At 71.9% G+C, this 57671-nt stretch carries 49 protein-coding genes and 1 tRNA gene (2 of these 50 only partly in view); 36 read left to right on the forward strand and 14 right to left on the reverse strand.

All coding sequences use genetic code 11. The features are described 5' to 3' along the window. From trpB to GCG21_RS07905, 6 genes are all read left to right on the forward strand, one after another. On the forward strand, positions 1 to 743 hold the 3' portion of the coding sequence (gene trpB, locus GCG21_RS07880) for a tryptophan synthase subunit beta (protein WP_152818838.1). Its footprint begins 487 nt before the window's first position; only the last 743 of its 1230 coding nucleotides appear in the window; its start codon lies off the left edge, out of view; it ends in the stop codon at positions 741 to 743. Continuing rightward, the gene (gene trpA / locus GCG21_RS07885) at positions 740 to 1540 is read left to right on the forward strand and encodes a tryptophan synthase subunit alpha (RefSeq protein WP_152818840.1); all 801 of its coding nucleotides are present in this window, start codon (positions 740 to 742) and stop codon (positions 1538 to 1540) included. The genes trpB and trpA overlap by 4 nt, the downstream gene beginning before the upstream one ends. Positions 1541 to 1563: 23 nt before the next feature. Beyond that, a complete protein-coding gene (lgt, locus tag GCG21_RS07890) occupies positions 1564 to 2568 on the forward strand; it encodes a prolipoprotein diacylglyceryl transferase (protein ID WP_370517394.1) in 1005 nt (334 codons plus the stop codon). 111 nt (positions 2569 to 2679) lie between these two features. Further along, positions 2680 to 6819 carry a glutamate synthase central domain-containing protein gene (locus tag GCG21_RS07895; protein WP_152818844.1) on the forward strand — a complete coding sequence of 1380 codons (4140 nt, stop codon included), beginning with the start codon at positions 2680 to 2682 and terminating at the stop codon, positions 6817 to 6819. Between the two features lie 105 nt (positions 6820 to 6924). Then, a complete protein-coding gene (gene pyk, locus GCG21_RS07900) occupies positions 6925 to 8343 on the forward strand; it encodes a pyruvate kinase (RefSeq protein ID WP_152818846.1) in 1419 nt (472 codons plus the stop codon). A gap of 144 nt (positions 8344 to 8487) precedes the next feature. Continuing rightward, complete coding sequence (locus tag GCG21_RS07905) at positions 8488 to 9183, forward strand: hypothetical protein (protein ID WP_152818848.1); 696 nt, start codon at positions 8488 to 8490, stop codon at positions 9181 to 9183. Between the two features lie 27 nt (positions 9184 to 9210). Here GCG21_RS07905 and GCG21_RS07910 read toward each other — a convergent pair whose 3' ends face one another. The 5 genes from GCG21_RS07910 to GCG21_RS07930 all read right to left on the reverse strand — a co-directional run bounded on the left by GCG21_RS07910 (position 9211) and on the right by GCG21_RS07930 (position 14605). Continuing rightward, complete coding sequence (locus GCG21_RS07910; protein WP_152818850.1) at positions 9211 to 9930, reverse strand: peptidyl-tRNA hydrolase; 720 nt, start codon at positions 9928 to 9930, stop codon at positions 9211 to 9213. 10 nt (positions 9931 to 9940) lie between these two features. Next, a complete protein-coding gene (locus GCG21_RS07915) occupies positions 9941 to 11587 on the reverse strand; it encodes a SulP family inorganic anion transporter (RefSeq protein ID WP_152818852.1) in 1647 nt (548 codons plus the stop codon). Between the two features lie 115 nt (positions 11588 to 11702). Then, positions 11703 to 12536, reverse strand: coding sequence for an aldo/keto reductase (locus tag GCG21_RS07920; RefSeq protein WP_152818853.1), 834 nt, complete (start codon positions 12534 to 12536; stop codon positions 11703 to 11705). Between the two features lie 9 nt (positions 12537 to 12545). Next, entirely contained in the window at positions 12546 to 13781 is a 1236-nt protein-coding gene (locus GCG21_RS07925; RefSeq protein ID WP_152818855.1) for a glycosyltransferase, read from the reverse strand. Between the two features lie 29 nt (positions 13782 to 13810). Then, entirely contained in the window at positions 13811 to 14605 is a 795-nt protein-coding gene (locus GCG21_RS07930) for an alpha/beta fold hydrolase (RefSeq protein WP_152818857.1), read from the reverse strand. Between the two features lie 135 nt (positions 14606 to 14740). On the opposite strand from GCG21_RS07930, the gene GCG21_RS07935 reads away from it, so the two are divergent. Together GCG21_RS07935 and GCG21_RS07940 are read left to right on the forward strand one after the other, a co-directional pair. Continuing rightward, positions 14741 to 15991, forward strand: coding sequence for an MFS transporter (locus GCG21_RS07935; protein ID WP_153877811.1), 1251 nt, complete (start codon positions 14741 to 14743; stop codon positions 15989 to 15991). A gap of 49 nt (positions 15992 to 16040) precedes the next feature. Then, the gene (locus GCG21_RS07940) at positions 16041 to 16259 is read left to right on the forward strand and encodes a hypothetical protein (RefSeq protein WP_152818860.1); all 219 of its coding nucleotides are present in this window, start codon (positions 16041 to 16043) and stop codon (positions 16257 to 16259) included. Between the two features lie 160 nt (positions 16260 to 16419). Here GCG21_RS07940 and GCG21_RS07945 read toward each other — a convergent pair. Next, a tRNA-Leu gene (locus GCG21_RS07945) sits at positions 16420 to 16493 on the reverse strand. A 113-nt stretch (positions 16494 to 16606) separates the two neighbouring features. On the opposite strand from GCG21_RS07945, the gene GCG21_RS07950 reads away from it, so the two are divergent. Together GCG21_RS07950 and GCG21_RS07955 are read left to right on the forward strand one after the other, a co-directional pair. Next, a complete protein-coding gene (locus tag GCG21_RS07950; protein ID WP_370460222.1) occupies positions 16607 to 17236 on the forward strand; it encodes an ANTAR domain-containing response regulator in 630 nt (209 codons plus the stop codon). A gap of 176 nt (positions 17237 to 17412) precedes the next feature. Continuing rightward, on the forward strand, positions 17413 to 17997 hold the full coding sequence (locus tag GCG21_RS07955) for a GNAT family N-acetyltransferase (RefSeq protein WP_194164996.1): 585 nt from the start codon (positions 17413 to 17415) through the stop codon (positions 17995 to 17997). Positions 17998 to 18012: 15 nt separating this feature from the next. Here GCG21_RS07955 and GCG21_RS07960 read toward each other — a convergent pair whose 3' ends face one another. Further along, positions 18013 to 18480, reverse strand: a complete 468-nt coding sequence (locus tag GCG21_RS07960; RefSeq protein WP_152818863.1) for a PaaI family thioesterase — start codon at positions 18478 to 18480, stop codon at positions 18013 to 18015. On the opposite strand from GCG21_RS07960, the gene polA reads away from it, so the two are divergent. After that, positions 18479 to 21163: a DNA polymerase I gene (polA, locus tag GCG21_RS07965; protein WP_152818967.1), complete on the forward strand. Its 2685-nt coding sequence runs from the start codon at positions 18479 to 18481 to the stop codon at positions 21161 to 21163. The genes GCG21_RS07960 and polA overlap by 2 nt on opposite strands. Positions 21164 to 21170: 7 nt before the next feature. Here polA and GCG21_RS07970 read toward each other — a convergent pair whose 3' ends face one another. Beyond that, a complete protein-coding gene (locus tag GCG21_RS07970) occupies positions 21171 to 21980 on the reverse strand; it encodes a class I SAM-dependent methyltransferase (protein ID WP_152818864.1) in 810 nt (269 codons plus the stop codon). A gap of 112 nt (positions 21981 to 22092) precedes the next feature. On the opposite strand from GCG21_RS07970, the gene GCG21_RS07975 reads away from it, so the two are divergent. From GCG21_RS07975 to GCG21_RS08010, 8 genes are all read left to right on the forward strand, one after another. Further along, positions 22093 to 23223: a glycosyltransferase family 4 protein gene (locus GCG21_RS07975; protein ID WP_152818865.1), complete on the forward strand. Its 1131-nt coding sequence runs from the start codon at positions 22093 to 22095 to the stop codon at positions 23221 to 23223. A gap of 49 nt (positions 23224 to 23272) precedes the next feature. After that, the gene (locus GCG21_RS07980; RefSeq protein WP_152818866.1) at positions 23273 to 23623 is read left to right on the forward strand and encodes a helix-turn-helix transcriptional regulator; all 351 of its coding nucleotides are present in this window, start codon (positions 23273 to 23275) and stop codon (positions 23621 to 23623) included. A gap of 200 nt (positions 23624 to 23823) precedes the next feature. Beyond that, positions 23824 to 25284, forward strand: a complete 1461-nt coding sequence (locus tag GCG21_RS07985; RefSeq protein ID WP_370517395.1) for an arsenic transporter — start codon at positions 23824 to 23826, stop codon at positions 25282 to 25284. A gap of 300 nt (positions 25285 to 25584) precedes the next feature. After that, a complete protein-coding gene (gene rpsA / locus GCG21_RS07990; RefSeq protein WP_152818867.1) occupies positions 25585 to 27051 on the forward strand; it encodes a 30S ribosomal protein S1 in 1467 nt (488 codons plus the stop codon). A 117-nt stretch (positions 27052 to 27168) separates the two neighbouring features. After that, a complete protein-coding gene (locus GCG21_RS07995) occupies positions 27169 to 27975 on the forward strand; it encodes a siderophore-interacting protein (protein WP_228760145.1) in 807 nt (268 codons plus the stop codon). A gap of 36 nt (positions 27976 to 28011) precedes the next feature. After that, the gene (locus tag GCG21_RS08000) at positions 28012 to 29682 is read left to right on the forward strand and encodes a putative PEP-binding protein (protein WP_152818868.1); all 1671 of its coding nucleotides are present in this window, start codon (positions 28012 to 28014) and stop codon (positions 29680 to 29682) included. Further along, positions 29679 to 30341 carry a dephospho-CoA kinase gene (gene coaE, locus GCG21_RS08005; RefSeq protein WP_370517396.1) on the forward strand — a complete coding sequence of 221 codons (663 nt, stop codon included), beginning with the start codon at positions 29679 to 29681 and terminating at the stop codon, positions 30339 to 30341. The genes GCG21_RS08000 and coaE overlap by 4 nt, the downstream gene beginning before the upstream one ends. 9 nt (positions 30342 to 30350) lie before the next feature. Next, the gene (locus tag GCG21_RS08010) at positions 30351 to 30782 is read left to right on the forward strand and encodes a VOC family protein (RefSeq protein ID WP_152818870.1); all 432 of its coding nucleotides are present in this window, start codon (positions 30351 to 30353) and stop codon (positions 30780 to 30782) included. 124 nt (positions 30783 to 30906) lie between these two features. On the opposite strand, the gene GCG21_RS08015 is transcribed toward GCG21_RS08010, so the two are convergent. Beyond that, positions 30907 to 31578, reverse strand: coding sequence for an alpha/beta hydrolase (locus GCG21_RS08015; RefSeq protein ID WP_152818872.1), 672 nt, complete (start codon positions 31576 to 31578; stop codon positions 30907 to 30909). Positions 31579 to 31662: 84 nt separating this feature from the next. Between GCG21_RS08015 and uvrB the strand changes: the two genes are divergently transcribed. After that, complete coding sequence (gene uvrB / locus GCG21_RS08020) at positions 31663 to 33753, forward strand: excinuclease ABC subunit UvrB (RefSeq protein WP_152818874.1); 2091 nt, start codon at positions 31663 to 31665, stop codon at positions 33751 to 33753. A gap of 24 nt (positions 33754 to 33777) precedes the next feature. Here the strand turns inward: uvrB and GCG21_RS08025 are convergent, their stop codons facing one another. Together GCG21_RS08025 and GCG21_RS08030 are read right to left on the reverse strand one after the other, a co-directional pair. Then, the gene (locus GCG21_RS08025) at positions 33778 to 34215 is read right to left on the reverse strand and encodes a hypothetical protein (RefSeq protein ID WP_152818876.1); all 438 of its coding nucleotides are present in this window, start codon (positions 34213 to 34215) and stop codon (positions 33778 to 33780) included. A 79-nt stretch (positions 34216 to 34294) separates the two neighbouring features. Further along, complete coding sequence (locus tag GCG21_RS08030) at positions 34295 to 35284, reverse strand: N-acetylglucosamine kinase (RefSeq protein WP_152818878.1); 990 nt, start codon at positions 35282 to 35284, stop codon at positions 34295 to 34297. A gap of 120 nt (positions 35285 to 35404) precedes the next feature. Between GCG21_RS08030 and GCG21_RS08035 the strand changes: the two genes are divergently transcribed. The 10 genes from GCG21_RS08035 (at position 35405) to GCG21_RS08080 (ending at position 47266) form a co-directional block, all read left to right on the forward strand. After that, a complete protein-coding gene (locus GCG21_RS08035; RefSeq protein ID WP_370517397.1) occupies positions 35405 to 36325 on the forward strand; it encodes a MurR/RpiR family transcriptional regulator in 921 nt (306 codons plus the stop codon). Further along, positions 36322 to 37077 (forward strand): sugar isomerase domain-containing protein, encoded by a 756-nt coding sequence (locus tag GCG21_RS08040; protein WP_370517398.1) that lies wholly within the window; start codon positions 36322 to 36324, stop codon positions 37075 to 37077. The genes GCG21_RS08035 and GCG21_RS08040 overlap by 4 nt, the downstream gene beginning before the upstream one ends. 68 nt (positions 37078 to 37145) lie before the next feature. After that, positions 37146 to 38573 carry an N-acetylglucosamine/diacetylchitobiose ABC transporter substrate-binding protein gene (ngcE, locus tag GCG21_RS08045; protein ID WP_152818882.1) on the forward strand — a complete coding sequence of 476 codons (1428 nt, stop codon included), beginning with the start codon at positions 37146 to 37148 and terminating at the stop codon, positions 38571 to 38573. A 39-nt stretch (positions 38574 to 38612) separates the two neighbouring features. After that, on the forward strand, positions 38613 to 39608 hold the full coding sequence (locus tag GCG21_RS08050) for a carbohydrate ABC transporter permease (protein ID WP_370517399.1): 996 nt from the start codon (positions 38613 to 38615) through the stop codon (positions 39606 to 39608). Then, positions 39605 to 40489, forward strand: a complete 885-nt coding sequence (locus GCG21_RS08055; RefSeq protein ID WP_152818884.1) for a carbohydrate ABC transporter permease — start codon at positions 39605 to 39607, stop codon at positions 40487 to 40489. The genes GCG21_RS08050 and GCG21_RS08055 overlap by 4 nt, the downstream gene beginning before the upstream one ends. A 180-nt stretch (positions 40490 to 40669) precedes the next feature. Next, complete coding sequence (locus tag GCG21_RS08060; RefSeq protein WP_152818886.1) at positions 40670 to 42022, forward strand: FAD-binding oxidoreductase; 1353 nt, start codon at positions 40670 to 40672, stop codon at positions 42020 to 42022. A 51-nt stretch (positions 42023 to 42073) separates the two neighbouring features. Then, on the forward strand, positions 42074 to 42535 hold the full coding sequence (locus tag GCG21_RS08065) for an S-ribosylhomocysteine lyase (protein WP_152818888.1): 462 nt from the start codon (positions 42074 to 42076) through the stop codon (positions 42533 to 42535). Continuing rightward, positions 42528 to 43289 carry a 5'-methylthioadenosine/S-adenosylhomocysteine nucleosidase gene (mtnN, locus tag GCG21_RS08070; protein ID WP_152818890.1) on the forward strand — a complete coding sequence of 254 codons (762 nt, stop codon included), beginning with the start codon at positions 42528 to 42530 and terminating at the stop codon, positions 43287 to 43289. Before GCG21_RS08065 ends, mtnN begins: the two co-directional genes overlap by 8 nt. 153 nt (positions 43290 to 43442) lie before the next feature. Then, a complete protein-coding gene (locus GCG21_RS08075) occupies positions 43443 to 44432 on the forward strand; it encodes a TerC family protein (protein WP_152818892.1) in 990 nt (329 codons plus the stop codon). A gap of 170 nt (positions 44433 to 44602) precedes the next feature. Next, complete coding sequence (locus GCG21_RS08080) at positions 44603 to 47266, forward strand: HNH endonuclease signature motif containing protein (protein WP_152818894.1); 2664 nt, start codon at positions 44603 to 44605, stop codon at positions 47264 to 47266. Positions 47267 to 47419: 153 nt separating this feature from the next. Here the strand turns inward: GCG21_RS08080 and GCG21_RS08085 are convergent, their stop codons facing one another. Beyond that, positions 47420 to 47701, reverse strand: coding sequence for a YciI family protein (locus GCG21_RS08085; protein WP_152818895.1), 282 nt, complete (start codon positions 47699 to 47701; stop codon positions 47420 to 47422). A 174-nt stretch (positions 47702 to 47875) separates the two neighbouring features. Between GCG21_RS08085 and uvrA the strand changes: the two genes are divergently transcribed. Beyond that, positions 47876 to 50851 (forward strand): excinuclease ABC subunit UvrA, encoded by a 2976-nt coding sequence (uvrA, locus tag GCG21_RS08090; RefSeq protein ID WP_152818897.1) that lies wholly within the window; start codon positions 47876 to 47878, stop codon positions 50849 to 50851. 360 nt (positions 50852 to 51211) lie between these two features. On the opposite strand, the gene GCG21_RS08095 is transcribed toward uvrA, so the two are convergent. Together GCG21_RS08095 and GCG21_RS08100 are read right to left on the reverse strand one after the other, a co-directional pair. Beyond that, complete coding sequence (locus GCG21_RS08095) at positions 51212 to 51541, reverse strand: DUF4342 domain-containing protein (protein WP_152818899.1); 330 nt, start codon at positions 51539 to 51541, stop codon at positions 51212 to 51214. A gap of 84 nt (positions 51542 to 51625) precedes the next feature. Then, complete coding sequence (locus tag GCG21_RS08100) at positions 51626 to 52114, reverse strand: OsmC family protein (RefSeq protein WP_152818901.1); 489 nt, start codon at positions 52112 to 52114, stop codon at positions 51626 to 51628. A gap of 33 nt (positions 52115 to 52147) precedes the next feature. On the opposite strand from GCG21_RS08100, the gene uvrC reads away from it, so the two are divergent. The 5 genes from uvrC to gap form a co-directional block, all read left to right on the forward strand. Then, on the forward strand, positions 52148 to 54187 hold the full coding sequence (uvrC, locus tag GCG21_RS08105) for an excinuclease ABC subunit UvrC (RefSeq protein WP_152818903.1): 2040 nt from the start codon (positions 52148 to 52150) through the stop codon (positions 54185 to 54187). 12 nt (positions 54188 to 54199) lie between these two features. Continuing rightward, positions 54200 to 55147, forward strand: a complete 948-nt coding sequence (gene rapZ / locus GCG21_RS08110; protein ID WP_152818905.1) for an RNase adapter RapZ — start codon at positions 54200 to 54202, stop codon at positions 55145 to 55147. Further along, positions 55144 to 56163: a uridine diphosphate-N-acetylglucosamine-binding protein YvcK gene (yvcK, locus tag GCG21_RS08115; protein WP_152818907.1), complete on the forward strand. Its 1020-nt coding sequence runs from the start codon at positions 55144 to 55146 to the stop codon at positions 56161 to 56163. The genes rapZ and yvcK overlap by 4 nt, the downstream gene beginning before the upstream one ends. 17 nt (positions 56164 to 56180) lie before the next feature. After that, a complete protein-coding gene (gene whiA / locus GCG21_RS08120; RefSeq protein ID WP_152818977.1) occupies positions 56181 to 57161 on the forward strand; it encodes a DNA-binding protein WhiA in 981 nt (326 codons plus the stop codon). A 233-nt stretch (positions 57162 to 57394) separates the two neighbouring features. Then, positions 57395 to 57671, forward strand: the start of a protein-coding gene (gene gap, locus GCG21_RS08125; RefSeq protein ID WP_370517400.1) for a type I glyceraldehyde-3-phosphate dehydrogenase. Its footprint extends 728 nt past the window's final position; 277 of the gene's 1005 nt are visible here — the first part of the coding sequence; it begins with the start codon at positions 57395 to 57397; the stop codon falls past the right edge of the window.

Here is a 57671-nt window from a genome sequence, read left to right on the forward strand (position 1 = left end):
TCTCCTCGGGCTCGCGCACGCTCAAGGACGCGATCAACGAGGCCTTCCGCGACTGGGTCACGAACGTCGAGACCACGAACTACGTCTTCGGCACGGTCGCCGGGCCGCACCCGTTCCCCGAGATGGTCCGCGACCTGCAGAAGATCATCGGCGAGGAGGCCCGGGAGCAGCTGCTCGAACGCACCGGACGGCTCCCGGACGCGGTGCTCGCCTGCGTCGGCGGCGGGTCGAACGCCATGGGCATCTTCAACGCCTTCCTCGACGACGACGGCGTGCGTCTCCTCGGCGCCGAGGCCGCGGGCGACGGGGTCGAGACCGGCCGCCACGCCGCCACGATCACCAAGGGAGCGCCCGGGGTGCTCCACGGCGCCAAGAGCTACCTGCTGCAGGACGAGGACGGTCAGACCATCGAGTCCCACTCGATCTCCGCCGGCCTCGACTACCCGGGCGTCGGGCCCGAACACTCCTACCTCGCGAGCATCGGCCGGGCCGAATACCGCGCGATCACCGATTCCGCCGCGATGGACGCCTTCGCGCTGCTCACCCGCACCGAGGGGATCATGCCCGCGATCGAGTCCTCGCACGCGCTCGCCGCCACGATCGACCTCGGCACCGAGCTCGCGGCCGCCGGCGCCGACCCGGAGCACACACACCTGCTCGTCAGCCTCTCCGGACGCGGTGACAAGGACGTGGCCACGGCCGCACACTGGTTCGGACTCGAGAACGAAGGGCAGGGCGCATGAGCCTGACCGCCGCCGCGATCGACGCCGCCCGGGCCGAGGGCCGGGCCGCGCTCATCATCTACCTGCCGGTCGGCTACCCGACCCTCGAGCTCTCCGTCGAGGCGGCCAAGCGGGCCGTCGCCGCGGGCGCCGACGTCATCGAGCTCGGGCTGCCGTATTCGGACCCGGGCATGGACGGCCCGGTGATCGAGGCCGCCGCGGGCCGGGCACTGGCCCAGGGCACGCGCACCCGGGACGTGCTCGCCGCCGTCTCCGAGGTCGCGGCCACCGGGGCGCCGACCCTCGTCATGACCTACTACAACCCCGTGTTCCGCTACGGCGTCGACCGGTTCGCCGCCGACCTGGCCGCGGCCGGGGGAGCGGGCCTCATCACCGCCGACCTCATCCCCGACGAGGCCGGCGACTGGGTGGCCGCCGCCGACGGGCACGACCTCGACAAGGTCTTCGTCGTCGCCCCCTCCTCCACCGACGCCCGGCTCGCGATGACCGCCGCCGCCGGCCGGGGATTCGTGTACGCAGCCTCGACCATGGGCGTGACCGGCACCCGGGCCAGCGTCGGCGTGGCCGCCCACTCGCTCGTGACCCGGTTGCGGGACGCCGGTGCCGAGCGGGTGTGCGTCGGACTCGGCGTCTCGACCGGGGCCCAGGCCGCGGAGGTCGCCCGCTACGCCGACGGGGTGATCGTCGGTTCGGCCGTGGTCAAGGCGCTCTCCTCGAGCCCCGACCCGCAGACGGCCCTCGAGGCGCTCTCGACGATCGTCGGAGAGCTCGCCGCCGGCGTGGGGGCGAGCCGATGATCTCCATGGCGCAGGGGGCTCACGTGACTCAGCTGGTCCCGATGGCGGGCATCCCCAGCCCCACGCAGGGGGTCTGGCACCTCGGGCCCGTGCCGATCCGCGCCTACGCCATCGCGATCCTCGCGGGGATCGCCCTCGGCGCCTGGATCGCGATCCGCCGCTACCGTGCCCGCGGCGGCCCCGAGAACACCGTCGTGGACGCGATGTTCTGGGCCGTCCCGGCCGGGATCATCGGCGCCCGGCTCTACCACGTGTTCTCCTCCCCGGACGCCTACTTCGGCCCGGACGGCGACCTCGTGCGCGCCCTGTACATCTGGGAGGGCGGCCTGGGGATCTGGGGCGCCATCCCCGCCGGGGGGCTGGCCGCGTGGCTCTTCCTGCGCCATCGGGGCCTGCGGCTGGACACCTTCGCCGACGCCCTGGCACCCGGCATCCTCGTGGCGCAGGCCGTCGGCCGGCTCGGCAACTATTTCAACCAGGAGCTCTTCGGCAGCCCGACCACCCTGCCGTGGGGGCTGCAGATCTCCGACGGCACCCTCGCCGCGCAGGGCCTCGACTTCCCGCCCGGCACGCTGTTCCACCCGACCTTCCTCTACGAACTGCTGTGGAACCTCGCCGCGGCGGGCGTGCTCGTGTGGCTCGACCGCCGCTTCCGGCTCGGCCACGGGCGCGTCTTCTGGTCCTACGTCGCGCTCTACACCCTCGGACGCGGCTGGATCGAGACGCTCCGCATCGACCAGGCCGAGCACGTGCTCGGGCTGCGGCTCAACGTGTGGACGGCGATCCTCGTGTTCGCGTTCGCCGTCACCATGGTCGTCGTCATCGGTCGTCGTCATCGCGGCCGCGAGCTCGGCCCGTACCTGCCCGGGCGGGAGCCGGACACGGTGGGCGAGGAGGCGCCGGACCCGGGCGAGGAGGCACCGGACCCGGGCGAGCCCGCGACCGGAGCCGAGGACGAGGCGACCGGAGACGAGGAGCCTGCGGCGCCGCCGGAACGGGCGCGCGACCGGAATGAGTCCGGATTGTGACCGGGCACGCAGCGCCGGCGCAGCCATAGGAGCTATCGTGATGCGAGTCACGGGCCGACGTCGTCCCTACCGGAAGAAGTGAACCTCTCCAGAGGACGTGAGGACGGTCGGATGATCAGTGGTCGTGAACTGGCGGCAGCGCGCGCACTGCCCGACCTGAGCGACCTCGCCGACCAGCTGAACGACCCGCAGCCGTCCCCTCGCGAGGCCCCGGACGGAGCCGGCGCGGAGGCGGGGTCGGCCGCGGGCGGGGTGGCGTTCATCGCGACCCTGCGGGGCATGCCCGGGCGGGACATCATCGATCACGGCCTCACGGCCCTGCGCAACCTCGACCACCGCCGCGGCGGCCCCGGCGGCGGGGCGGGCGTGCTCACCCAGATCCCCGACGCCCTCATGCGCGACGTGACCGTCGCGGACCTGCCGCGCGCGGGGCACTATGCCGTGGGCATGTGCTTCCTGCCGGCCGACGAGGAGCGGGCCGGGCGGGTGCGCGCCTCGATCGACCTCCTCGCCGGCGAGGAGGGGCTGAGCGTGCTCACCTGGCGTCCGGTGCCGACCCGGCCCGACGTGGCCGCCGGGCCAGTCGCCGCCACGATGCCCTCGGTCTGGCAGCTGTTCGTGCGGCTCGCGCAGCCCGCCTCGCAACCCGAGCACGGCGACCCCGAGGCGCTCCAGCGGCAGGTCTACCGGCTGCGCAAGCGCAGCGAACACGCCACCGACGCCTATTTCGCCAGCTTCTCCGCCCGCACGATCCTGTACAAGGCGCTCGTGGGGGCCGGCGACCTCGAGCGGTTCTATCCGGACCTGTCGGATCCGCGGTTCGCCTCCGAGATCGCGGTCGTCCACTCCCGCGCCGCGCAGTCCGAGAGCCTCGACTGGGCCCACGCCCACCCCTTCCGGGTCGCCGCCCACGACGGCACGATCACGTCGATCAACGCGAACCGCAGCTGGGTGGCGGCGCGGGCGCACGCGTTCGCGGCCGAGGGCCTCGGCGACGTGGCGGACCTCGGGCCGATCTGCTCGCCCCAGGAGTCGCCCGCCGCGAGCTTCGACGAACTGCTCGAACTGCTCCACGTCTCGGGGCGGTCCCTGCCGCACGCCGTGCTCATGATGCTCCCCGAGGCCTGGGAGCACCATGCCGGCATGGATCCGCATCACCGTGCCTTCTACCAGTACTACGCCACGATGCTGGAGTCCTGGGACGGCCCGGCGGCGGTGTGCTTCACCGACGGCCGGTTCGTGGGGGCGACGGGCGACCGCCACGGCCTGCGCGCGGGCCGGTACGTGCTCACCGAGGACGGCCTCGTGGTGCTCGCCTCCGAGGTCGGCGTGCTCGACATCGATCCCTCCCGGATCGCCCGGAAGGGCCGGCTGGCCCCGGGCACCATCTTCCTCGTCGACACGGGCATCGGGCAGATCCTCGAGGATCGGGCGATCAAGTCCCCGCTCGCCGAGCGGTACCCGTACTCGGAATGGCTCGAGGCCAACCTGCGCCCGCTCGAACCGGAGCCGGGAGCGCGCACGGCGGCCGAGCCCGATTCGCGGGAGCTGGCCCGCTGGCATCACCTCTTCGGGTACCGGGGGGAGGAGATCCAGGCCCTCCTCGTGCCCACGGCCATGACCGGCATCGCGCCGATCGGACCGGCCGTCGCCGCGGCCGCGGGCACGCGGCCCCGGCTCCTCTTCGACTACTTCTGCGAGCCCCGCCCCCAGGTGACCCAGGCCCCCATCGACGCCGTGCGGGAGGAGGTCGTCAGTTCGCTCGCGGCCGCGATCGGCCCCGAGGCCAACCTCCTCGCCGACGGTCCCGAGCACGCCCGCAAGGTCGTGGTCCGCGGGCCGGCGATCGCCAACGACGAGCTCGCGATGCTCGCGGCCATGGACGGGCGCGACGGCGGCTTCACCACCCGGCGGATCTCGGCCACGGTCGATCCGGCACGGGGGGCGAGCGCCCTGCGCGCGCGGCTGGCGCAGATCCTCGCCGAGGTCGATGCGGCCGTGGCCGACGGCGTCGACTTCCTCCTGCTCTCGGACCGGGTGGCCCCCGGGTCCGCCCGGTCGCCGATCCCGTCGCTGCTCGTCACCTCGGCCGTGCACTCCCACCTGGGTCGCACGGGGGATCGCGCCCGGGTGAGTCTCGTGGTCGAGGCCGGGGACGTGCGCGACGTGCACCAGCTCGCCCGGCTCATCGACTACGGCGCGGCGTGCGTCAACCCGTACGTGGCCATCTCCACCGTCGTCCACCGGGTCCGCACCGGCGCGCTGGCCGGCATTCATCCCGAGGTCGCGGTGCAGAACCTCCTCGGCGGGCTCGGGCGCGGACTCCTGCAGGTCATGGGCGCGCACGGCATCTCCGCCCTCGGCGCCTATCGGGGATCGAGGCTGTGCCACACCCTCGGCCTCGACCACGACCTCGTGGCCGAATTCTTCCCCGGCACCGCGAGCATGGTCGGCGGCGTCGGCCTCGAACGCATCGTCGCCGACCTGCCGCGCGGCCGGGCGGGCACGGTCGACCCGCCGGTCGCCCCGGCGCGGCCCCTGCAGGACCTGCTCGACCTGCGCGCCGACGCGCCCCCGCGCCCCCGCGGGCGGTCCGACGGCGCCCTCGACCGTGTCGAGTCCGCCGAGTCCGTCGAGTCCGTCGAGGCGATCCGCGCGCGCCTGCACGTCCACTCCTCGACGCACCGGCCGGTCGACGTCACGGTGAGCCGCTACGCCCTCACGGCGGCGGCCGTCGCGGCGGCGTCGGTCCTGCGGCTCGCGCCCCCGCCCCACCACGACGTGACCGGCACCGACGATCTCGCCCAGCTCGTGCGGGACCTGCGCCGCGCCGCCCCCGCCGCCCGGATCTGGGTGCAGCTGCTCACCGAGCCGACGATGGGCTCCTACGTGCCCGGGATCGTGGACTCCCACGCCGACGCGATCGTCGTCTCCGCCGAGGCCGAAGCCGTCGCGGGAGCGGCCCGCGGCCGCGGCGACCTGCTCGACGACCTCCATCGCCGCGGCCTGCCGTGGGAACTGGGGCTGCTCGCGACCCGGCGCCGGCTCGACCGGGCCGGCGACCGGACCGTCCGCCTCGTGGCGGACGCCGACCTGCGCGACGGCCACGACGTCGTCGTCGCCGCGCTGCTGGGGGCCGAGGAGTTCGTGCTCGCCCCCGAGGCCGACCCCGAAGCCGTCGCCGCGGAGGTCCGGGAGCTGCTCGGACGCCTCGGCGCCCGCGGCCTCGCCGGGATCGTCGGACGCGGCGAGTTCCTCGACACCTCCCGCGCCGTGTCCGAATGGGCCGGGCACGGGCTCGACCTGAGCGACCTCCTCGCCCCGACACCCGGGCAGCCGGCGGGCCCGAGCAGCCCGGCGGCACACCCCGACACACCCGACGGGCCGCCTGAGCCGTTCGAGCGTCCCTCCGCCCTCGAGGAGGCGTTGGCGCGCGGCGCCCGCACCGCCCTGACCGGTGGCGGCGCCGTCCGGCTCGAGGCGAGGATCGACAGCGCCGACGCGAGCATCGGAACGCGTCTGGGGGCCGAGGTGACCCGCCGATACGGACCGGTCGGCCTGCCGGCCGGGACGGTCACGGTCGACCTGCGGGGCACGGCCGGGCAGAGCCTCGGCGCCTTCCTGCCGGCCGGCGTCACGCTGAGCGTCGTCGGCGACGCGAACGACTACGTGGCCAAGGGGCTCTCCGGGGGGCGGGTCATCGTGCGGCCCGACCGGGCATCGGTGTTCGCCTCCGGGGCGAACGTCATCGCGGGCAACGCGGTGGCCTACGGCGCCAGTTCGGGATCGGTCTTCCTCGGCGGCACCGTGGGGGAGCGGTTCGGGCTGCGCAACGACGGGGCGACCCTCATCTGCGAGGGCGCCGGCGACCACGCCTGCGAGTTCATGTCCGGCGGGACCGTGCTCATCCTCGGCCCGACCGGCTGGAACCTCGGCGCCGGGATGAGCGGCGGAGTGGCGTACGTGCTCGACCTGGAGGAGGAGCTGCTCCATCGGGCGCGGGGCGGACAGCTGCGCACCGGCGGCGTCGACGAGTTCGACGTCCGGGCCCTGACCGTGCTCCTGGCCGAGCACGCCGAGGTGACCGACTCCCGGATCGCCACGGCGCTGCTGTCGAACCCCGACGACATCGAGACCCGGTTCACGCGCGTGCAGCCGCGGGCGATCGACACAGGCGCCGGCCCCCGATCCGAGCGGGTGAGCCACGTCACCAACGCCTGGGAGCGGATCATCGCCCGGCGCTGGCACTGAACCACGTCGCCGCCTCGACCGGGGCGACGACGGATACGGACGGCGGGGGTCTGCGCAGTGGACGCTCGTCTCGAGAAGCAGGAAGAAGGGAATAGGCTGACCCCCATGCGAAGAGCCAAAATCGTGTGCACGCTCGGTCCGGCGACGGAATCGGACGAGATGGTGCAAGCACTAGTCGATGCCGGAATGGACGTGGCGCGGATCAACCGCAGCCACGGTGACGCGGAGGACCACGCGCGGGTGTACCACCGGGTGCGCGCCGCCGCCGAGGCCTCGGGCCGGGCCGTCGCGGTGCTCGTCGACCTGCAGGGGCCGAAGATCCGGCTCGGCCGGTTCGCCGAGGGCCACCACGAGCTCGCCGAGGGCGACATCTTCACGATCACCACCGAGGACGTGCCCGGCACGAAGGAGCTCGTCTCGACGACGTTCAAGGGCCTCCCGCAGGACGTGTCCGTCGGGGACGCCATCCTCATCGACGACGGCCGCGTGACCGTCCGGGTCACCGACGTGACCGCCACCCGCGTGACCACCCGCGTCGAGGTGCCCGGACCCGTCTCGAACAACAAGGGGCTCAACCTGCCCGGCGTGGCCGTCAACGTGCCCGCCCTGAGCGAGAAGGACGCCGAGGACCTGCGCTGGGCGCTCGACCTCGGCGCCGACTTCATCGCGCTGTCGTTCGTGCGCAGCGCGGCCGACTACGACGACGTGCGGGCGATCATGGACGAGAAGGGCCGGATCGTGCCGGTCGTCGCCAAGATCGAGAAGCCGCAGGCCGTGGACAACCTCGAGGAGATCGTCGACGCCTTCGACGGCATCATGGTCGCCCGCGGCGACCTCGGCGTCGAGCTCCCGCTCGAGCAGGTGCCGATCGTGCAGAAGCGCGCGGTGGAGCTGTGCCAGCAGTACGCCAAGCCGGTCATCGTGGCCACCCAGGTGCTCGAGTCGATGATCTCCTCCCCGCGGCCCACCCGCGCCGAGGCCTCCGACTGCGCCAACGCGGTGCTCGACGGTGCGGACGCGGTCATGCTCTCGGGCGAGACGAGCGTGGGCAAGTACCCGATCGTGTGCGTGGAGACCATGGCGCGGATCATCGCCACCACCGAGGAGAACGGGATGGACCGGATCACGCGCAAGGCGCAGGATCCGCACACCCGCGGCGGTGTGATCACGAAGGCCGCGAACGACATCGGCGAGGCCCTCGACGCCACCTACCTCGCCTGCTTCACCCAGTCGGGCGACTCGGCCCGGCGGATGTCGCGGCTGCGGTCGCGCATCCCGCTGCTCGCCTTCACCCCGGTCGCCGACGTGCGCTCCCGGCTCGCGCTCAGCTGGGGAGTGCAGACCTTCCTCGTTCCGCAGGTCGCGCACACCGACGACATGGTGCGCCAGGTCGACGTGACGCTGCGCGAGCAGGGGGCGAGCCGGGAGGGCGACCGCGTGGTCGTCGTCGCCGGTGCGCCCCCGGGGATCGCCGGCAGCACGAACTCGATCCGCGTGCACAAGATGGGCGACCGGTTCGACTGACGTCGATGCCCTCGATGCCCGAGGCACGGTGATGAGGCGGCGGCGCTCCCCCGGGGGCGCCGCCGTCTCGCGCTCGGGGAGGGCCATCAGGTGCATTCGCTACCATCCACGGGGACGAGGGTTCCATCAGATGCAGGAGGGCGTGTGAACGTGCGATCCCGACGGCTGTCCACCGTCGCTGCGGCGCTGACCGCGGCGGCCCTGCTCGCCGCCTGCGGGGTGCTGCCCGACGGCGGGGCGGCGGGCGACGAGGCCCCCTCGGGCCGCGGCGGCTCGGCGGCGGGCGACCCGCCGGTCACCCTCGCCCCGCAATTGCAGGACTGCGGCACCGGCGGGGAGGACCAACTCACCCTGGCCGACACCGATCTGACGCGCGCGACCTGGGACCTGCCCGAGGGCTTCGAGGTCACGGGCGGCTACTACGAGGACAACCCGGTGGAGGAGAACATCCTCGACCTGTGGGTCGCGAAGCCGGTCGGCACGGTGCCCACGCTCAACGTGCTCGACGTCGTCAGCTACGACGGCCTCCAATGGACCGAGGGCGGGGAGGAGTGCGGGGCGGTGCCGCTCTCGGCCGTGAGCGACCGGCTCGCCCATTACCGCCAGGTCATCGGTGCCGTGCCCCTCGACGACCCGGAGCTGACCGAGGTCGGCGGCTACCCGGCGATGCGGCAGAGCCTCGAGGTGTCCAAGTACAGCTACGAGGGCTACTGGCTCTTCTCCACCACCCAGCTCCTGCACATCTACTGCCAGTGGACCGATCCCGCCTACGAGGAGATCATCACCGACGGCTGCGCGGAGCTGATCGCCTCGGTCGAGGTGGACGCGCCGGTCTCCTGAGCGGGCGCTCCGCCCGCGGGCGCTCGGCTACCGGGCCACGGCCACCGCGGTGAGCGTGTGCGGCGCGACCTCGGTCCGGCCGGCGTCGTGGACCGGCGCGGCGGCGCCCGGACGGGCGGCCCACTGGGAGAGTTCGGTCCCGGGCACGAGCGTGATCCGCATCGGCATCCCCGCCTGCGCCCATTCCCGCAGTTCCGACGCGCCCGCGGGCGTGGCCAGGGAACCGAGCGCCCAGTGCCAGAGCGCATGGGCGGCCTGCGCGGCGGCCTTGCCCGTGGAGATCTCGGTCATGACGGCGATGTGAACCGGGCCATTCTCACTGGGCTCACCGGGCTCACTGGGCTCGCTGGTCTCGTCGGGCTCGCGGGGGTAGTCGAGGCCGCTCACCTGTGCCCCGGCCGCGCGCCGCGGGAACTCCCCGTAGTGCATGGGCGCCAGGGCGATGACGTCGCCCTGCGGGAGCGTGCGGACGGCGCAGTCCGCCCCGGTCTCGACCGCCCACCGCCGTACCTGGTCGAGGTGGGCGCCCGCCTTGACCCGGCGCACGGTCTTCGCGGGGGCGACGTCGAGCCACGTCGCCCACGGCTCCGGCGGACCGGCCTGCGTGGGGACCGATCCGCCGGCGGGCGCGTCGAGATAGGCGGCGAGGGACGCGGCGGCGACGGCCCGGATCATGGCCAGGTGCGTTCCCGAGCGGGGCACGAGGATCGGCTGGACGAGATCGGTCGCCGGATCGTAGGCCCTCATGGCTCGCACCCTACTCCGTGGCGGACTCCCGCTCCCGCCGCACGTGGGAGCGGGCGTGGGCGAGCGCGTCGTCGAGCTCGAGGAAGAGGTGCCTGTGGTGCCGCAGCGAGCCGAGCACGCCGATCGTCTCGAACAGGGAGCTGTGGCCGGGCCGGACCCCCTTGATGAGCACGGTGACCCCGCGGGCCTCGAGCCGCTGCACGATCTCGCTCAGCGTGTGCGCCCCGGTCGCATCGACCAGTTCGAGCTGGGACATCTGCAGCACGACCACGGAGACGTCGTCGATCCCGGTGACGGCCTCGAGCACGCGGTCGGCCGCGGCGAAGAACAGCGGGCCGCGGATGCGCACGAGCGCGATCCGGTCGTCGCCCGGCTCGCGGGCGCCGCGGATCTGTTCGCGGCGCACGCCGGTCGAGCGGGAGAGGGAGCGCAGGGCGAAGAAGCCCGCCACGACGATCCCGATGATCACCGCGACGATGAGGTCGACCGAGATCGTCACGATCGCGGTGACGACGTAGGCGGCCGCGTCGGCCCGCGTGGAGAACAGGATCGAGCGGGCCGCGCGCCGGTTGACCATCCGGGAGGCGGTGACCATGAGCACGCCCGCCAGCGCCGCGAGCGGCACGGCGCCCACGGGGGCCGCCGCCACGAGCACGATGAGCAGCAGCACGACCGCGTGGGCGGAGGAGGCCACCCGGGTGCGGGCGCCCGCGCGCAGGTTGACGGCGGTGCGCGCGATCGCGCCCGTGGCGGGCATCCCGCCGAACAGGCCGGCGCCGATCGAGGCGATCCCCTGCCCCACGAGCTCGCGGTCCGGGTCGTAGCGGCCGGTGTCGCCCATCGAGGCCGCCACCCGCACCGACAGCAGCGACTCGATGCCCGCGAGGGCCGCGACCGTGACGGCCGGCAGGAGCAGGGAGGCCGCCGTGGCCGCGTCGATCGCCGGCAGGCGCGGGGCGGTGATCGCGCTCGGCAGCTCGCCGATGACCGCGAGCGGCGTGGGTAGCACGAGCGCGATCACGGTGACGACGACGATCCCGACGAGCGAGCCGGGGATCCCCGAATGTATTCGGGGCAGGCCGATCATGCAGGCGGCCACGATCGCCACGGCCCCGAGCGACCACAGCAGGTAGACCGGCTCGGCGGCGGCGAGGGCCCGGTAGGCAGCGACGACGACGTTCGTGTGCTCGGGCGTGCGACCGGCGACCGAGGGGATCTGCTGGACGAAGATGATCACGCCGATGCCGAGGGTGAAGCCCTCGATCACCGGCCACGGGATGAAGGAGACGGTCCGCCCGAGCCGCAGCATCCCGGCCACGAGCACGATCACCCCGCCCATGAGGCTGACGAGCGCGACGGCCTCGATCCCGTGGGTGGCCACGATCGGGGCGAGCACGACGACCATGGCGCCGGTGGGCCCGGAGACCTGCACGTTCGAACCGCCGAAGACGGCCGCGAGGAAGCCTGCGACGATCGCGGTGACGAGGCCGGCCTGCGCGCCGGCGCCGGAGGAGATCCCGAAGCCGAGGGCCAGCGGCAGGGCGACGATCCCGACCGTCAGGCCGGCGAGCAGGTCACCGCGCCAGCTGCGGCCCAGGCCGGCGTAGTCGGAACGTTGCGGCAGCAGCGTGCGGGCGTACTCCCAGGCACGGTTCATCGAGCACTCACGTGGGTCCCTTCCCGGTGGCACGGCGTGGCCACGGGCGGCCGGCCCCACCGCTCGTCACCATACCCATACCCGGGCGGCGCAGCGGCGGGTGCCTCGGAGCGACTCAGAGCATCTCGAGCGGGGCCGGCCCGGTCGGCGGCGGGAAGGCGGCGTCGATGCGGCGCAGGTCCGCCGGCGTGAGCCGCAGCGTTCCCGCGCGGGCGTTGGCGCGCGCGTGCTCGGGCGAGGAGGCCTTCGGGATGGCGACCACGTCGCCGTCCCGGATCGCCCAGGCGAGCAGCACCTGCGCGACGTCGACCCCATGACCCTCGGCGACCTCGGCCAGCACCGGCTCGCCCAGCAGCCGGCCCTGCTCGATGGGGGAGTAGGCCATCGTCGTGATCGCCGGCTCGCTGCGGCGGTGCGCCGGCAGCAGGTCGAACTCGACGCCCCGGCGCGAGGGGTTGTACAGGACCTGGTTGACGAGGGGCGGCGCGGGCAGGTCGGCCAGGTCGAGGGCGTCGAGGTTGCTCACTCCCCAGGCGCCGATGAGGCCGCGCCCGCGCAGGTGCTCGAACGCCTCGACGGTCTCGGCCACGGGGTGGGGGCCGGGCCAGTGGAGCAGGTAGAGGTCGATCCGGTCCGTCCCGAGGGCCCGCAGCGAGCGCTCGCAGGCCTCGATCGTGCCCCGGGCCGAGGCATTCGAGGGCAGCACTTTGTCCACGAGGTAGACCTCGTCGCGCACCGGCGCGATCGCCTCCCCGACGAGGCTCTCGCTGCGGCCCCCGCCGTACATCTCGGCCGTGTCGACGAGGGTGAGGCCCGCCTCGATCCCCGCACGCAGGGCCGCGATCTCGGTGTCGCGTGTGCCCGGGTCGTCGCCCAGATACCAGGTGCCCTGTCCGAGCCTCGGCACGACGGTGCCGTCGGCCAGGGTGAGGGTGGCGGCGGTCGTCATCACGTCAGCCTAGCCGTGCCCACCCGTGGCGATCACGTGCCGATAGGTGCGTTCCCACCCCGCGGCGGTCGCCTGCCAGGGATGCGCCAGGGCGTGCTCGCGGCCCGCCCGGCCCAACTCGGCGGCGCGGCCGGGATCCTCGAGGAGGGAGCGGATCGTGCCGGCCCAGACCTCCGGGTCCCGGTCCGGCAGCAGGATGCCGGTGACCCCGTCGAGCACGGCGTCGCTCAGGCCCCCGGCACGGGAGGCGATGACCGGCCGGCCCGAGGCCGCGCCCTCGAGGGCGACGAGCCCGTACGTCTCGGAGTGGGAGGGCACGAGCACGGCGAGCGCGTGCCGCATCCGCTCGGCCAGGTCGGCCCGTCCGAGCGGACCGGCGAACTCCACGTCGCCGGCGACGTCGAGGCCGCGGGCCAGCTCGTGCAGATCGGCGGCGTAGTCGGCGAAGCCGCCGGTCGGGGCGCCGGAGACCACGAGCAGCGGGCGCGGCTCGTCGAGGCGGGCGAGGGCCTCGATCGCCAGGTCGACGCCCTTGAGCGGTTCGAGCCGGGCGGCGACCACGAGTCGTGGCCGCCCGGCGGAGGTGCCCGGGACGGTCGGACCTGTCGGAGCGATCGGATGGAATTGTTCCGAGTCCACCCCCGGCGGCACCACGACCACCCGCGAGGGCGCGCTGCCGAGCCGGCCCACGGCCGTGTTCGCCTCGGCGTGGCTCACCGCGATCACCGCATCGGATTCGCGCGCGAGCAGCCGCTCACCGGGCAGGCGCCCCGGGCCCTCCGGGCGCTCCCCGAACGCGAGCGGATCGGCCGGGTCGGCGGCGATCGAGTGGAAGCTCTGCACGTGGCCCAGGCCGCGCTCGCGGGCGATCGCCAGCGCGCTCATCCCGGAGAACCAGTGGTGGGAGTGGAGGATGTCCCACGGTCCCTCGCGGGCGAGCGCCTCGGTGAACTCCTCGACGTGATCCTCGAGCTCGGCCTTGGTCAGCGGGGTGGGCGGGCCGGCCGGCAGATGGTGCACGACCACGCCCGGTGAGTGGGAGACCCGGGCCGGGGACGCGCCGTCCCCGCGCCGGCAGTAGATGTCCACGCTGTGGCCGGCCGCGCCGAGACGCTCGGCGACCTGACGCACGACGACGTTCATGCCGCCGACGTCGCCCGCGCCCGGGCGCCCGATCGGGGAGGTGTGCATGGAGACGAGGGCGATCCGCAGGGGTGGACCGTCGGCGCCCGGCTGGCCGCTCATGCCATCGACCCTACCCGGGCCCCCGGACCCTACCGGGCCCGACCGTGCAGCCGGAGGAGCGCGGCGGCCACCTCGGCGGGCGCCTCGAGGCAGCTCAGGTGCCCGGCGCCCGGCACGGTGACCGGCTCCGCCCCCGGGCCCGGCCCCCGACCGAGCGCCGCCGCCATCGATTCGAGCGCCGCGGGCGGGATCGCGGCGTCGAACTCGCCGCGGAGCACGAGACCCGGGCCGGTGACGCGCTCGAGCACCCCGAGCCGGCCCGGCCGGGCCGCCATCGCCCGCTGCGCCCAGGCGATCGCCGGACCCGGAGCCTCGGCGAGCCGGCCGCGCACCCGGTCCGTGATCTCCGGGCGCCGTGCCCGGGTCGCGGGGGCGAGCAGGGTCTCGACCATCCCCAGCACCGCCTCGGCCCCGACCTCCTCCGCGCGCCCCGCCACCGCGAGCCGGCCGGCGCGTGCCTGCTCCGAATCGGCCTCGGCCTTCGTGTCGAGCAGCCCGATCCCGGCGAGGAGTCCCGGATGGCGCTCCGCGAGGGCGAGGGCCGTGTACCCGCCCATCGAGAGCCCGGCCACGACGGCGCGCCCGATCCCGGCGCCGGTGAGCGTCGAATGGACGGCGTCCGCGTACGCCTCGAGCGAGGGCTCGCCCGGGAGCGGGGCCGAGCCGCCGAACCCGGGTGCGTCGAGCGTGACGACCGGCACGCTGCGCAGGTGCGGGAGGGCGTCGTCCCAGATCCTCGAATCGAGCGGAAAGGCGTGCAGCAGCACGAGCGGGAGGCCGCCGGCGGGGCCGTGCCGGCGCAGGGCGAGGGGCGGGGTGCTCATGTTCGCCAGGATCCCACGCGCCGCGGGCGCCCTGCCAGGGCGGGCTGCGCTGGGCTCTGGGCGGCTCTGGGCGGCTTCGGGGCGGCTTCGGGCAGCCTCGGGCGGCCTCGGCCGACTCCGGGGCAGAATGGGGGCGTGTCAGTTCATGTCCGTGGCCCGCGGGTGCCGATCCCGGGTCAGATCTGGGTGCTCGTGGGGGCCGCGTTCGTCATCGCGATCGGGTTCGGGCTCGTCTCGCCCGTGCTGCCGGCGTATGCGCGCTCCTTCGACGTCGGGGTCGCGGCCGCCTCCGTGATCGTCTCGGCGTTCGCGTTCTTCCGGCTCGTGTTCGCCCCCGTGGGCGGCCGGCTCGTGGGGCTGCTGGGGGAGCGGCCGGTCTACCTCGTGGGCCTGCTCATCGTGGCGGCCTCCTCGATCGCGACCGCCTTCGCCACGTCGTATCCGCAGCTGCTGCTGTTCCGCGGGCTCGGGGGCATCGGCTCGACGATGTTCACGATCTCGGCGATGGCGCTGCTCGTGCGGCTCGCGCCGACGTCGGCCCGGGGCCGGGTGTCCTCGGCCTACGGCTCGGCGTTCCTCATCGGCGGGATGATCGGCCCGGTGCTCGGCGGCCTCCTCGCCGTCTACGGGATGCGGGTGCCGTTCATCGTGTACGGGATCGCGCTGCTCGTGGCGGCGACGGTCGTGGCGATCGGGCTCGGCGGGAGCCGGCTGGTCCGGCACGACCCCGGGGCGGGCGGCGCCGCCGCGATGACCCTGCGGGAGGCGTGGGCGCTGCCCGCCTACCGCGCGACCCTCGTCTCCGGCGCGGCCAACGGCTGGACGAACTTCGGGGTGCGCATGGCGGTGCTGCCGCTGCTCGCGATCGCCGTGCTCGACGAGCCGTGGGTCGCGGGCGCGGTGCTCGCGATCGGGGCCGTCGGAACGGCCGGCACGCTGCAGGTCTCGGGGCGGCTCGCGGACCGGATCGGGCGCCGCCCGCTCATCGTGGCGGGCATGCTCGTCATGGCCGTGGCGATGGGCCTGCTCGGGCTCACGGGCCGCGACGGACTCGGGGACGGGGTCGGACTCGGCGCCCTCTTCGCGCTCTCCCTGCTCTCCGGGATCGGCGCCGGGTTCGTGAGCCCCGGTCTGCAGGCGGCCGTGGCGGACGTGATCGGGCGCGAACGCGGCGGCGGCACGGTGCTGTCGGCGTTCCAGATGTCCCAGGACGGCGGCGCGATCCTCGGACCGATCCTCATCGGGGTCGTCGCCGACCGGGCCGGCTTCGAGGCGGCGTTCCTCGCGACCGGGATCGTCTGCCTCGTCGGCGCCGCGCCGTGGCTGTGGGCGCGCGACACGCTCGAGTTCGTGCCCGCACCGGTCACCGAGGGCGAGGCGGCCTGACCGGCGTCCCCGTCTTTCGGACGGCGGGCTCCGGAGGGACAATAGAGGTATGAGCTCCACAACGACCACCCGAACGGCCACCGCTGCGGCGGCCGGCCGCGCACTCGAGGAGACCGACGACCCGCGCGAGCAGATCACGGTCGGAGTCGTCATGGCCGACGGGCGCCTCGCCCCTCGTTCCTTCGCCTCCCGCGCCGAGGCGGAGGCATGGGCCCGGCCGGAGGAGCAGGTCGTCGAGTGGAACTTCGTCTGCCGCTGCGATGCGTGAGCCGGGTCGTTCCAGCCCGGACTCGACAGGGGGTGCCGCTCCCGGGACCTCGGTCCGCTCCGCGACGTTCACGATGCCCGGATCGGCGGCCGGCTCGTGAAACGGGCGGCGGGGCCGGTCGATCGACCGGCTCGCCGTCGAAGACCGTTCGCCGCGGCGGTGCCCCGAGTGGGATTCGAACCCACACTGGATCGGGTTTGAGCCGAACGCCTCTGCCGGTTGGGCTATCGGGGCAAGTGAGACACAGGATACCGTTCTTCGGCACACTCCCAGACCGTTCGGGGGCTAGGCTGCCTCTTGTGAGCGATGAGAAGCCTAACCGTGACCAGCACCCCGACGCGCCGACGATCGATCTCGACGACATCGATCTCGGCTCCGTGGGGGACACCCCCGCCCAGCACCGCGGCCGCGTCGTCGTGGCCGAGGACGAGGCCCTCATCCGGCTCGACGTGGTCGAGACCCTGAACGAGGCCGGATACGAGGTGGTCGGCGAGGCCGGTGACGGCGAGGCCGCCGTCAAGCTCGCCACCGAGCTCGAACCCGATCTCGTGGTCATGGACGTCAAGATGCCGATCCTCGACGGAATCAGCGCCGCCGAGCGGATCACCAAGGCCCGGATCGCCCCGGTCGTGCTGCTCACGGCGTTCTCCCAGACGGAACTGGTCGAGCGCGCCCGGGACGCCGGCGCCATGGCCTATGTGGTCAAGCCGTTCACGCCCGCGGACCTGCTCCCGGCGATCGAGATCGCGATGCACCGGCACCGTGAGATCTCCGCCCTCGAGGCCGAGGTCGCCGACCTGACCGACCGGTTCGAGACCCGTAAGCGCGTCGACCGCGCCAAGGGCCTGCTCATGTCGAAGATGGGCCTGAGCGAGCCGGAGTCGTTCCGGTGGATCCAGAAGACCTCGATGGACCGTCGCCTGACCATGCGTGAGGTGGCCGACGCCGTCATCGATCAGGTCGGCGGCAAGAAGTAGCCCCATCCGGCTGCCGGCGGGGGTCGCCATCCGTCCGGTCGGTGTGACAGACTGCGGACCCTAGCGCAGCAGTTGACGCCCGGCCTGTACCGACACGCCGGTCCGAGCGGTCGGCGCCGCTGGACCGGTTCGGTGGCCGCGCGCCCGCGGCACGAGGATGAACAGGAGTGATGACCGTGGCCTGGGGTAACCTCTCCGCGCGCCGGGCTGTACCCGGCGACTTCGACGACGTGCTCGAGATCCTCCGCCTCGCCCGGGCCGACTCCCCGCTCGGACCGCACCTGTGCAGCCCCGACGGCGATCGCGTGGCCGAGCAGCTGGCCGCCTGGTTCGAGCTCGCCGACACCCACCTGGTCGTGGCCGAGTCCGACGACCGGATCATGGGCATCACGTTCTGCCAGATCGTGGACACGAGCGTCTTCGCCGACCTGCGGTTCCTGCAGATCGAGGCGGTCTTCGTGCATCCGGAGTTCCGCCGCCGGGGCGTGGGCCGCATGCTCATGACCGAGGTCGCGCACCTCGCCGTCGAGGTCGAGGCCGAGCGGATCGTCACGATCGTGCTCACCGGCGCCCGGAGCGAGCAGCGCTTCCTCGCCGGCCTCGGATTCGGACCGGCCGGGTCGCGCCGGATCGTCGACACCACCGCGCTCCTGCGGCGCCTCGAGGTGCCCGTGAGCCACCGGGAGCGCCGGGTGCGCGGCTTCGACGACCTCATCGCCCGCCGCCGCCGCAGCCGCGAGCTCACCGCCGCCCAGCACTGATCCGGCTCGTCGCGCTCACGCCTCCCGGATGAGACAGGTGAGCCGGGCCGAGCACAGCAGCCGGTCGCCCTCCTCGGTGCGCACCTCGACCGCGTAGACCGCGAGCGTGCGGCCCAGGTGACGGGCCTCGGCCGTCGCCACGACCCAGCCCTCCCGGGCGGAGCGGTGGTGGGAGGCACTCAGCTCGATCCCCACGGCGAGCCGGCCCGGCCCGCCGTGGAGCATCGCCGCGAAGGAGCCGACCGTCTCGGCCAGGGCCGCACTCGCTCCGCCGTGCAGCAGCCCGGCGGGTTGGGTGTTCCCGGCGACCGGCATCCGGGCCGTGCACCGGCCCGCGCCCAGCTCCGTCAGCTCGATGCCCATCCGCTCGATGAGTGTGCCCTCGAGCGAATACCCCTCGTCCCGCATCCGCCGTAGCCGCTGTGACACGGCGTCCAGGTCCGGGGCGGGTGCGGTCGGGCTCGGTGGCGGCGTGTCGGTCATGCCACCTAGGGTGGCAGGTGTGACGACACCTGCGCGAGCGCGACTGCTGATCATCGACGGCCACTCGATGGCCTACCGGGCGTTCTTCGCCCTCCCGGCCGAGAACTTCTCCACCTCGACCGGGCAGACCACGAACGCCGTCTACGGGTTCACGTCGATGCTCATCAACCTCCTGCGCGACGAGAGCCCGACCCACGTCGCGGTCGCGTTCGACAAGTCCTCGCACACGTTCCGCACCGACACCTACCCCGAGTACAAGGCCGGCCGGGCGGAGACCCCGCAGGAGTTCCGCGGCCAGATCCCACTCATCATGAACGTGCTCGACGCCCTCGCGATCCCGCACGTGGCCCTCGACGGCTACGAGGCCGACGACATCCTCGCGACCTGGTCGACCCAGGCCGAGGCCGCCGACATCGACACGCTCATCTGCTCGGGCGACCGGGACGCCTTCCAGCTCGTGACCGATCGGGTCACGGTGCTCTATCCGATCCGCGGCGTCTCGGAGCTCGCCCGAATGGACCCGGACGCGGTGTTCACCAAGTACGGCGTCTGGCCCGCCCAGTACCGCGACCTGGCCGCCCTCGTCGGGGAATCGGCCGACAACCTGCCCGGCGTGCCCAAGGTCGGGCCCAAGACCGCCGCGAAGTGGATCGGGCTGTACGACGGCCTCGACGGGATCGTCGCCCACGCCGACGTCATCGGCGGGGTCGCCGGGGCGAACCTGCGGGAGCATCTCGACCAGGTCGTGCTCAACAAGACGCTCAACGGGCTCCTGACCGATCTCGACCTGCCCGTGCCCGCCGTCGCCGCGGAGCGCCGGGCCTACGAGCGCGAGGCCGTGCACGAGATCTTCGACGCGCTCGAGTTCCGGGTGCTGCGCGACCGCCTCTTCGCCCTCGGCGGCGCCGACGTCGAGACCGTCTCGGCCGAGACCTTCGACGTCGCCGTCTCCGCCGATCCGCTCGCGGACTGGCTCGCCGCCCGCACCGGTCGGGTGCTCGGCGTGCACGTGAGCGGCGGCCTCGCCCACGGCAGCGGCGAGGCCTGGTCGATCGCGATCTCGGACGGCGAGAGCGCCGTCACCCGGGACCTCGCCCAGGTCTCGGGCCAGGAGGAGCGCGCCCTGGCCGACTGGCTCGCCGACCCGGCGGCGCCCAAGGCGCTGCACGAGGCGAAGGACGCCTGGCACCGGCTCGACGGCAGCGGCCTCCCGCTCGCGGGGGTCGCCTTCGACACCGCGATCGCCGCCTACCTGTGCCACCCCGACCAGCGCTCCTACGCACTCGAGGACCTGGCGCTGCGGCACCTCCAACGCGAACTGGTGGCCGAGGAGGGCACCGGGGGACAGCAGGCCCTCAACCTCGACGGCGGGGATGCCGACGTCGACGGCGCGAGGCGAGCGGGCGCCGTCCATGCGCTCGTGGGAGCCCTCGACGGCGAGCTGACCACCCGGGAGGCCCGCGACCTGCTCACCGACCTCGAGCTGCCGGTCGCGTGGGTGCTCGCCGACATGGAGAAGACGGGCATCGCGGCCGACGTCGACTACCTCGAGGGCCTCGAACGGGACTTCACGCGGGCCGTCGAGGAGGCCGCGGCGGCCGCGTACGAGGTGATCGGACGGGAGGTCAACCTCTCCTCGCCGAAGCAGCTGCAGCAGGTGCTCTTCGAGGACCTGGAGATGCCCAAGACCCGCAAGACCAAGACGGGCTACACGACCGACGCCGACGCGCTCGCCGACCTGTTCGCCAAGACCGAGCATGCGTTCCTGCAGCACCTGCTCACCCACCGCGACGCGATCCGGCTGCGGCAGACGGTCGAGTCGCTGCTGCGATTCGTCGCCCCCGACGGGCGCATCCACACGACCTACTCCCAGACGGTGGCGGCCACGGGCCGACTCAGCTCGGCCGATCCGAACCTGCAGAACATCCCCATCCGCACGGAGGCCGGCACCCGCATCCGGGAGGCGTTCGTGGTGGGCGAGGGCTTCGAGACCCTCCTCACCGCCGACTACTCCCAGATCGAGATGCGCATCATGGCGCACATGTCCGGCGATGCCGGGCTCATCGCCGCGTTCAACTCCGGGGAGGACCTGCACTCGTTCGTGGGCTCGCGCGTGTTCGGCGTCGAGCCGTCCGAGGTGACCGCGCCGATGCGCTCGAAGATCAAGGCGATGAGCTACGGCCTCGCGTACGGGCTGTCGGCCTTCGGGCTCTCGAAGCAGCTGCGGATCGCGACGTCGGAGGCGCGCGGGCTCATGGCCGACTACTTCGAGCGGTTCGGCGGGGTGCGCGACTACCTCGAGGGGGTCGTGGCGCAGGCGCGCTCGAGCGGCTACACGCAGACCCTGCTCGGCCGGCGCCGCTACCTGCCGGACCTCACGAGCGACAACCGGCAGCGGCGGGAGATGGCCGAGCGGATGGCCCTCAATGCGCCGATCCAGGGCAGCGCGGCCGACCTCGTCAAGGTGGCGATGGTGCGGGTGGCCGAGGCGTTCACGGCCGCCGGGCTCGCCTCGCGGCTGCTGCTGCAGGTGCACGACGAACTCGTGGTCGAGGTCGCGCCGGGGGAGCGGGCGGAGGTCGAGCGGATCCTGCGGGCCGAGATGGCCGGGGCGGCGGACCTGTCGGTGCCGCTCGAGGTGTCCGTCGGGGCCGGGGACAGCTGGCGCACCGCGGGCCACTGAGAGCGCCTCAGCCGGTCAGCTGCGACCGGATGATCAGCGTGCCCGGCAGGTACTCGCCCCGCACCGGCCCCCAGCCTCCCCACACGTGGGTGTTGCCCGGCTGCCACTCCGGCTCGACCAGCTCGACGATCCGGAATCCGCTCTCGGTCAGGTCGCGCACGTGGTCCCCGATCGTGCGATGGAATTCGGCGTACGTGCCGCCGGCCGAGGACTCCGCGTACGGGGTGCGGTCGAAATAGGAGCGATCGGCCGTGAGGGAGGTGGGGTCGTCCGGGAACGCCCAGCGGATCGGGTGCGTGGTGGCGAACGTCCAGTGCCCGCCCGGTCGGAGCACCCGGGCCACCTCCCGGTGCACCTCGCGGGCGTCGGCGACGAACGGGATCGCCCCGAACGCCGTGAACACCTGGTCGAAGCTGCTCGCTGCGAAGGGCTGGGAGCGGGCATCGGCCACCTGGACCGGCACGACGACTCCCGTGCCGGCGTTGAGCTCGCGGGCCGTCTCGACCATCCCGGGAGCCAGGTCCGTGGCCACCACGTCGACGCCGCGGGCGGTGAGCCAGCGGGCGCACTGGGCGGCCCCCGCTCCGATCTCCAGGAGCCGCTGTCCGCGGAGGGAGTCGAGGTCGCCGAGGAGGCGGGCCTCGGATTCGAGCAGCCCCTCGGGGCACCACCGGAACTCGGCCGGCCCGAGGAACTCGCCGAACTCGGCCAGGTACTCCCGGGCGTGCCCGCTCCAGTAGGCGCGGTTGCCGTCGACTGCCGCTTCGGGATCCACCGGGAAGTAGCCCGCGCGGCCCGGGCGCTCAGCTGCACACATGGGCACCAGCCTGCCAGAGACTCACGCACGCTCCGGTGGGCTCGTGCGGGACCGGTCGGGGCCGAAGCCGGATAGATTGGCGGGAGTCCCGCGGCGCCCAGGTGGAGAGAAGATGCCCCGCACCCTTGTGCTCACCAATGACTTCCCGCCCCGCCAGGGCGGGATCGAGACCTTCATCGCGGCGCTGACCGACCGGCTCGGCCCGGACCTGGTCGTGTACACCGCCGCGATGCCCGGCGACGCCGAGGTGGATGCGGGCCTCGACTTCCCCGTGATCCGGGATCGCAGCTCGATGCTGCTGCCGACGCCGCGGGTGCGCCGGGCCGTCGTGGCGGCCCTGCGCGAACACGGCTGCGACCGGGTGCTCATCGGATCCTCGGTCCCGCTCGGCCTGCTCGCCCCGGCGCTGCGTGCGGCCGGTGCCCGGCGGATCGTCGCGATCACCCACGGCCACGAGACCTGGTGGGCGCGCGTGCCGCTCACCCGGCCGCTGCTGCGCCGGGTCGGGGACGCCGTCGACGTGCTCACCTACATCTCCACCTGGACCCGCGACGAGATCGCCCGCGGCCTCTCGCAAGCCGGCCGATCACGTCAGCAGCGCCTCACCCCGGGCGTCGATCCGGAGCGGTTCCGCCCCGGCAGCGGCGGCGCCCGCGTGCGCGCCGACCTCGGGCTCGGGGACGACGTCCCGGTCGTCGTGTGCACCGCCCGCCTCGTCAAGCGCAAGGGGCAGGACATGCTCGTGCGCGCCTGGCCGCGCGTGCTCGCCGCCGTTCCGGGCGCCCGGCTCGTGCTCGTGGGCGACGGCCCGCGCCGCCGCGCACTCGAGCGGCTCGCCGGCCGGTTGGGTGTCCGGGAGTCGGTGGTCTTCACCGGGGGAGTGCCCTGGGAGCGGATCCCGGGTTACGTCGACGCCGCCGACGTGTTCGCCGGCCCCTCCCGCACCCGGCTGTTCGGGCTCGAGCCGGAGGGGCTGGGGATCGTCTACCTCGAGGCCTCCGCCTGCGAGCGGCCGATCGTCGTCGGTCGCAGCGGCGGGGCACCGGACACCGTGGTCGACGGCGAGACCGGCTACCTCGTGGACCCCCGCGACCCGGACGACATCGCGCGCCGGCTCGTCGACCTGCTCCGCGACCCCGGGCTGCGCCTCGCGATGGGCCGGCGCGGCCGGGCGCGCGTGGTCGAGGGCTGGACCTGGGATCAGGTCGCCGCCGACTGTGCCGGTCATCTCGACCCCCGGTGACGTCGGCGGCCCCGATGCCCCCGCGCCGGAGCGGCCGCATACTGGTGCCATGAGTTCGTCGCCACCTTCGACCGATGCGGACTGTGTCACCTCGCTCGCCCGTGAGCCGATCGCCGGGCCCGAGGCGGTGGAGCTCGCGCGGCTGTTCAAGGCGCTCGGAGATCCCAGCCGGCTCCGGCTCCTCTCGCTCATCGCCGCCCACGAGGGCGGTCGCGCGTGCGTCTGCGACCTGACCGAGCCGCTCGGGCTGAGCCAGCCCACCGTGTCCCATCACCTGCGGGTGCTCCGCGAGGCCGGCCTGGTCACGAGCGAACGACGGGGCACGTGGGTGCACTACTCGCTCGTGCCCGCCGCGCTCGACCGGGTGGCCGTGGTCGCCGCCATCGATCGCCCGCGCTGACCGGTGGCTCGGTCGCCGGGCCACCGACCTTGAATTGACGGATATCAATATAGCCTCCTACCCTTGCCCGGGGCACCCGCCCCGGACGAACGAACAAGGATGGACGGACCGCGCATGAGCGCCCTGACAAAGGAACCCCGCCGGCCGGTCCGGTGCGGCTGCACCCACCCCGCCCGCAGCCAACCCGGGGAGGCCTGACCGTGCTGCTCGCGGTACTCATCTTCCTCGTCACGCTCGTGCTGGTCGTCTGGCAGCCGCGCGGCCTGGGCATCGGCTGGAGCGCCCTCGGGGGTGCGGTGGTCGCACTCCTCGTCGGGGTCGTCGACCTGAGCGACGTGCCCACGGTGTGGGACATCGTGTGGAACGCCACGCTCACGTTCGTGGCGGTCCTCATCATCTGTTCGATCCTCGACGAGGCGGGGTTCTTCGACTGGGCCGCGCTCCACGTGGCGCGCTGGGCGCGGGGCAGCGGAAGCGCCCTGTTCAACCTCATCGTCGTGCTCGGCGCGGCGGTGGCGGCCCTGTTCGCCAACGACGGCGCGGCGCTGGTCATGACCCCGATCGTGTTCCAGATGATCGTGGCCCTGCGCTTCTCCCCGAAGGTCGCGTTCGGGCTCGTCATCGCCACGGGGTTCATCGCGGACACCGCGAGCCTGCCGTTCGTCGTCTCGAACCTGGTGAACATCGTCATCGCCGACTATTTCGGCATCGGCTTCGCGCGCTACGCGCTCGTGATGGTGCCCGTCGCGATCGTCTCCCTGCTGGCGAGCCTGGCGGTCCTGCGCCTCTTCTTCCGCCGCTCCATTCCGGGCCGGTACGACGTGACCGCGCTCCGGCGCCCCGCCGACGCGGTCGTCGATCCGGTGACCTTCCGCGCCGGCTTCGCCGTGCTCGGCGTCCTCCTCGTCGGGTACTTCACGGCCGACGCCATCGGCGTGCCCGTCGCCGCCGTCGCCGGCCTGTGCGCCCTCGCCCTGGCCCTCATCGCGGCCCGGCGTCCGCGCCGGCTCGTCCAATGGGTGAGCGCGCGCCGCCCCGCGGCCCGCGAGATCGCCCACCTCACCCCCTCCGCGCCCGAGCGCTCCGTCGCAGGGCGGGGAACGGGTCCGGCCGCCGGGGCCGGGGAGAGCCGGAGGCCGGCGGCCGAGGCGCACGCTCCGGCTGCGCCGCCGATCGCCGTCGGTTCCGTCATCCGATCCGCGCCCTGGCAGGTCGTGCTCTTCAGCGTCGGGATGTACCTCGTGGTCTATGGCCTGCAGAACGCGGGGCTTACGGACCACCTGGGCTCGCTCCTGTCCGCCCTGGCCGCCCACGGCGACGTCGTGACCGCCACCGGGACCGGGTTCCTCGTGGCCGGAATGTCCGCGGTGATGAACAACATGCCCACCACCCTCATCGCGGCCCTGGGCATCGACGCCGCGGGAGTCGGCGGGCTGACCGAACAGATGATGGCCTATGCCGCCGTCATCGGTGCCGACCTCGGCCCGAAGATCACCCCGATCGGCAGTCTCGCCACCCTGCTGTGGCTCGCCGTGCTCGACCGCAGGCACATGCACATCGGCTGGGGGACCTACTTCAAGGTCGGAATCGTGCTCACCGTTCCCGTCCTGGCCGTCACGCTCCTCGCCCTGGCGGGCTGGCTCACCCTGCTCGGCCCCTGAGTCCGCCGCGCCGCCCGACCACTCACCGTCCCGCCGGGGGACGCCGGACTGTGAGCCGGTCGCCGGTGTCGGCGGCTCGGCCTGCCTGATATGCTGAAGGGCGGTTCCCAGTGCATAGCGCGCGTTCCGACCCGTTCGTCCCGCCGATGCGGCCGATGTGTTCGCCACATCGACCGTGATCGGCCGTGATCGACGGAGTCGGCTCGGCTCGCCCCGGGACGCCGTCGGCGCTCAGCGTTCCGCGAGCGGCCGAATGTCCATTATCCATACGATCCCCCTGTCCACATCGGAGTTCATCTCTTGACTATCACCGCCCACCAGGCGAACGCACCGCAGGTCGCCGTCAACGACATCGGCTCGGAGGAAGACTTCCTCGCCGCCGTCGACGCCACCATCAAGTACTTCAACGACGGCGACATCGTCGAAGGCACCATCGTGAAGGTCGACCGCGACGAGGTGCTCCTCGACATCGGTTACAAGACCGAAGGCGTCATCCTCTCCCGCGAACTGTCCATCAAGCACGACGTCGACCCGGATGAGGTCGTCTCGGTGGGCGAGGTCGTCGAGGCCCTGGTTCTCCAGAAGGAGGACAAGGAGGGCCGCCTCCTCCTGTCCAAGAAGCGCGCGCAGTACGAGCGGGCCTGGGGCACGATCGAGAAGATCAAGGAAGAGGACGGCGTCGTCACCGGCACGGTCATCGAGGTCGTCAAGGGTGGCCTCATCCTCGACATCGGCCTGCGCGGCTTCCTCCCGGCATCGCTGGTGGAGATGCGCCGTGTGCGCGACCTGGCCCCGTACATCGGCCAGGAGATCGAGGCGAAGATCATCGAGCTCGACAAGAACCGCAACAACGTGGTCCTCTCCCGTCGGGCATGGCTCGAGCAGACCCAGTCCGAGGTCCGCTCCGGCTTCCTCAAGACCCTCGCCAAGGGCCAGGTGCGCCCCGGTGTCGTCTCCTCGATCGTCAACTTCGGTGCGTTCGTGGACCTGGGCGGCGTCGACGGCCTCGTGCACGTCTCCGAGCTCTCCTGGAAGCACATCGACCACCCGAACGAGGTCGTCGAGGTGGGCCAGGAGGTCACCGTCGAGGTGCTCGACGTGGACTTCGACCGCGAGCGCGTCTCCCTGTCGCTCAAGGCCACCCAGGAAGACCCGTGGCAGGCGTTCGCCCGCACCCACGCGATCGGACAGGTCGTTCCGGGCAAGGTCACCAAGCTCGTTCCGTTCGGTGCCTTCGTGCGCGTCGAGGACGGCATCGAGGGCCTCGTGCACATCTCCGAGCTGGCCCAGCGCCACGTCGAGCTGCCCGAGCAGGTGGTCAAGGTCGACGACGAGGTGTTCGTCAAGGTCATCGACATCGACCTCGAGCGTCGCCGCATCTCCCTCTCCCTCAAGCAGGCGAACGAGGGCGTGGACCCGGCCGGCGACGACTTCGACCCGTCGATGTACGGCATGGCCGCGGAGTACGACGAGAAGGGCGAGTACAAGTACCCCGAGGGCTTCGACCCCGAGACCCAGGAGTGGATCGAGGGCTACGAGGCTCAGCGCGAGGCATGGGAGGCGCAGTACGCGCAGGCCCACTCTCGCTGGGAGGCCCACAAGCAGCAGGTCGCCGCGGCGCTCGACGCCGACACGACCGAGGTCAAGGGCGGCGGCGCCGCACCGGCCGAGGCCACGACCTACAGCTCGGCCACCCCGGAGGCCGCGGGCACCCTCGCGTCCGACGAGGCGCTCGCCGCGCTGCGTGAGAAGCTCACCGGCAACTGACGCACCCACGGCCGCACGTGCGACCGACGCAGCCCGTCACCCTCGTGGTGGCGGGCTGCCGCCGTCTCCCCGCGAGCGCATTTAGGTGATGGCCGCGTGTCGTATATGGTGGACGGCGTGACTGTGACCCGTACGCGCACCCGCCATCCGTTCGCCATCCGCCACCTGACCGTCGAGGCGGTGACGCCGCTGACCGAGACGATGGTCCGGATCACCCTCACGGGCGACCTGTCGGGCTTCACGAGCACCGGTCCCGCCGACCATGTCAAGGTGTTCTTCCCCGACGGGGCCGGCGTACTCCGGGCGCCGCAGCTCGAGGGGGATCGGATCGTGCGCGACCCCGACGCCACGTACATCTCGCGGGACTACACGCCGCTCAACTGGACCGAGACCTCGCTCGACCTCGACTTCGTGCTCCACGGCGACACCGGTCCCGCCTCCGCCTGGGCCGCACGCGCCGGGGCGGGGGACCCCCTCGTGGTCGCCGGACCCCGCGGTTCGAAGTCCGCACCCGAGGGGGCCGACTGGTGGCTCCTGTGCGCCGACGCCACGGCGCTGCCCTCGCTCGGACGCTGGCTCGCGGACGCCCCCGCGGGCCTGCCCGTGCGGGCCCTCGTGTTCGCCGACACCGACACCCTGGCCGACTACCCGCTGCCCGAGGGGGCGGACGTCGACTGGGTGCTCACCACGGACGACCCCGAGCCCGTGGTGCGCGCCCTCGACCTCGACTCGAGTCCCGACTTCGCCGGCACCGGCTTCATCTGGGCCGCGGGGGAGGCGACCTCCCTCATCGGTGTGCGTCGCTACCTGCGGCGCGAGCTCGGCCTGCCCGGCGGTCAGGTCGCCGTGGACGGCTACTGGCGCCGCGGCGAGGCCGACGCCGACCACCACGCCCCGATCGACCCGTCCGACCCGGAGGAGTAGACCCTGGGGCTGTCGGTTCAGCCCTACAGTGGGTCCATGGACAGTTCGCGGCTCCTCCTTCGCGGTACCCCCGTCGTCCCCGGGGCCGGCTACGGCCCGGCCGTGCGCCCGATGCCGCGGCCCGATCCCGCGGTGGCCATGTCCGCGGCGCCGAGCGATCCCGAGACCGAGCTCGACCGGCTCGAGCGGGCGGTCACGGCGGTGGCCGACCGCCTGAACGAGCGCGCCGGTCACGTCTCCGGCGCGGCGGCCGACGTGCTGCGCACCGGGGCCGTGATGGCGGACGACCCGGGACTGCGGTCGGTCGCGAAGAAGGCGATCCGGGAGGGGCGCTCGGCCTGCCAGGCGCTGTGGAGCGCCGCCGCGGAGTTCACGTCCGCGTTCGAGGCCGCCGGCGGGCTCATGGCCGAGCGCGTGACCGACCTCGAGGACATCCGCGACCGGGTCGCGGCCGAACTCCTCGGCCTGCCCGAGCCGGGCGTGCCGGTGCCCGAGGCCCCGTCCGTGCTGCTGGCCGCCGATCTGGCCCCGGCGGATGCCGCGCTCCTCGATCCCGAACTCATCACCGCGATCGCCGTGCGGCTCGGGGGACCGACGAGTCACACCGCGATCATCGCGCGTCAGCTGGGGATCCCGTGCGTCGTCGGAGTCCACAGGCTCGACGAGACCGCCGACGACCACCTCATCCTCGTCGACGGAACGGCGGGTACCGTCACCGTCGATCCCGAGCCGCAGTCCGCCCGGGACCGGGTGGCCGAGGCACGCGAGCAGGCGGCCACGGCCGCCGCGTGGCGGGGCGAGGGGGCGACGTCGGACGGTCACGGCGTCGACCTGCTCGCGAACGTGCAGGACGGCGCCGGAGCCCGGGCCGCGGCCCAGGGCGTGGCCGTGGGCGTCGGCCTCATGCGCACCGAGCTCGCCTTCATGGCCTCGGCCACGGAGCCGAGCAGCGACCATCAGGCCCACGTCTACGGCGACGTGCTCCGGGCGTTCCCCGACGCGAAGGTGATCATCCGCACCCTGGACGCCGGCTCCGACAAGCCCCTGCCGTTCATCGAGTTCGAGGACGAGTCCAACCCCGCCCTCGGCGTCCGTGGCCTGCGGATCGCGGCCGACGATCCCGGCATCCTCGACCGCCAGCTCGACGCGATCGCCGCCGCCGCGCGGGCCGTCGGGGCCGCGGTCGATCCCTGGGTCATGGCACCGATGGTCGCCACCGTCGCCGAGGCGCGGTTCTTCGCCGAACGCGCCCGGGCGCGGGGCCTCGTGCCCGGGGTCATGATCGAGGTGCCGGCCGCCGCACTGCTCGCCGAGTCGATCCTCGCCGAGGTGGACTTCGTCTCGATCGGCACGAACGACCTGTCCCAGTACACGATGGCGGCCGACCGACTCTCCCCGGCGCTGGCGAGCCTGTGCGATCCGTGGCAGCCGGCCGTGCTCGCCCTGATCGACCGGGTCGCCCAGGCGGGCAGGGCCACCGGGAAGCGGGTCGGCGTGTGCGGGGAGGCCGCCGCGGACCCGCTGCTCGCCTGCGTGCTCGTGGGGATGGGGGTCTCCTCACTCTCCGCGGCGCCGATCGCCCTACCGGCCGTCGGGGCCCGGCTGGCCGGGGCGACCCTGGCCGACTGCGAACGGGCCGCCGCGGCCGCGCTCGCCACCACCGACTCGCGGGAGGCGAGGGAGGCCGCCGCCGGGGCGCTCGCGTGATCCGGATCGGCCTCACGGGCGGCATCGGAGCGGGCAAGTCCACCGCGGCCCGCCACTTCGCCCGCCTCGGGGCGCACCTGATCGACGCCGACGTGCTTGCCCGGGAGGTGCTCGATCCCGGCACACCGGGCCTGGCCGCCGTCGTGGATCGCTTCGGACCCGGCGTGCTCGCCCCGGCTGCGCCCGGTGATGATCTGGGTGACGATCCCGGCGATGCCGATGGTCCCGACCGGCTCGACCGGCCGAGGCTGGCGGCGATCGTGTTCGACGACGCCGCGGCACTCGCGGACCTCAATTCCATCGTCCACCCGCTCGTGCATCGGCGGACCCGGGAGGAGCTCGACCGGATCGCGCGCGCGGAGCCGGACGCGGTGGTCGTCCACGACATCCCGCTGCTCTATGAGGCGGGCCTGGCGGGCCAGATGGATCTCGTGGTCGTCGTGAGCGCCGAGCCCCAGGTGCGGGTCGAGCGCGCGGTCGCGCGGGGGATGGACGCCGCGGACGTGCGCCGGCGCATCGCCGGGCAGGCGGACGACGCACGGCGCGAGTCGATCGCCGACGTCGTGCTACGCAACGACGGCGCCGAGGCCGACCTGGCCGAGCAGGTCCGGGCGGTCTGGCGCGAGCGCGTGCTGCCGCTGCTCGCTGCCCGGGCATAACCTGTCCGGATGGATCAGCGACTGCACTTCCTCACGATTGCGACGCCCGATCTCGACGCGGCGCGCGGCTTCTATCGCGATGGTCTGGGATGGATGCCCACGATGGACGTGCCGGGGGAGATCATCTTCTTCCAGATCGCGCCCGGCCTCCTGCTCGGACTGTTCGACGCCGAGAATTTCGCCGCCGACCTTCCCCCCGGTCACTCGACCGCGGGCGTCGCGGGCATCACCCTGGCGCACAACGTGCCGGACCGTGAGAGTGTCGTCACCACGCTCGCAGCCATCGAGAGGGCCGGTGGCACGATCATCCAGCCTGCTCAGGAGGGTGCCTTCGGTGGCGTCTTCCATGGTCACGCGACCGATCCCAACGGCATCATCTGGGAGATCGCGTACAACGCCGGCTGGCGCATCGAGGCGGACGGGACCGTGGTGCTCCAATAGGACGGCGCCACTCGGGGATTGACCTGCTCGTGTCGGCCCGCGGTGGTCGAATCAGTCCGACCGGGAACGATGGCGCGCTGCCTCGCCCGTCGTTCGGCCGTCCTCCGGTTCGATCATGGTTCGATCACGGTTCGATCACGGGTCCCACCCCGTCGAACACGCCGGCGAGGAACTCGGCGACGTCGTCGAGTTCCGCCGCGGAGATCGAATGGCCCACCGCGTACCGGTGCTCGCGCAGGTCCACGTGCTCGGAGAGGAAGTCCCGGGTGCGGTCGAAGGCGGCCCCCGGCACGATCGGATCGTCCAGGTCGTACCCCCAGAACAACGGCGGGCGCAACTGCGCGAGGCGGGTGTCGCCGTCCACACTCCCCGGAACGGAGAAGCCCGAGAGCACGACGGCCGCCGCGAACGCCGCGGGAGCGCGTCGGAGGAGATGCGCGGCCATCGCGCCGCCCTGGGAGAAGCCGAGGAGCACGACCGGGCCGGGGGCGTGCTCGGCGCGGACGGTCTCGAGCCAGGCGAGGACGCCGGCGGTGGCGGCGTCGGCGTCGGCGAGCGTCGGCGTGCCCGGATCGGCGGTGATGGGGAACCAGGCGTGGCCACCGCGGCCCAGGGGCAGCGGCGCACGCAGGGCGGCGACCGCGAATTCTGGCGGCAGCTGGGCCGCGAGCGGGAGGAGATCGCGTTCGTTCGCGCCGTAACCGTGCATGAGCACGAGCAGGGGCCGGCCCGTGGGCCGGAACGTGGTCCACACGGTGGCGGAATCGTCGATCGGGAGGATCTCGGGTCGGTCCATGGCACCAGTCTGCTGCACGCGGACTCACGCGGACTCACGCGGACACGGTGGAGGTCTGTCGGCGCCGCGGCGTAGGTTGGTGCCATGCGCCCAGTGACCGATCTGCAGCGAACCGTCGCACCGTTCGAGGTCGTCGCCGAATACGAGCCCTCCGGGGATCAGCCGACCGCCATCGCCGAACTGACCGAACGGATCAACGCGGGCGAGAAGGACATCGTGCTCCTCGGCGCCACGGGGACCGGGAAGTCCGCGACCACCGCGTGGCTGATCGAGCAGGTGCAGCGACCCACCCTCGTCATGGCGCCGAACAAGACCCTCGCGGCGCAGCTCGCCAACGAGTTCCGCGAGCTGCTGCCGAACAACGCGGTCGAGTACTTCGTGTCGTACTACGACTACTACCAGCCCGAGGCGTACGTGCCCTCCTCGGACACCTATATCGAGAAGGACTCCTCGATCAACGACGAGGTGGAGCGGCTGCGGCACTCGGCCACGAACTCCCTCCTCACCCGGCGCGACACCGTGGTCGTGGCCTCCGTCTCGTGCATCTACGGCCTCGGAACGCCGCAGGAGTACGTCGACCGGATGGTGCGGCTGCGGGTGGGGCAGCAGCTCGACCGGGACGACCTGCTGCGCCGATTCGTGCAGATGCAGTACACCCGCAACGACATGGCCTTCACCCGCGGCACGTTCCGCGTTCGCGGCGACACGGTCGAGATCATCCCCGTGTACGAGGAGCTGGCGATCCGGATCGAGATGTTCGGCGACGAGATCGAGTCGCTGCAGACCCTCCATCCGATCACGGGGGACGTGCTCGCCTCCGAGGGCGAGATGTACCTGTTCCCGGCCACGCACTACGTGGCCGGGCCGGAGCGGATGGAACGGGCGATCACCGGGATCGAGACCGAGCTCGCCGAGCAGCTCGAACGATTCGAGCAGGCCGGCAAGCTCCTCGAGGCGCAGCGGCTGCGGATGCGCACCACCTACGACATCGAGATGATGCGCCAGGTCGGGAGCTGCTCGGGCATCGAGAACTACTCCCGCCACATCGACGGGCGCGAGGCCGGTTCGGCGCCCAACACCCTGCTCGACTTCTTCCCCGAGGACTTCCTCATCGTCATCGACGAGTCGCACGTGACCGTGCCGCAGATCGGGGCGATGTACGAGGGGGACATGTCGCGCAAGCGCACGCTCGTGGATCACGGCTTCCGGCTGCCCTCGGCCATGGACAACCGCCCGCTGCGCTGGGAGGAGTTCCAGGAGCGGATCGGGCAGACCGTCTACCTCTCGGCCACCCCGGGGCCGTACGAGCTGAGCCAGTCCGACGGGGTGGTCCAGCAGATCATCCGCCCGACCGGCCTCGTGGACCCGGAGGTGGTGGTCAAGCCGACGGAGGGCCAGATCGACGACCTGCTCGCCGAGATCCACGACCGCACGAGCCGGGACGAACGGGTGCTCGTGACCACGCTGACGAAGAAGATGGCCGAGGACCTGACCGACTACTTCATCGAGCGCGGGGTGCGCGTGCAGTACCTCCACTCCGAGGTGGACACCCTGCGCCGGGTGGAACTGCTGCGGGAGCTGCGGTCCGGCGTCTTCGACGTGCTCGTGGGGATCAACCTGCTGCGCGAGGGCCTCGACCTGCCGGAGGTCTCCCTCGTGGCGATCCTCGACGCCGACAAGGAGGGATTCCTGCGCTCGGGCACCTCCCTCATCCAGACGATCGGCCGGGCCGCCCGGAACGTCTCCGGGCAGGTGCACATGTACGCCGACGTCGTCACCGACTCGATGCGGCACGCGATCGACGAGACGAACCGCCGCCGGCAGATCCAGGTGGACTACAACCACACCCACGGCATCGACCCGACGCCGCTGCGCAAGCGGATCGGGGACATCACCGACCTGCTCGCCCGGGAGGACATCGACACCAAGGAACTCCTTGCCGGTGGGTATCGCAAGCCGGTCGAGTCCCGCTCGGGGGCCGCCGCCGGGGCGGTGACCGCGCGGGCGAACCTCGCCGGGGCCGCGGCGGGCGACCTCGCCGCGCTCATCCAGGAACTCTCCGACCAGATGCACTCCGCGGCCGCCGAGCTGCAGTTCGAGGTGGCGGCCCGGCTGCGGGACGAGATCTCCGACCTGAAGAAGGAACTGCGACAGATGAGTGCCGCCACGTCCTGACGAACGTGGCCCGAGGAGTCGGGTTCAGCGTCCGTGGCCCGCGCCTTCGCGGCGGGCGCGCCCGTGCTGCCGCAGTCCCGCCACGAGCATGAGCGCCGCTGTGCCCCACGTGAGGAGGATGAGCGGCCACGTCGGGATGGCCCTCCCGCCGCTGCCGACCTGCGACATCAGGTCACCGTCCGCCCACACGAGCTGCAACACGGGCGCGGCGCACCACGCGGCCACGCCGAGGGCGAGGAAGGGCCACTGGGACGCGTTCGGCCCGCCGCCCGCGCCTCGCCTGCGCGCGAGTGGCGGCAGGAGCGCGACCCCCGCGATGGCGAACCCGCCGGCGAGCAGCATGATCACTCCCGCATCCGAGACGAGCGGAAGGCGTCCGAGCATGATCACGGCCAGGAGCACGCCGAAGAGTGTGCCGAAGAGTACGCAGGCGAGGATCGGCGTCCATCGATGCCTGTCCATATGTCCTCCGTGTGCTTGGCGATCCGTGGCACAGGTTGCCCGACGTTTCCAGTCTCTCGTAGCGGCGCCACGATCCCGGCTACCGGCGGAACCGGGCGACGCCCTCGGTGAGGCGACGGTGCACGGCGTCGTCGACGTCCGTGCCGGCCGCCCGCAGCGCCACGACGGCCGCGCCCACGAGCCCGTCGCCGACTGTGCGCAGGTCGGCGGGGAAGCCCGCGGCGGTCATCGCCTCGACGACCGGGGCGGACATCGCCGGCTGCCGGGTGAGCACGCTGCCGCCGAGCACGACCGGCCCGGGGGAGTGGGGATCGAGCACGGCCGTCAGGGTCGTGCCGAGGCGCTCCTGGGCGCCGGCCACGATCTCGCGGGCCGCCTCGTCGTGCGGGAACTCGAAGGCGAGCGGGGTGAGGCGCGCCAGCTCGATGGGTGACCAGCCGAAGAGTACGTCGCTCAGGTTGAGCAGCGTGCGTACCCGCCCCTCGTGCCCGGGGCGCGGGTCGACCTCGATGTCGAGGAGTTCCGTCAGCGCCGCGGTGAGGGCGGTGGCGGGCCCGCGCCGGTCGAGGTCGGCCACGACGGCCCGCGCGACCGCCTGTCCGATCTGGAAGCCGGACCCCTCGTCGCCGAGGAGCCAGCCCATCCCGTCCGCGACCGCGACGATCTCCCCGGCACGCACGCGCACGGCCGCGGCGCCCGTGCCCGAGACGAGGCCGTAGCCGTCGAGCTCCACCGCCCCCGAGCAGTAGGCCGCGAGGATGTCGGAGCGCAGGTGCACGGGCATCGTGAATCCCGCATGGTGAAATTCTTTCGCAAGCCAACCGTCGCGGAGGAACTCCGAACCGCCGGCGGAGCAGATCGTGATGGAATCGAGACCTTCGTCGATGAGGGTGCGTTCGGACGTCGCGCGGGTGACCGTGTCGAGCACCGACTCGAAGGCGACTTTTCGGCCGGATGACACCGGATTCGCGCGTCCACCGACCGCCACCGAACGCACTGTTCCATCACCCGCGAGGAGGGCCGCGCGCACCGAGGTTCCGCCCGCATCGAGCGCAATCAGACTCTTCAAGAAAAATTTTCCTTCCGGGGGGCTGACAAGTGGGGAAGATAAGAATATATTTCAGACGTGACCACGGACACAGCGTCCAGGTCGAAGACGATCAGACAGTCGAGGATGACGGGAGTTCACGTGTCGAGCTCAGTATTCGCCAACGGTGACGCCGGGATGCGCGTGACCGAGCGTATCGAGAGCGCGATGCCGGCCCTGCCCACCGCGATGCGCAAGGTGGCCGAGCTCGTGCTCGCCGATCCGCGCGCGGCGCTCGAGTACTCGATCACCGAGCTCGCCGAGCACGCGGGCACGTCGCCGGCGACGATCACCCGGTTCTGCCGGGCGATCGGCTATCCCGGGTACGTGCAGTTCCGCGTCGGCATCGCCGCCGACAGCGGACGGCCGGACGAGGGCGCCCAGGTCGAGATCGGGCGGGCGTTCGGCCCGTCCGACTCGCCGCGGGAGGTCATGACCATGCTGCTCAACGGGCACGTGCGGTCCCTCAAGGCGACGGCGGGACTACTCGACCTGTCGGCCTGTGCCCGCGTCGCCGCCCAGATCGCCCAGGCCTCGCACGTCGACCTCTACGGTGTCGGGGGCTCCGGGGCGATGGCCGAGGAGATGCAGGACCGGCTCTACCGGATCGGCGTCAACACCCACGCCTGGCGGGACGTGCACGAGGGTCTCGCCTCGGCGACGCTCCAGGGGCCGGGCACGGTGGCCCTCGGCATCTCGCACAGCGGGGAGACCCGCGAGACGATCGACATGCTGCTGTGCGCGAGCCAGGCGGGAGCGCTGACGGTCGCCGTCTCGAACAACACCTCGACGCCGCTGTCCGACGTCGCCGACCTCACCCTCGTCGCGGCCGTGCCCTCGAAGTACCTGCACCCGGCGGACCTGTCCGCCAAGCACGCGCAGCTCTTCGTGCTCGATCTGCTCTACCTGCTCGTGGCCGGTGTCGACTACGAGGACAGTTTGACCAAGTTGACCGACTCGGCCATGGCCGTGGTCGCTCGACGCCACATGGCGCGTTCGCGCACGTCCCGGAGGGTTCAGTGACTCAGATTCAACAAGCGTTCCACGCCGAGGTGATCGGCCGGCTCGAGGAGCTCGGGCGCACGATCGCCGCGGGCGGCCTGGACGAGGCCATCGCCCTGACCACCGAGAGCCTCGCCTCGGGCGGGGTGCTGCAGGCGTTCGGCACGGGACACTCCGAGGCGTTCGCGATGGAGATCGCCGGCCGGGCCGGCGGGTTCATCCCCACGAACAAGATCGCGCTGCGCGACCTCGTGCTGCGCGGTGGACGCGACGAGGCCATCCTCAGCGGCGGGGAGCTGGAGCGCGACCCGCAGATCGTCGACGACCTCGTGGGCCTGTACGACTTCCACCCCGAGGACGTCTTCCTCATCGCCTCGAACTCCGGGGTCAACGGCTCGATCGTCGGGCTCGCGCTCGCGATCAAGGAGCGCGGCCACAAGCTCATCGCGGTGACCAGCCTGCAGCACACGAACGCGGTCACCCCCAAGCACCCGAGCGGGAAGCGGCTGAGCGAGATCGCCGACGTGGTGATCGACAACCTCGCCCCCTTCGGCGACGCGACCCTGAGCGTCGGCGACGGCATCGGGGTCGGGGCGGTCTCCTCCCTCACCGCTGCCTACATCGCCCAGATCCTGACCATCAGCGCCGCCGAGCGCATGGTCGCCGACGGCCACACGCCGCCCATATACATCTCTGCCAATCGCCCTGGAGGTGACGAACACAATCATGCATTGGAGGAGCGCTACGGCGACCGGATTCGCCGGAGTGCCTGAGCCTCACAACACCGCGAGCCCGACCCGGCTCACCCTCATCACCAACCTGTGAAGGATCAGTTAGAACCATGAACGACAAGAGCCTTTCTCGCCGCAGCATTCTGCGCGGCGCCGCCGCGACCGCTGTCGCGCTGCCGTTTGGGGTCGCCCTTGCCTCCTGTGCCAGCAGTGGCGGCGGCTCGGAGGAACCGACCGACGACGCCACCACTGATGGTGGCGACTCCGAGAACGACCCCACGAAGAACCCCTTCGGCGTCGAAGAGGGTAGCTCGATCGAGGCCGTGATCTTCGACGGCGGCTACGGCACCGACTACGTGTCCTTCGCCGGCGGCATCGTCGACAAGAACCTCGGCACCACCACCGAGGTGAAGCCGACCCAGAAGGTCGCCCAGGAGCTCCAGCCCCGCTTCGTCTCCGGCGACGTGCCCGACCTCATCGACAACTCGGGTGCCGACCAGATCGGGTGGAACGACATCCGCTCGCGGCTCGAGACCCTCGACGACGTGCTCGAGGCCAACAACCTCGAGGGCAGCCCGATCAAGGACTCCCTCTTCCCCGGGGTGCGGAACCCGGGCACGTTCGACGGCAAGTTCGTCGCGCTCAACTACGTGCTCACCGTCTACGGCGTCTGGTACTCCTCCTCGCTGTTCGAGGAGAACGGCTGGGACGCCCCCGTCACGTGGGACGACGCCCTCGACCTCGGCGCCAAGGCCAAGGAGCAGGGCAAGTACCTGTTCACGTGGGGCAAGGAGGCCGCGACCTACTACCAGACGCTCGCGATCGACTCGGCTGTCAAGGAGGGCGGCGACGACGTGCGTCTCGCCCTGGAGAACCTCGAGGAGGGCTGCTGGTCCAAGCCGGAGATCCAGGGCGTCTTCGAGAAGATCAAGGAGGCCGTGGACAAGGGCTACTTCATCCCCGGTGGGGCCGGCACCCAGTTCACGGCTGCGCAGGCGCAGTGGTCGCAGGACCAGGAGGCGATCCTCTACCCCTCGGGCTCATGGATCGAGAACGAGATGAAGGACGCCACCGCGCCGGACTTCAAGATGAAGGGCGTGCCGGACCTCAGCCTGTCCAAGGACGCGAAGCTCACGACCGACGGTCTCCGCGCCGAGGCCGGCGAGCCGTTCTGCGTTCCCTCGCAGGCCGACAACGTCGCCGGTGGCAAGGAGGTCCTTCGGACGATGCTCTCGAAGGAGGCGGCCACCAACTTCGCGAAGGAGAAGCTGGCCCCCACCGTCGTGCTCGGCACGGTTCCGGAGGACGGCTTCGGTTCGACCGCGCTCGTCTCCCAGAGCGACATGCTCGACGCGGCGGGCGAGAACACGTTCACGATCAAGTTCATCAACCTGTACGGAATGAACCCCGACCAGCTCGTCTACTGGAACTCGTTCCTCAGCGGGGACAAGTCGGTGGAGGAGCTCACCTCCGACCTGCAGGGCCTGACCGACAAGATCCGTGAGGACGACGCGATCGACAAGGTCAAGATCTCCTGACGTGTTCCCGCATCTTCCTGACCGATCGATCGGAGTGTTGTGACTGACAACATCCGCACCTCCGCTGCCGAGGCACCAGTCGTGCCTCGGCGGCGGAGCCGCCGCGACTTCAGTTTTGACAGTATCTCGTTCTTCCTCGTGTTCCTGGGCGTGCCGCTCGCGGTGTTCGTCTTCCTGGTGATCTGGCCGTTCATCCAGGCGGCCTACTACTCGCTGACCGACTGGAACGGCCTCACGGCCTCCATGAACTTCATCGGGTTGGACAACTTCGAGCGCCTGCTGAACGACGACCTGTTCATGAAGGCCCTGGGGAACAGCGTGCTGCTCCTGGCGGTCGTGCCGACCCTCATCCTCATCATCGCCCTGACGTTCGCCACGCTCATCACCGTCGGCGGCGCCTCGAAGGGGCAGATCCGCGGGCTCAAGGGGTCGAGCTTCTACCGGGTCGTCTCCTTCTTCCCCTACACCATTCCGGGCGTGGCCATCGGCCTGCTGTGGGCCCTCGTGCTGCTGCCGAACGGCGGCTTGGTCAACAGTCTGCTGGTCGAGCTCGGCTTCGACGGCTTCGCCGGGTTCGCCTGGCTCGGGGACAAGGCCGCGGCGATGCCCGTGTCGATCTTCATCATCATGTGGGGCCTCATCGGCTTCTACATGCTGCTGTTCATCGCCGCGATCAAGGACGTGCCGGCGGAGACGTACGAGGCCGCCCGGCTCGACGGCGCCGGCCGGTTCCGCACCGCGATCTCGATCACGATCCCGCTCATCCGCGAGAACGTGCAGACGGCCTGGATCTACCTCGGGATCTTCGCCCTCGACGCCTTCGCCTACATGAGCGTGCTCAACTCCACGGGCGGGCCCGAATACAGCACCCTCGTGATCACCCAGTACCTCTACCGGGTGGCGTTCAACGACTTCAAGTTCGGGTACGCGAGTGCCATCGGCGTGTTCCTGGCCGTCATCACGCTGCTGTTCGCGGCGCTGGTGTTCTCGGTCAACTACCTCACCGGAGGCGGCAACAGGAAGGCGAAGCGATGACCAGCCAGACCGATTCCGCACACGCCCGCACGCACGACGGAGCGATCACGGGCAAGGGCGACCGCGCCGTAGCCACCATCTCGCACGGCGTGCTCATCGTCTGGTCGATCATCGTGATCGCCCCGATGCTCTGGGTGCTCCTGCAGTCCTTCAAGGGCAAGACCGAGGTGCTGTCCTCGCCGTTCGGCCTGCCGGAGAAGTGGCACTTCTCCAACTACTACACGGTGTGGGTCTCCGAGGGGATGGGGCGCTCGTTCCTCAACACGATCTTCGTGGTCGGCACCGCGCTCATCGCGGTGATGCTGCTCGGGGCGATGTGTGCCTACGTGCTCGCGCGCTTCCGGTTCTTCGGAAGCCGGCTCATCTACTACGCGATGCTCGCCGGGCTCACCTTCCCGATCTTCCTCGCCGTGGTGCCGCTGTTCTTCGTGCTCCAGAACATGTACCTGCTCAACACCCTCCCGGGCCTCGCGCTCACCTACGTGGCGTTCGCCCTGCCGTTCACGGTGTTCTTCCTCTACGCGTTCTTCCAGGGGCTGCCCACCGAGATCAGCGAGGCGGCCCAGATCGACGGTGCCGGGAAGTGGCGCACGTTCTTCCAGGTCATGGCGCCCATGGCGAAGCCCGGCATCGCCGCGGTGACGATCATGAACTTCCTCGGCCTGTGGAACCAGTACCTGCTGCCCGTCGCGCTCAACACGAAGCAGGAGAACTACGTGCTCACCCAGTCGATCGCCCGCTACGCAGTGAGCGCCGGCTACGCGGTGGACTTCGGCTCGATGTTCGCGGCCTTCGTCATCGTGGTCGTTCCCGTGCTCGTGTTCTACATCTTCTTCCAGCGTCAGCTGCAGGGATCGGTCTCCCAGGGGTCGAGCAAGTAGGCGGCTGACATCACCGTCGAGCCTCGTCGGCGGCGGCGAGTTCGATCGATACGGCCCGTCCCGGCATCCGCCGGGGCGGGCCGTCGTCGTCGGCGAGGTACCTGAGGCATCGCGGGCGAAGTGGGGCTGTACGCGGGCCCCGCCGCGGAATTACGCTGAGGGGCGGTGGAAGGACGGCGGATGACTGCACTATCCGGCTTACGCTCACACGTTCGAGGCGACGTGCTCACGGGGGAGGACCCCCGGTACGCATCCGCGCACTCCGGGTTCAACCCGGCGGCCGAGCACCGACCGGAGGTCGTGGTCCGGGTGGCCGACGCCGCCGACATCCGTGCCGCGATCGACTTCGGGGCCGAGCACGGCCTCCGGGTGCGCGCGCAGGCCACCGGCCATGGCAAGGGGGAGCCGATGGACGGCGGCCTGCTCGTGCTCACCGACCGGCTCCGCGGCGTCGAGGTGGATCCCGCGCACCGCACCGCCCGGGTCGGCGCCGGAGCCCGTTGGCAGGACCTGCTCCCCGTCGCGGCCGCCCACGGCCTCATGGGCCTGTGCGGCTCGACGCCGGCCGTCGGAGTGGTCGGCTACACCCTCGGCGGCGGCACGGGCCCGATGGGGCGGACCTTCGGCTTCAACTCCGACGGCGTGCGCCGGCTGCGGATGATCGACGCCGGCGGCCGCGAGCTGGAGATCGACGCGGAGCGCGAACCCGACCTCTTCTGGGCGATGCGCGGTGGCAAACCGGACGTCGGCATCGTGACCGAACTCGAGTTCGACCTCGTGACCGCTCCGACCTACTACGGCGGCGGCGTGTACTTCCCGGGCGAGCAGGCGGAACGGATCCTCCACGCCTTCGGCGACTGGGCGCCGTCCCTGCCCGACTCGGTCACCGCCTCGGCCGCGCTCCTGCGCCTGCCCGACGTGCCGGTCGTGCCGGAGCCGCTGCGGGGCCGCCTGAGCGTGCACCTGCGGTTCGTCCACGTCGGCGATCCGGCCCGGGGCGCCGAGCTCCTCGCGCCGATGCTCGCCGCGGGGACCCCGATCGTCGATCTCGTGGCCGAATACCCCTCGGTGGACATCGCCTCGGTGCACCGGGATCCGACCGAGCCGATGCCGGCCCGCGACGAGGGCATGACCCTGCGCGACCTACCCCCGGGCGCGATCGACGCACTCCTCGAGGCGGCCGGCCCGGGCGCCGACCTCCCGCTCGTCGTGGTCGAGCTGCGACACCTCGGCGGCGCGCTCGCCCGCGAGCAGGGTGCGGCGTCCGCCGTCGGTGGGCGGGAGGCGGCGTACAACGTCACGGTCGTCGGCGCGTATCCACCGCCCCTGCGCCCCGCCGTGGACGCGGGCAGCGCCGCGGTCCTCGCCGCGCTCGCGCCCTGGGCCACGGGCGGCTCGCTCATCAACTTCCAGGGCTACGCCACGCAGCGCGCCCGGGCGGCGTGGGACGCGCCGACCCGCGCCCGCCTCGACGCGATCAAGGAGCGGTGGGACCCGGAGCGGGTGTTCCGGTTCGCCTATTCCTTCGACTGAGGGCCGGGCCCGGGCCGGCGACGCAATACAGTGGCGCCCAGGAGGTACACCATGACTCAACCGGAATCGTTCGGACTCGACCACACCGCGGTCGCCGCGCCGTACATCCGCGTGGCCGATCGGCTCACGCTCACGGGCGGCAGCGCCGTCACGAAGTTCGACCTGCGCTTCTGCCAGCCGAACGTCGACCACCTCGAGATGCCCGCCGTGCACTCGATCGAGCACATGCTCGCCGGATTCCTGCGCGACCACACCCGCGGCGTCATCGACATCTCGCCGATGGGCTGCCAGACCGGCTTCTATCTGCTCATGGACGGCGCCCGCACGGTCGACGAGATCGCTCCCGTTCTCGAGAGCGCGTGTCGCGACATCCTGGCCGCCACGGCGGTGCCGGCCGCGAACGAGGCGCAGTGCGGCTGGGCCGCGAGCCACAGTCTCGAGGCGGCCCAGGCGGCGGTCTCGCGCTTCCTCGCCGCCCGTGACGAGTGGGGAACGGTCTTCGCCGGTGAGTGAGTTCCTGCTGCTCGCGGCGATGACCGAGGAGGCCACCGCCGTACGCGACCGGAGCGACGCCGTCGGCCCCGAGCAGGCCGGGCCCACCGCGCGCGCGACCCACACCCCGATCACCGTCGCCGGCCGCAACGGCACGCTCCTGACCACGGGGATCGGCGCCGTCAACGCGGCCACCGCGCTCACCGCGTGGCTGCGGGATGTCGGCCGTGGCGCTCGGGGGAGTGGGCCGTGGCCGGGAACCGTCGTCAGCCTCGGCTCGGCGGGCGGCCTCGCGGAGACGGTGTCGGTCGGCGACGTCGTGCTCGGGCGGTCCTACCGTTACGCCGACGTCGACGCCCGGGAGTTCGGGTACGAGTTCGGGCAGGTCCCCGGCATGCCGCCCGAGTACCCGTCCGGTGTCGCGCCGGCCCCGGGCGAGACCGCCGCGCACGCGCACAGCGGCCTCATCGTCACGAGCTCGTCCTTCGTGGGCGCCGAGCTCGCCGCCCGGATCCGCACCCGGATCCCGCAGGCGATGGCCGTGGACATGGAATCCGCCGCGCTCGCCCAGGCCTGTCACGTGCTCGGCGTCGAGCGTTTCGTCTCGGTCCGTGGCATCTCCGACCTGTGCAGCCCGCGCGCGGGCGAGGACTTCCACGACGGCCTCGGGCTCGCGAGCAGCCGGTCCGCCGCCGCCGTCCTCGACCTGCTCGACCATCTCGACCCGCCGGCCGGTGTCGTGAGGGCCGGGGCGGGGGAGCGCCCGCGGGCGTGATTCCACCGATGGGGTATCCTGCTCGCAGTTGGAGGGGAGTACCCCGCAAGCGGTGATGTCGTCAACACGATCGGTCTCGGACCGGTTCGGCACCATCGGCCCCGAAGGGTGGGGGAGACCTCCGGTGAATCCCGCTATCCACCGGAGGCTTGAATGTTCGACGTGCCACTCTGGGCCTGGGCCGCCACGGTCGGCCTCATCCTCGTCATGCTCACTGTCGACTTCGTCGGGCACGTGCGCACGCCGCACGCGCCGTCGATGAAGGAGGCCGCGACGTGGTCGGTCGTCTACATCGCGATCGCGCTCGTGTTCGGGGTGATCGTGTGGATCACGGGCGGCCACGACTACGGGCAGCAGTTCTTCGCCGGGTACATCACCGAGAAGTCGCTGAGTGTCGACAACCTGTTCGTGTTCGTGCTCATCATGGCGAGCTTCAAGGTGCCGCGGGAGAATCAGCAGAAGGTGCTGCTGCTCGGCATCGCTATCGCCCTCGCGCTGCGCACCGTGTTCATCTTCATCGGTGCCGCGGCCATCGAGCAGTGGTCGTTCGTCTTCTACATCTTCGGGGCGTTCCTGCTGTGGACGGCGTACTCGCAGGTGCGCACCTCGAGCACCGAGGGTGAATACCACGAGAACGCGATTCTGCGCTGGACCCGGCGGATCTTCCCGACCACGCCGAACTACGTGCAGGACCGGATGTTCCACCGCATCGAGGGCAAGCTGTACATCACCCCCATGCTCATCGTGATGATCGCGATCGGCTCGGCGGACGTGCTCTTCGCGGTCGATTCGATTCCCGCGATCTTCGGCCTGACCGACCACGTATTCCTCATCTTCGCCGCGAACGCGTTCTCGCTCCTCGGCCTGCGCCAGTTGTTCTTCCTCATCGACGGCCTGCTCGACAAGCTCGTCTACCTCAATTACGGGCTCGCCGCGATCCTCGCCCTCATCGGCGCCAAGCTCGTGATCCACGCGCTGCACACGAACGAGCTGCCGTTCATCAACGGCGGCGAGCCGGTGCTCGGCGTCCCGGAGATTCCGACGACGCTCTCGCTCGTGCTCATTCTCGGGATCCTCGCGGTCACCACGGTGCTCTCGCTCACGGTCGGCAAGTCCAAGACGATCGAGCACCCGACGGTCTGACCCCTCGCCTTCCCCGCCGGCGTGCCCGACCTACTGCCGGCCGCCTCCCCGAGGTCTCACGGTGGCCTCGAGGTTCCGTGGGTTCCCCGGGTTCCCCGGGTTCCCGCGGGTTCCGGGCCGTCGTCCAGCTGTCCGGGGTGGATGTCGGTGCTCGGTTCTAGGGTTGTTTCATGAGCACGAAGGCGGCCCGGCAGATGCGAGCGAGGCGAGCGGAGATCGCCTCGATCGCGTCCGAGGACGCGGTACTGGACCGGGTCCGTCAGGTGCGCAAGGTCCAGGCGGGCGCGGAGGCCGATCTGTTCTTCCTGGCGATCGAGATCGCCCAACGCAGCCCGGTCACCGAAGAGTGCGGGGCGTGGTCGTGTCACACCGATCTGGCCCTGGGGGTCTCGTATTGTGATTCGGCGGCGAACTGGTTCGCGGCCGTGACCGGCTTCTCCACCGACGCCGCCCAGGCGATGCTCCTCGAAGCCCTCGAGGTCGCCGAACGCCTGCCACTGCTGTACGGGCGGGTCCTCGATGGGCGCACCCGGGCGCACACGGCCCGGCTCGTGGCCGAACAGACCCTCGGTTTGACTGTGGAGGCGGCCGGGTTCGTCGATGTCCAGGTCGCTGCCGCCGGGGCGATCCGGGGCCGATACGCCATCAAGGGGCTCGTGCGGGAGGCGATGATCAACCACATGCCCGACCAGTACGCCGACCTGCAGCGGGCGCAGGCCGATCCGCGCCGGGCCGATGTCCACATCGGCACCGACGGCACCGGCCGCATCGACGCGATCGTGTCCACCTTCGCGGCCCTCGATCTGGAACAGAGCCTGGCCTTCGGAGCCGCGCAACTCAAGGCCGCCGGATCCGGTGAGGTCCTCGATACCCGACGCTCCCTCACGTTCGAGGGCATCATCGCCGCCACCCACCACCCCGCACCGGCCCGGCAAGACGGCTTCGACCTCACCAACGGACAATCAGGCCAGCAGGCCCAGCAGGCCCAGCAGGCCCAGCAGGCCCAGCACGCCCAGCAGACCCAGCAGGCGCAGCAAGCCCGGCAGGCACAGGCGCCGGGGGCGGGGGCCCCGGACTGCACGAACAGCACGAACAGCACGGGCGGCACAGTCGGCATCGGCGGTGCTGTGGGTATGGCTGCGGCCGCTGCAGTCGATCTGACTCCCGATGAAGCCGCAGGCCAGTTCGACGGCCCGTCCGTGAGTACAGCCGCGGGCCCCGCCGGGAGTACAGCCGTGGGCCCCGCCGCCGGAGCGGCGGTGGGCGAAGCGGCGGTGGCCGGAGCTGCGGCGGACCCGACCGACGAGGCCCCTGCGACGGCTGCGGGCGGTGGTGTGTCGTGCGGGCCCGCGTGGTCGGGTCGGGGTGTGCCGCGGGCGAAGGTCGTCATGTACCTGCACATGAACGCCTCCGCGTTCTGGCCCGACGGCAGGCCACCCGACCAACCCGATCCTCATTCTGGAAGCCGACCACCCGATCGTCATCCCGACGGCCCATCCCCTGATCATCCCGATCGTCATCACGGTGGCCTATCCGCCGGTGGATCGTGCTCTGATCCGCCGCGCACGGCCGATCCCGAACACGTAGCCGGCGCGGCCTGTCCCGATCGCCGGCCCGGCGGCCTATCCCCTGATCATCCCGATCACCATCACGGCGGCCTGCCCGCCGGCGGCGCGTCTGTCGATGGCTCCTGCGCGGGCGCGGCAGGAACGGCCTGTCCCGAGCACGCCACCGGTCCGGCCTATGTCGCGGGGCGGTTGGCCCGTGAACCCGTGCGCATTGAGGGGCCGGGGATCCCGCCCGGGCTCGTGATCACCGCCGCCGAGGTCGCGGCCATGTTCACCGCGCCCCACGACGCGGCCATGCCCGACAGCGCGCCCGTTGACGGACCACGGGGCTCTGATAGGCCGCGCGGGTCCGGTGGGCCGTGGGGGTCCGGTGGGCCGCGCGGGTCTGGTGGGTCGTGGGGGCCGCAGATATTCGTGCGTCCGGTCATCGACCTCGAAACCGAACACGAAGTCGCCGGCTATGCCGCCGGAGACGTGATCAAGGACCATCTCCACCTGCGCGATCGAACCTGCGTGTTCCCCAAGTGCGCCCGCCCGGCGCGGGCCTGCGATGCCGACCACATCGACCCCTGGAAGACCGATGCCCAGGGCGACCCGGCCGGCGGGCCCACCTGCACCTGCAACCTCGCGAGCCTGTGTCGCCGGCACCATCGCTGGAAGACGCATAATCATCCCGGGCAGCCGCAGGGACGCGGCTCCTGGTCGTACGTCATGCTCGGACCCGGAACCTACTACTGGGCCGGTCCCATGGGCCTACGGTTCCTGCGCACCCCGACCGGCACGACCGAGGTCACCGACCAGGCCTGGCACCGCCGTGACCTCCGTGCGCTCCAGGGCCTCCAGGGGCCCGGCGCATCCCAGGGCCTCGAGGTGCTCCCGGACCTCCAGGGGCTCGGCGCCGTTTCCGGCCGCGAGCCGGACTTGGATCGCCCGGCTCGCCCGGCTCGCCCGGCTCGCCCGGATCATCGGACTCTTCCGGGCCACGAGACTCTCCCGGGACTCGAGGAGGTCCCGGGACTCGAGGCCGACACGGCGCTCGGCGCACGCCAGAACCCCGCCGCTCACACGGATCTCGAAGCTCACCGGGGTCACCCGAACACTGCGGCAGGACCGGACTCGCGGGCTCGCCGTGACGATCTCGACGAGGCCTTCATGGACGCCCTCGACTACGAATACGGCAATGCCGACAGTGACGTCGAGCCGACTGAGGCCGACCTCGAGGCCATCCTCGCCGATCGGCCCCCGTCGCCGCCCTCCGGACTGTGACCCTGCGCCGACCCAGCCTGGCGTGAACCGCCTCCGCGGTGGGGCCGCAGCCACGAGAGAGAGTGGGCCGTTCGGTCGTCGAAAGCGGCGCTGAAGGGCGCCTCACGGTGTCTCGGGCCTCACGCTGCTTCGACGGCGCCGCGGCCGGAGTGGCTACTCGGCGAAGACCCCGATGACCGGGTTCCACTCCCGCACCGTGCGCTCGGCGATCACGCCGGCCGCACGGAACGGATCGGCCTCGAGGAGGTCGAGCACCGCCTGGCGGGAGTCGGCGCGCAGAAGGATGAGCGCTCCCGCCTCTCCGTCGAGCCACGGCCCCGAGGCCACGAGCTCACCGGTGGCCGCGAGGGCGGCGAGGAACGCGCGGTGGTCGGGGCGCACCCGGTCGGCCGTCTCGGCGGTGACCGGGTCATAGGTGTACGTGACTACGAACATGAGCTGCGTCGTCCATTCGAAAGCGTTGCGTGGAGGGCGGGGCGGACCGCCCCACCGATGACGATCCGGATGCTACTCCCGTCCTCGCGACCCGGGGCGCGGCCGGTGCGGTGACCGCCGCAAGCAGGCACACGAGGTTCGAACGGCTGTACGAGCCGCGTTCGGGCGTCTACCATGGACGCCGTGAGTGACTCCCTCGTGGTTCGCGGCGCGCGTGAACACAACCTCCAGAACGTCAGCATCGAGCTTCCCCGGGACCGGCTCATCGTCTTCACGGGCCTGTCCGGTTCGGGTAAGTCGTCGCTGGCGTTCGACACGATCTTCGCGGAGGGGCAACGCCGCTACGTCGAATCTCTCAGCGCGTACGCGCGCCAGTTCCTCGGGCAGATGGACAAGCCGGACGTCGACTTCATCGAGGGGCTCTCGCCCGCGGTGTCGATCGACCAGAAGTCGACGAACCGGAACCCCCGCTCGACGGTGGGCACGATCACCGAGGTGTACGACTACCTGCGGTTGCTCTACTCCCGCGCCGGCACGCAGCACTGCCCGGTGTGCGGGGAACGGGTCACCGCGCAGACGCCGCAGCAGATCGTGGACCAGCTGCGCGAATTGCCCGAGGGCACGAGGTTCCAGGTGCTCGCGCCGATGGTGCGGGGCCGCAAGGGCGAGTACGCCGACCTGTTCCGTGACCTGCAGACCCGCGGCTACTCCCGCGCGCAGGTGGACGGTGAGACGATCTCCCTCGCCGAGCCGCCGGTACTCGAGAAGAACATCAAGCACACGATCAGCGTGGTGGTCGACCGGCTCGTCGTGCGGGAGAACATCCGGCGCCGGCTCACGGACTCGGTGGAGACCGCGCTCGGCATCGCCGAGGGCCTCGTGATCATCGACCTGGTCGACCTCGACCCCGGCGACGAGGGCCGGCAACGGCGCTTCTCCGAGAAGCGGGCGTGCCCGAACGAGCACCCGCTCGCGCTCGACGAGATCGAGCCGCGCACGTTCTCCTTCAACGCCCCCTACGGCGCCTGCCCCGAGTGCACGGGCATCGGCACCAGGCTCGAGGTCGACCCGGAGCTCGTGGTTCCGGACGAGGACCTGAGCCTCGCGGAGGGCGCGGTCGCGCCGTGGGCGTCCACGAATAGTCAATACTTCGAGCGGGTACTCACGGCCCTCGCCGACGACCTGGGCTTCTCCATGACCACCCCGTGGCGCGCCCTGCCGCAGCGCGCGAAGGACTCCGTGCTCTACGGCAAGGATCACAAGGTGCACGTGCGCTACAAGAACCGGTGGGGGCGCGAGCGTCAGTACTCCACCGGGTTCGAGGGCGCGATCGACTTCCTCCAGCGCCGCCACGGCGAGACCGAATCCGAGTGGTCGCGGGAGAAGTACGAGGGGTACATGCGCGAGGTGCCGTGCCCCGTGTGCCGGGGCACGCGGCTCAAGCCGGAGGTGCTTGCCGTGACCGTCGGCGGCAAGTCGATCGCCGAGCTCACGCACCTGCCGATCCGCTCGGCCAAGGTCTTCCTCGACGAGCTGACCCTGGGGGAGCGGGAGGCGGCGATCGCGGCCCAGGTGCTCAAGGAGATCCACGCCCGCCTCGGGTTCCTCCTCGACGTCGGCCTCGACTACCTCACCCTCGCCCGGGCGGCCGCCACGCTCTCCGGTGGCGAGGCGCAGCGGATCCGACTCGCCACCCAGATCGGGTCCGGGCTCGTGGGCGTGCTCTACGTGCTCGACGAGCCCTCGATCGGGCTGCACCAGCGCGACAACCGCCGCCTCATCGACACGCTGACGCGGCTGCGGGACCTCGGCAACACGCTCATCGTGGTCGAGCACGACGAGGACACGATCCGCACCGCCGACCACATCGTCGACATCGGGCCCGGTGCCGGTGAGCTCGGCGGACACATCGTGCACTCGGGCGACGTCGCCGGCCTGCTCGCGAACACCGAGTCGCTCACGGGCGCCTACCTCGCCGGCCGCCGGCGGATCGAGCTGCCCGACGCGCGTCGCCGGCCCGATCCCGACCGGTGGATCACGGTCGAGGGGGCGCGGGAGAACAACCTTCGCGGCATCACGGTGAAGTTCCCGATCGGCTGCTTCATCGGGGTGACCGGCGTGTCCGGCTCGGGCAAGTCGACCCTGGTGAACACGGTGCTCTACCAGGTGCTCGCGAACGAGCTGAACGGCGCCCGGCTCGTGCCCGGGCGGCACAAGCGGGTCACGGGGATCGACAACCTCGACAAGGTCGTGCACGTCGACCAGAGCCCGATCGGGCGCACCCCCCGCTCGAACCCGGCCACCTACACCGGGGTGTGGGACCACGTGCGCCGGCTCTTCGCCGAGACCGAGGAGGCGAAGGTGCGCGGCTACACGCCGGGCCGATTCTCCTTCAACGTCAAGGGCGGCCGGTGCGAGGCCTGCTCCGGCGACGGCACCCTGAAGATCGAGATGAACTTCCTGCCCGACGTGTACGTGCCGTGCGAGGTCTGCGACGGCGCGCGCTACAACCGGGAGACCCTCGAGGTGCACTTCAAGGGCAAGTCCGTGGCCGACGTGCTCCACATGCCGATCGCCGAGGCGGCCGAGTTCTTCGCGGCGGTGCCGGCGATCGCCCGCCACCTCACCACCCTCGTGGACGTCGGCCTCGGGTACGTGCGGCTCGGGCAGAGCGCCCCGACCCTCTCCGGCGGGGAGGCCCAGCGGGTCAAGCTCGCCTCCGAGCTGCAGAAGCGCTCGAGCGGGCGCACCGTGTACGTGCTCGACGAGCCCACCACGGGGCTCCACTTCGAGGACGTGCGCAAGCTCATGCACGTGCTCGAGGGGCTCGTCGACAAGGGCAACACCGTGATCGTGATCGAGCACAACCTCGACGTGATCAAGAGCGCCGACTGGCTCATCGACATGGGGCCCGAGGGCGGCGACGGCGGCGGCACGGTGGTCGCCCAGGGCACGCCCGAGCAGGTGGCCGCCGTGCCCGCGAGTCACACCGGCCGTTTCATCGCCGAGATTCTGGACGCCGGCTCCTCACCCGAGCTCAAGCCCGTCACCCCGGTCGCGGCCCTCGCCCGCCCGAAGGCGCGCTCCGCGCGCAAGTCCGCGGCGGCCGTGAAGGCGAAGGCGGCGAAGGTCAAGGCCGCCACCGCCTGACGGCGGACCTTCCGGCCTGACTTCGCCTACCGAATGGTGCTTCTGGCACCGCCCCGGGCGGATTTCGGTGCACGATCTACCGTTCGACCGGTCGGGTCGGGCTAGCCAGGATATTCGGGGTCAGCGGATGCCCGGGCAGGTCGGTCAGTGCCTCGAATTCGGATATTCGTTCAGCGCTCGGACCGCTTCGTGTCACATTGTGGTCCGGATTGACCCCGCCGACGAGCGCATGCGACCGTCTCAGTGAGGGAGCGGCTCGCGCCGAGCGGTGAGGCTCACGAGGCGGGTGCCTCGTCGAAGGCGCAGAAGGTCGAGACGGCCACAGCCTGACGGGTTCGAGACGCTGAGCGGCCAGTGACGCTAGGAGTGGCCTAGGTCCACCTCGTCGTCCGGGTCGGCGGGTGCGTCGCCCTCGCTCGTGCCGACCCGCTCGACGCCCACGGTCACGCTCGTGAGCAGCGCCGCGACGGCGCCGACGGCCACGAGCACTGGGGCGAGGATCGCGGCGGCCGCTGTGACCGCGACCCCGGCCGTGAGCGGGATCTCCAGCAGCGTGCGCCCCGAGTCGTTCTTGATGTAGACCCGGCGCACGTTCCCCTCGGCGACGAGCTCCTTGACCTTCGCCACGAGATTGTCGCCCGCGACCTTGAACTCCTCGTACCAGGCCTCGCCCTGCTTGGAATCGTTCATGGGATCATGTCCGCTCTCTGTGGTCGGGGACCACCGTGTTCGGGGACCATCGAGGATGCTGGTCGGGTGAGGCCCGCCGGTGGCTCAGGGATGCTCGGGCGCGGCGACGATCGTGGTCACCGGCGAGATCCGCACGGGGAAGTTGACCGAGCGGGAGATGAAGCAGTACGCGTGGGCGTCGGCGTGGATGCGGGCCACGGCCTCCTCGTCCACCTCGTCGGCGACGGTGAGCTGGGGATGCAGGGTCACGCCGATGAACTGGCCGCCGCCGACCGACTGGATGCGCATCGCGCCGATCGCCCGGTCGGAGTAGCCCACCACCCGCACGCCGGCGCGGGCGGCCATCTGCAGCGCCCAGAGCATGTGGCACTGCGAGAGGGAGGCCACGAAGAGCTCCTCGGGGGCGTAGCGGGACTCGTCGCCGCGGAAGGCCGGGTCCGAGGACCCCTCGATCGCGGGCTTCCCGGCGACCACGACCTCGTGGTCGCGGGCGTAGGAGGTATAGGACTCGGTGCCGGACGTCCCGGCCCCGGTCCACAGCACGTTCACGGTGTAGGAGTGCACGCCGCTCATGACCACACGCTAGCGCGAACTAGGCTGTCGGGTATGGCCGATCCGTCCACCTATCGCCCCAAGGCGGGGGAGATCCCCGCCGAGCCCGGGGTGTACAAGTTCCGCGACGCGGTCGGCCGGGTCATCTACGTGGGCAAGGCGAAGTCGCTCCGGCAGCGGCTCTCCTCCTATTTCCAGAATCCCGCCGGCCTGCATCCGCGCACCTTCCAGATGGTCACCACGGCCGCGAGCGTCGAGTGGACCGTCGTGGCCACCGAAGTGGAATCCCTCACCCTCGAATACGCGTGGATCAAGGAGTTCGACCCGCGGTTCAACGTCAAGTACCGCGACGACAAGTCCTACCCCTACCTCGCGGTCACCATGGGCGAGACGATCCCGCGCGCCCAGGTCATGCGCGGGGCGAAGAAGCCCGGCACCCGCTACTTCGGGCCATACTCCCACGCGTGGGCCATCCGGGAGACCGTCGACCTGCTGCTGCGGGTGTTCCCGATCCGCTCCTGCTCGGCCGGGGTGTACCGGCGCGCGGAGCAGTCGGGCCGGCCGTGCCTGCTCGGCTACATCGACAAGTGCGCGGCGCCGTGCGTGGGCCGGATCAGCCCCGAGGACCACCGCGACCTGGCCGAGCAGTTCTGCGACTTCATGGCCGGGGCGACCGGACCGTACACGCGCCGGCTCGAGGCCGAGATGCGGGAGGCCTCGGCGGAGCTCGACTTCGAGCGGGCCGCGCGGCTCCGCGACGACCTGGCCGCGCTGACCAAGGTGGTCGAGAAGAACGCCGTCGTGTTCTCCGACGGCACGAGCGCCGACATCTTCGCGATGGCCGCCGACGACCTCGAGGCCTCCGTGCAGGTGTTCCACGTGCGCGAGGGCCGGGTGCGCGGCCAGCGCGGCTGGGTGACCGAACGGGTCGAGGACGCCTCGGAGGCCGAGCTCGTCGAGATCCTGCTCCTGCAGGTCTACGGGGACGCCCCGGCCGGCGACCGCGACGCCACCCCGAAGGAGATCCTCGTGCCCACCGAGCCGACCGATCACGCCGAGCTCGAACGCTTCCTCACCGCCAAGCGGGGCGCCAAGGTGCGCATCCGCACCCCGCAGCGCGGCGACAAGCGGGCCCTGGCCGAGACCGTGCGCCGCAACGCCGACCACGCCCTCGCGCTGCACAAGACCCGCCGCGCCGGCGACCTGACGGCCCGCTCGCAGGCGCTCGCGGACCTGCAGGAGCACCTCGACCTGGACACCTCGCCGCTGCGGATCGAGTGCTACGACGTCTCCCACACCGGCGGCACCAACCAGGTGGCCTCGATGGTCGTGTTCGAGGACGGCCTGCCCCGCAAGGGCGAATACCGCCGGTTCAACATCCGCGGCGCGGACGGCGAGGGTGCCCGCGACGACACCGAGGCCATGGCCGAGGTGATCACCCGCCGGTTCCGGCACTACCTGCGCGACCACTCCGGCAGCCCGGCCCGCAGCGACGGCAGCTGGGTGCTCACCGAGGAGGAGGAGGCCGCCGCCCGGGCCAGCGAATCGGCCGCCACGGGCGGCGAGCCGGACGCCCCGGGCGAGGCGGCGTCGTCCACAGGCACGGAGGCCGCCGGGCCGGGGCGCGCACGCCGATTCGCCTACCCGCCCAACCTCGTGGTCGTCGACGGCGGCCGGCCGCAGGTCGCGGCCGCCGCGCGCGCCCTGGACGAGCTGGGGATCACGGACGTCGCCCTCGTCGGTCTCGCGAAACGGCTCGAGGAGGTCTGGCTCCTCGACGACGACTATCCGGTCGTGCTGCCGCGCACGGCCCCCGGCCTCTACCTGCTCCAGCGCCTCCGCGACGAGGCGCACCGGTTCGCCATCACCCACCACCGCAAGCGGCGCTCGACCGGGATGACCCGCTCGGAGCTCGACGCCGTGCCCGGGCTCGGCCCCGCGCGGCAGCGGGCCCTGCTCGCGGCGTTCGGCTCCGTCCGGGCGCTGCGCCGGGCTACCCCGGAGGAACTAGCCGCGGTGACGGGAATCGGGCCGGCGCTCGCCCAGGCCATCGTGGTGGCGCTGCACTCGGGTCCGTCCGCGCCCCCGTCGTGACATCCTGGGGGCATGACCGCCCCGAGTGACCCGTCCAACCCGCTCACCGTGCCCACCGGCGTTCCGGTGCTCGAGCAGCAGGCGGCCCCGGTGCCGGACGTCCGCCCCGAGATCATCATCATCACCGGCATGTCCGGCGCGGGCCGTTCCCGGGCGGCCGCCGTGCTCGAGGATCTCGACTGGTACGTCGTCGACAACCTGCCGCCGAAGCTGCTCGCCGTGCTCTCGGGGATGATGAGCCAGGGCTCCGGCGGCGTGCACCGGCTCGCGGCCGTCGTCGACGTGCGCTCGGGCCAGTTCTTCGAGGACCTCGTGGGCGCGCTGGCCGACCTGCGCTCCCAGAACATCGACTACCGGATCGTCTTCCTCGACGCCGACGACTCCGAGCTCGTGCGCCGCTACGAGTCGAACCGGCGCCCCCACCCGCTCCAGGGGCAGGGTCGGATGCTCGACGGCATCACCCACGAGCGCACCCTGCTCGCCCACCTGCGCACCCGCGCCGACGTGACGATCGACACGACGGACCTGTCCGTGCACGACCTGGCCCGGATGGTCCGCGACGTCGTGGCCGGCGAGACCGACCGGGCGCTGCGGATCAACGTCGTCTCCTTCGGGTTCAAGTACGGGCTGCCGCTCGACGCCGACCACGTGGTCGACGTGCGCTTCATCTCCAACCCGTACTGGGTCACGGAACTGCGCAACCTCACCGGCAAGGACGCCCCGGTGCGCGACTACGTGCTCGGCCGCAGCGGCGTCGAGGTGTTCATCGAGAGGTACGTCGAACTCCTCGCCGGGGTGCTCGACGGCTACGTGCACGAGCAGAAGCCGTACGTGACGATCGCGGTGGGCTGCACCGGCGGCAAGCACCGCTCCGTCGCCATCACCGAGGCGATCGCCGCCGGGCTGCGCGCCGCGGGCCAGAGCGTGCGCACCCTCCACCGGGACCTGGGGCGGGAATGAGCCTGCCCGCCACGCCCCGGCACCTCCCCCCGGGGGTGACGCCGCCCACGCGGCCGGCGCCGCTCAAGGTCACGGCCCTCGGCGGCGGGCACGGGCTCGCCGCCACGCTCTCGGCGCTGCGCCACCTCACCTCCGACCTGACGGCCGTGGTCACGGTCGCGGACGACGGCGGCTCCTCGGGGCGGCTGCGGCAGGAACTCGACGTGCTCCCCCCGGGCGACCTGCGGATGGCGCTGTCGGCCCTGTGTGACGTGTCCGACTGGGGGCAGACCTGGCGCGACGTGCTCCAGCACCGCTTCACCAGCTCGGGCCCGCTCAACGGGCATGCGGTGGGGAACCTGCTCATCGTCGCGCTGTGGGAGCTGCTCGGCGACCAGGTGGCGGGCCTCGACCTCATCGCTCGGCTCCTCGACGCCGACGGCCGGGTGCTGCCGATGGCCGCCGTGCCGCTCGAGATCGAGGCGGAGATCAGCCACCCCGGCTGGCCCGGCACCCAGCTGATCCGGGGCCAGAGCCGCGTGGCCGTGACGTCCGGTCGGGTGCACCAGGTGCGCCTCTGCCCGCCCGACGCGCCCGCGTGCCCGGAGGCCGTGACCTCGATCCGGCGCAGCGACTGGGTCGTGCTCGGACCCGGCTCCTGGTACACGTCGGTCATGCCACACCTGCTCGTGCCCGAGCTCGCCGATGCGCTGCGCGCCACGCGCGCTAAACTGGCCCTGACGCTGAACCTGGCCTCGCAGCCGGGGGAGACCGCCGGCTTCTCAGCAGCCGATCACGTCCGGTCGTTCCGGGAGTACGCTCCCGCTCAGCACATCGATGTCATCATCGCCGACCCCAGCGCGGTGGAGGACGTGGACGACCTGGCCGACAGTGCCAAGGAAGTAGGAGCTCGGGTGTTATTGCGCCAGGTGAGTGCCGGGGACGGGACCCCGCGGCACGACAATCTACGGTTGGCCGCCGCGTATCGGGACGCCTTCGAGCGGACCATGGGCGACGTCGGGGAGCACGCCGAATGACCGCGCCGGCATCGGCCATGTCGCTCACGGCGACCGTCAAGGACGAACTGGCCCGGCTGCAGATCGAGCGGGTCTCCGCGCGGAAGTCGGAGGTGGCCGCGACCCTGCGGTTCGCCGGCGGGCTGCACATCATCTCCGGCCGGATCGTCATCGAGGCCGAACTCGACACCGGGATCGCCGCGCGCCGGCTGCGGGTCGCGATCGCCGAGGTGTACGGGCACGCGAGCGAGGTGATCGTCGTCTCCGGCGGCGCGCTCCGGCGCGGGAACCGCTACGTCGTGCGCGTCGTCAAGGACGGCGAAGCCCTCGCCCGCCAGACCGGTCTCCTCGACTCCCGCGGCCGTCCCGTACGCGGCCTGCCGCCGCAGGTGGTCTCCGCCTCGCTCACCGACGCGGTCGCCGCCTGGCGCGGGGCGTTCCTCGCCCGCGGCTCCCTCACCGAGCCCGGCCGGTCCAGTTCGCTCGAGGTCACCTGCCCCGGACCGGAGGCCGCGCTCGCGCTCGTCGGTGCGGCCCGCCGCTTCGACGTGGGGGCCAAGGCCCGGGAGGTCCGCGGGGTCGACCGGGTCGTGATCCGCGACGGCGACGCCATCAGCGCCATGCTCACCCGGATGGGTGCCCACGAGGCCGTGCTCGCCTGGGAGGAGCGACGGATCCGCCGGGAGGTGCGCGGCACCGCCAACCGGCTCGCGAACTTCGACGACGCGAACCTGCGCCGATCCGCCCAGGCCGCCGTCGCCGCGGGCGCCCGCGTGCAGCGCGCGTTCGAGATCCTCGGCAAGGACGTGCCCGATCACCTCCGCCAGGCCGGCACCCTGCGGCTCGAACACAAGCAGGCCTCCCTCGAGGAGCTCGGCCAACTCTCCGAGCCCCCGCTGACGAAGGACGCGATCGCCGGGAGGATCCGCCGTCTTCTGGCGATGGCCGACAAGCAGGCGCACGAGACCGGGGTGCCCGACACCGAGGCGGGCCTGACCCCCGACATGCTCGACCTGTAAGCCCGACGTGCGGTATCGACGCGCGCCGCGAGTGAGACTCCGGTCTCACTCCGCGGCACCCGTATCCGCGGCGCGCCAAGACGTAGTAAAGTAGGAGGCGTGAGGACGACGATGGCGCCCCTAGCCGAGTAGTCCTCACCTTTGCTGTGCCCGCGAGCCCGCTCGTTTCCCACGGTGCAGCAGTGACCATCGGACGCTATTTTGCGCGCCGGGTGCGCGCCAGGAGGAAAACTGTGACCATCCGCGTCGGAATCAACGGCTTTGGCCGCATCGGCCGAAACTTCTATCGCGCAGTCGTCGCCTCGGGCGCCGACATCGAGGTCGTCGCCGTGAACGACCTCACCGACAACAAGACCCTCGCGCACCTGCTCAAGTGGGACACCGTGCAGGGCAAGCTGAGCGACGACATCACCTACGACGACGAGAACATCATCGTCGACGGAGCCAAGGTGCGCGCGTTCGCCGAGCGGGACCCGAAGAACCTGCCCTGGGGCGAGCTGGGCGTCGACA

The organism is Pseudactinotalea sp. HY160, assembly GCF_009372055.1.
GTDB lineage: Bacteria > Actinomycetota > Actinomycetes > Actinomycetales > Beutenbergiaceae > HY158.

Excerpts from the sequence above, each read along its gene's own strand:
- GCG21_RS08060 (WP_152818886.1), top strand. The coding sequence starts at position 40,670 with ATGACTGCACTATCCGGCTTACGCTCACACGTTCGAGGCGACGTGCTC.
- whiA (WP_152818977.1), top strand. The coding sequence starts at position 56,181 with ATGTCGCTCACGGCGACCGTCAAGGACGAACTGGCCCGGCTGCAGATC.
- GCG21_RS07960 (WP_152818863.1), bottom strand. The coding sequence starts at position 18,480 with ATGACCGACACGCCGCCACCGAGCCCGACCGCACCCGCCCCGGACCTG.
- GCG21_RS07980 (WP_152818866.1), top strand. The coding sequence starts at position 23,273 with ATGAGTTCGTCGCCACCTTCGACCGATGCGGACTGTGTCACCTCGCTC.
- GCG21_RS08065 (WP_152818888.1), top strand. The coding sequence starts at position 42,074 with ATGACTCAACCGGAATCGTTCGGACTCGACCACACCGCGGTCGCCGCG.
- uvrC (WP_152818903.1), top strand. The coding sequence starts at position 52,148 with ATGGCCGATCCGTCCACCTATCGCCCCAAGGCGGGGGAGATCCCCGCC.
- GCG21_RS08015 (WP_152818872.1), bottom strand. The coding sequence starts at position 31,578 with ATGGACCGACCCGAGATCCTCCCGATCGACGATTCCGCCACCGTGTGG.
- GCG21_RS07895 (WP_152818844.1), top strand. The coding sequence starts at position 2,680 with ATGATCAGTGGTCGTGAACTGGCGGCAGCGCGCGCACTGCCCGACCTG.
- GCG21_RS08075 (WP_152818892.1), top strand. The coding sequence starts at position 43,443 with ATGTTCGACGTGCCACTCTGGGCCTGGGCCGCCACGGTCGGCCTCATC.
- GCG21_RS08000 (WP_152818868.1), top strand. The coding sequence starts at position 28,012 with ATGGACAGTTCGCGGCTCCTCCTTCGCGGTACCCCCGTCGTCCCCGGG.
- GCG21_RS08025 (WP_152818876.1), bottom strand. The coding sequence starts at position 34,215 with ATGGACAGGCATCGATGGACGCCGATCCTCGCCTGCGTACTCTTCGGC.
- polA (WP_152818967.1), top strand. The coding sequence starts at position 18,479 with ATGCCACCTAGGGTGGCAGGTGTGACGACACCTGCGCGAGCGCGACTG.
- ngcE (WP_152818882.1), top strand. The coding sequence starts at position 37,146 with ATGAACGACAAGAGCCTTTCTCGCCGCAGCATTCTGCGCGGCGCCGCC.
- GCG21_RS08080 (WP_152818894.1), top strand. The coding sequence starts at position 44,603 with ATGAGCACGAAGGCGGCCCGGCAGATGCGAGCGAGGCGAGCGGAGATC.
- GCG21_RS07915 (WP_152818852.1), bottom strand. The coding sequence starts at position 11,587 with ATGAACCGTGCCTGGGAGTACGCCCGCACGCTGCTGCCGCAACGTTCC.
- GCG21_RS07930 (WP_152818857.1), bottom strand. The coding sequence starts at position 14,605 with ATGAGCACCCCGCCCCTCGCCCTGCGCCGGCACGGCCCCGCCGGCGGC.
- uvrA (WP_152818897.1), top strand. The coding sequence starts at position 47,876 with ATGGACGCCGTGAGTGACTCCCTCGTGGTTCGCGGCGCGCGTGAACAC.
- pyk (WP_152818846.1), top strand. The coding sequence starts at position 6,925 with ATGCGAAGAGCCAAAATCGTGTGCACGCTCGGTCCGGCGACGGAATCG.
- yvcK (WP_152818907.1), top strand. The coding sequence starts at position 55,144 with ATGAGCCTGCCCGCCACGCCCCGGCACCTCCCCCCGGGGGTGACGCCG.
- trpA (WP_152818840.1), top strand. The coding sequence starts at position 740 with ATGAGCCTGACCGCCGCCGCGATCGACGCCGCCCGGGCCGAGGGCCGG.
- GCG21_RS08010 (WP_152818870.1), top strand. The coding sequence starts at position 30,351 with ATGGATCAGCGACTGCACTTCCTCACGATTGCGACGCCCGATCTCGAC.
- GCG21_RS07925 (WP_152818855.1), bottom strand. The coding sequence starts at position 13,781 with ATGAGCGGCCAGCCGGGCGCCGACGGTCCACCCCTGCGGATCGCCCTC.
- GCG21_RS07910 (WP_152818850.1), bottom strand. The coding sequence starts at position 9,930 with ATGAGGGCCTACGATCCGGCGACCGATCTCGTCCAGCCGATCCTCGTG.
- GCG21_RS08095 (WP_152818899.1), bottom strand. The coding sequence starts at position 51,541 with ATGAACGATTCCAAGCAGGGCGAGGCCTGGTACGAGGAGTTCAAGGTC.
- GCG21_RS08055 (WP_152818884.1), top strand. The coding sequence starts at position 39,605 with ATGACCAGCCAGACCGATTCCGCACACGCCCGCACGCACGACGGAGCG.
- GCG21_RS07975 (WP_152818865.1), top strand. The coding sequence starts at position 22,093 with ATGCCCCGCACCCTTGTGCTCACCAATGACTTCCCGCCCCGCCAGGGC.
- GCG21_RS08085 (WP_152818895.1), bottom strand. The coding sequence starts at position 47,701 with ATGTTCGTAGTCACGTACACCTATGACCCGGTCACCGCCGAGACGGCC.
- GCG21_RS08100 (WP_152818901.1), bottom strand. The coding sequence starts at position 52,114 with ATGAGCGGCGTGCACTCCTACACCGTGAACGTGCTGTGGACCGGGGCC.
- GCG21_RS07970 (WP_152818864.1), bottom strand. The coding sequence starts at position 21,980 with ATGTGTGCAGCTGAGCGCCCGGGCCGCGCGGGCTACTTCCCGGTGGAT.
- GCG21_RS07920 (WP_152818853.1), bottom strand. The coding sequence starts at position 12,536 with ATGACGACCGCCGCCACCCTCACCCTGGCCGACGGCACCGTCGTGCCG.
- uvrB (WP_152818874.1), top strand. The coding sequence starts at position 31,663 with ATGCGCCCAGTGACCGATCTGCAGCGAACCGTCGCACCGTTCGAGGTC.
- rapZ (WP_152818905.1), top strand. The coding sequence starts at position 54,200 with ATGACCGCCCCGAGTGACCCGTCCAACCCGCTCACCGTGCCCACCGGC.
- GCG21_RS07940 (WP_152818860.1), top strand. The coding sequence starts at position 16,041 with ATGAGCTCCACAACGACCACCCGAACGGCCACCGCTGCGGCGGCCGGC.